Source organism: Sporosarcina sp. Y838, assembly GCF_056786515.1.
Window position 1 is genome coordinate 324,579 of record NZ_JBXCJD010000002.1, and the last position, 57,671, is coordinate 382,249.

A 57,671-nucleotide genomic window follows, 5' to 3' on the forward strand; every position below is an offset into this window, starting at 1 on the left:
TGAAAGTCGAGTAATCGGTCATGGAGTCCTACATGGCGGGTTGGCTTTTTGACTGCTGCCTCTCCCATAGGTATGCCGAAAACCAAACTCAACACGAGCGCTGTACAGATGGCAAATACAGTTTTTTTCATCGCACTGCCCCATTTCTTTATGCATATTTTCATCATAGCAAAACCTGCTAACCGTTATTGCTGATTTAGCAGATTATGCGGGGGTTTATTATAAATGACTTTGCGTGCAGTATTGGTAGATTGCGGCGGTGGCGAGACAGTCTCCGATTGCGTCATGCGCATCGTGTTCGAGCTGCAAAAACTCGGTCAATGTTGTGAGCTTATGGTTTTGTGTTTGTGTGATTTTCTTCCGAGCTAGTTTGACGGTGTCAATGACGGTGAACGACGGGATTGTGATGCCTTCTATGCTGTCTAGTGCATACAGGAAACCCATATCGAATGAGGCATTGTGGGCGATAATCGGAAGGTCTCCGATGAATTCGAGCAGTTCGTCAATTGTTTGTTCTATGCTTGGCGCCCGTTGAACTGATTCATTTGAAATGCCTGTAAGGTGTGTAACTGCTAGTGGTATGTGACGGTATGGATTAATGAATGTATTGAACATGTCTTTCATTTCATGATCAATGTATTTTATGGCGCCGATTTGAATGATTTTGTCCGCACCTGCTCTTAATCCTGTCGTTTCAAAGTCGAGTACGATGTAATTATTTACGGAGGCTGATGATGTTATATACTTCTTATCCTTTGCCGCTCTTCTAGCGCCCCAGTTTTGTTGTTTCGGCTTTCTTTCGAGTAATTCGAATGCTTTTGTATTCCAGTCAGCCATATAGGCACATCCTTTTCAGTAGTTTCCTTTTCTGATTAATAGTAATTCTACTTATACTACTTAATACCCTTTTTTTCAATGGTTACTCATTAATTTATTGGAAATAAAAAAGCGAGATTCCGATACGATGAATTGGAATCTCACTTTTTTAAAACGATATTGTAATAAGATGAATTTAAGAATTTAACCTATGATACGGGCTGTTGCTTTCCGTTCCAGCACTCGCTTTCCGCGGGCGTTGCCTCAGCCTCCTCGTCGCTTCGCTCCTGCACTCCAAGCAACTGCAGCTACTTAATTGGAAAGCATACAGCAAAGATTTATGTGCAATTCTTTGGAAGGTGTATTACATAGTTAGTCATTGACTACTACGAAGCTACCCGCACCTTTTGTTTCGAATTCGAGTGTATTGTTTTTGTATTTTGCTTTATAAGTTTCATTCGAATGAAGGTCGAGGACAGCGACTTTGTTTGTCTTTTTCACTTTGGTTTCGTCGATTGGAAGGTTGATTTCGATTTTTTCATTGAAATGAGTCAATGCGAATCGATTCTCTCCGCTCCCACCTTCTAGACCAAGTGTGAAGTTTTCGGAAACCGCATCTGCGATTGATGACGCCTCAGCCGTGTTGAGTGTGATTGTCACGTCACCGCCAGCTTCTTTCCCTAGTTTTCCGATCGCTTTTTTCGATAATTTGTATGAAGCTTCGCCTTTTGTAATGACTAGGTTTTTACCGGATTTTTCAATCGTTTGCCAGATTGCAGCACTGAATTCGATTGTGGATTCCTGTTCGGACGGCGAAACTGTGATTTGGATTTCTTTTGCCTTTTTATCATTTACTTGACCTGCGATTTCATCTTCCGTTACTAAGTGTTTTGGAACTTCCGTTATTGCCGCTACTTCAACAGCAATCGTTGCAGTAAATTCTTTGTAGCTGACCGTGATGTCTGTTGTACCTGCACCGATTGCTGTAACGATACCATTTTCGACGGTCGCTACGGTTTCATCAGCAGACGTGAATGTTGCACCTTGCGTGACGTCTTTGTCTTCTTTCGTGCCGTCCGGTTTTGTTGTCGTTTCAGTTACTGTTACTTGTTCCGTCGCACCGATTTCAAGTGCTAGGTTTTCGGTGTTGACAGTGACTGTTACTTCGTCAGATGGGACGCCGACGAGCAGTTCTTCACCGCTATTTCCTGCTGCATCGTTGATCACTACTTTAAGCGAGTCCGTTGTCGCGTTAAATGCAGGTGCAGAGAATGAGTACGAGCCGTCTGCAGCCAGTTTAAATTCTACAGGCTCTGCTGCTACGCCATTTTGCGTTAAAATATAAGTTGCTTTCAGTTTTGAATTAATATCATAGTTTAGACCATATTTTGCGAGTTCCGCGTTGTAGTCCAGGTATTTGTCTGTCACTTGCCCAGTTGCTTGTCCGTTTATTACCGAACCTGTAATTTCCGGTTGCGTTGTTTTTACAACAATCGGTCCGACGTAGCCGTTGACGATAGGTGGTGTACCTGAAACCGTATCTCCTGTGAAATCAAAAGTGTATAATCCATCGGGAATGGTTGTCAATGCTGCGCCCGAAGTCCAAGGTCTATACTGCCCTTTCACACCTAGCTGGTATGAACCTGCTGGTAGTGATGCCGCCGCATGGAGATAACCGATGTAACCGTCACCGAATTCGCCGCCATCTGGATTCATGATATCCCAAATTTCTAGGTAGTTCGCGTTGAGATCACCTGTTACAGTGAAGGAAAGCATTGCCTCATCTTGCACACCGTCCCCGTCAAATGACAAGTCCGTTTCCGTAATTTCAAAGTCTTTGAATTGTACGGCAGCTACTCCGCTGAAATCCGCTGCGAATGGCAATGAAATCTCTGTGTCTCCGCCTGTGATTTGGATATAACCAAGCAGTTCAGAACCCGCTACCGCATTTGCTTGTTGAGAAGCTGTCAATGTAACTGTCAGTAATTGCTCACCATTCAATGTGAATGAAGATTTGTCGACCGTTACTTGTGCGTCTGCGAAGGATTTCGTAACATCGACTGCTACATTGTACGTTCCGCCGCTGCCTTTCACGTCTTTCACAAGAATCTGTTTTGTCACAGAGATATTGCCTTCTTTAATGGCTTGAGGACCGAATGTCACTGTCCCTTTTTTGTTTTCGACCACTGCATTGCTATTGTCGAGTACTGCTGTATCGATTGCATAAGCAAGTGCAGATGGATGTGCTGCCGCATAAGCGTCTACACGCCCCGCGCCTTGCGCCATGACATCATACTTAGCTGTGTCCAAAACTTTTGCTGTGTTGGATAAAGCAACTTTCACGTCAAACGCGTTCCAAGAAGGATTCGCTTGTTTAACTAGTGCTGCGATACCCGCTATATGCGGTGTTGCCATCGAAGTACCTGTTTTACGTGAAAATGCTTGGTCATAATTTGCTGTTGGGTTGTCGTCTTTGTACATTGGAATTGTTGACATGATATTCGTTCCAGATGCACTGACGTCCGGTTTAATATCAAAGTTCGGCGTTGACGGACCACGTGAACTAGATGCGTTTACCTCGTCACCGATTGTTATGGTCTTATTGAAACCTGAGAATGTTACTGTGCCTTGTCCATTCGTAAGCGCAGCGCGAATTGCTTCGCCATCTGTTTGAGACAAGTCGTACGCTGGGATGAATTCAAATGCATCGCCAAGGAACGTGCCTGATGCAAGTGGCGCATTTGAGCCGCCAGCAAAGTTATGAATCAAGACCGCAATTGCGCCTTCTTCTTTTGCTGCATCAATTTTGTCTACAAAGGCAATTTCCCCACGTGAGACAAGTGCTACTTTTCCATTTAAGTCTAGGCCTGCATAATTGGCTTTTGTACCCATTCCGGGTATTGCTACGACTTCGTACTCATCTGCTAATTGCCAAGCTAGATCTACTCCGAATGTCGTTCCCATAAGGTTCATTGTTTTTGATAATTTGTAGTCCCCAACGGTTACTGTTACATTGCTGTCGAAATGCGCTTCAGGATTTGTTGTATTCCCGACTGCAATTCCAAGTCGCGCTGTTGCAGGTGTCCCCATTGTCCCGCGGTTCGGGCCAGAATTACCTGTTGCGATTACTGAAATTGTTCCGGCCATCATTGCGTTATTGATGGCAAATGAGCCTGAATCTGTTTCAGAGTTTGCTCCGCCACCAAGTGATAGATTGATTATATCCATCTCTTGGATCACTGCTTCTTCAATGGCTGCAACGATTCCAGATGTGGATCCGCTGCCGTACGCACCCAGAACGCGGTATGCGTATAAATCTACTTTCGGTGCAATCCCTTTAACATTGTATGGATTGTCTCCGATTGCAGCAATTGTACCCGCTACGTGCGTACCGTGAGACGTGTAGAAAGCGCTTCCACTTGCATTGAATTCAGGCGTTGCTGCAGGACGTTCAGACGGTAGTGTTTCTGATGCGTCGTCCGCTGCACGCGTTTTCGTATATGTGGAAGAGTTGGGTATAAAGTTCTTGCCGCCTTTATAAATTCCAGCAAAGTCCGGGTGGTGTTTGTCGATGCCCGTGTCGAGCACCGCGACTTTAATCCCCTGCCCTTCAATGCCTTCATCCCATAATTTTTCGATTCCGAGGAAAGAAATGCTTGTATCCATTGCCGCATCGACTGTTCCGGATACAGGCGTGACTGTTTCTTCGAATGCGTGGACTTCCGTATCCGGCTCGATTAGCGTAACGCCGGTAAGGTCGAGCATTTTTTCGAGGTCTTCGGCTTTAACTGTTGCAGCGAAACCGTTAAGGACCGTATCATAGACGAATTTCTCGTTGATTTTAATGTTTTTAATTTGAGCTTCTTTTTTCACCATTGCTTGTTGGTTTTTCACTTTTGATTTTATCGCAGTTGCTTCTGTTGCTGAAAGTTTTTCCCCTTGTAGCTCTTTGATCCCCTTTTCGAGGGCTACGGGTTTTTCGGATAGGTGAACAATAATGGCTATTTGCTCACTTCCTGTTAATCCTTGTAGGTCTTTGTGCAGCTTGGAACCGCCTTCAAGTCTGTTTAGTTGTTCCGCGATGGCCGCTTTTTGTTGCATGATGCTTTCATTAGCATTTTCTGGCTTGAATGGCAGTGCACTTGCTGTTTCTGCATTTGCTGACGCTGAAAACGGTGTCAGTAATGATAGAATCATTGCGATAGCCAAGAAAGCACTGAACCGCTTAGTGAACGTGTTCTTCTTCAAATTTGAGTCCCCCTTTGCCAAATTAGTCAGAATAGTGTAACACCATTAATTTACCATAAGTTTACTAGTGTGGTAATGATACAAAATACACTTTGTGATAAATCGTTCAATGGGACTTTATGGAGTGGAGATTGTGCTGATATTGCTTCGGCACAGGATGGAGTTAGAGATTCTGCTAATACCGCTTCTGCGCTGGATGAGAGATGTAAGAAGCGTATTTCGTTATCGGGGATTGCTACGGCGATTAATATGTGTCCCGATACAATGGATAGAGTTGGAAATCCCAATAATACCGCTTTGTGGATGCCTCCGAAGCAACTTAAAAAGTCCGATTTCCTTCATTCCCGTTGATTTCCGTTCCGAGCGGACGCTTTCCGCGGGCACGGCTTCAGCCTCCTCGTCACTGCGTTCCTGCGGGGTCTTCAGCCAGGGAAGAGTGAACTTCTTTCTCTTCCTAGCTGTTCCCGCTGGAGTCGCCGCTCTTCACTACAATCAACTAGTTCTTACTATAAAAAAGAACTTCTTCAGTGCCCGAGATGCCTCCCGCGATAAGCCCAAAAGAAGATCAGGGAGGGATTGAACTGCATCCCTCCATCAGTCTTATCGCTTCGGCTACCACGAAGTCGCGCCTTCGCTGGATGGTCTTGTTAGAAAGCATTTCGTTGTCGGGGGTGAGATTTGCAGCCTTTAGTGCGTCCTTCTTAAATGAAATTAGCATCAAATAGTACACACATTATATCTCAGTCCATACATCTCAAAATCACTCCCTCTTTAATGAACAACCCCAGCGCAAGCGCGGCAAAGGGGTCGCCGAAGCCGTGAGACTGGATGCGAAGCGTTAATCCAGGCTCAGGGCCAGAGGCATCCCCAAAGCGCCAAGCGGTATAAATTCTATACTCCGAATCACAACTCACTCTCGATAATGTAAACTCCAGCGCAGGCGCGGCAAAGGGGTAGCCGAAGCCGTGAGACTGGATGCGAAGCGCTCATCCAGGCTCAGGGCGAAAGGCATCCCCAAAGCGCCAAGCGATCTACAATCCACACACTGAACCTGCAACTCTTTCAATAATGGAAAACTCCAGCGCAGGCGCGACAAGGGGTCTCCGAAGCCGTGAGACTGGATGCGAAGCGCCAATCCAGGCTCATGGCGAAAGGCATCCCCAGAGCGCCAAGCGATCTACAATCCACACTCCGTATCACACCTCTCTCTATAAGAAAAATACCAGGATAAAATAGAAAAGATGCGATGGATCGTCATTAGTTGACGACACATCGCATCTATTTTTGATAGCATTTGATATTCCTAGTTAGATAAGTGGGCGATATGGATCGTCCGGACGCGTGTAATCGCCGTCTACCAACACAAGTATTTTGCCTTCATTGAAATAATCGTTGTATCGTGTCGCTTCTTCTTCAGGGATACCCATACCAATAAGTGCGCCGGCAAGTCCCCCGACTCCCGCTCCAGCAGCTGCACCAGTGATACCAGCTACAATTGGTCCGGCAGCAATGATTGGACCGATTCCTGGAATGGCGAGTGCACCGATTCCAGCAAGAACACCACCGAGGCCGCCAAGAATTCCACCGGTTGCCGCTCCTGTTGCTGCACCGTCAGCTGCATGTGTACCTGTTTCATCTGCAATGGCTTCGACGTCTTCCGAATGTTTACTCATGACCGATATCTCATCTGATCCATAACCCTGTCTTTTTAAATCTTCAATGGCTGCAATTGCTTCAGCCTCAGTATGATAATGTCCCACTACATGTCTTGTAACCATTTCATAACGCCTCCTAGAATTTTGTGAAAAGCTAATTGGCTTGCTAGTCTAGAAAATACCCCTTCACTCACATCTGAAACATGTAAACTGTTACAAACAGATTACAGTTTATGAATCTATGTGTTTTAAACAATGAAAAAAACCCCGCAAATTGCGAGGTTCGTACTTCATCGAATTAGTATATATTTCACGTAATTTCTCCATCCGAATGCTCTCCATTCTTTCTTTGAAGGCAAGTCGGTAGGTATCGGTAGAAACACTTTTGGTTCGTATACATACTCCACCAGCGATGGTTCCTCGAGTACTACATCACCAAGTGTTAGACCTTCCGTCACAACCGCACGTGTTTCCCACGCAAACGGGGTTTTTACATCTCTTTTTTCGGCACGTCCTTCTTTGTTAATCATCCATACAGACGCACTTTCTTTATACAAGTCATTTAGCCATTTTTCTTTTACAGAGATGGCATCCGTGGCTTCATTGACGATAACAACTGCGTTGATGTTGGATCCGTACGGAACAGATTCTACTGCCTCGTCCGTTAAAATACGAACTTCATAATAGCTTAGCGGATTCGTAACCTGTGTATCGTCAAGTGCCTTATATGCATTTAGCCATTCATTGTCCAAAGCAGGTGCTTGTGAAACGGATAGCACAGTTCCTTCCACAGCATTTTCGAAGCCCGCTCCTTGAATGATTACTGGGTCACCGTTTTTTATTTTTAGCCATTCTTCGTTTTTCGTATAGGTGACAATCGCCTTTTGTGAACTAAAAATATCGACAGCAAGCGTGGAACCGATACGGGTCACTTTGGAAACGACACCGTCCACAGGGCTAATCAATGCGGGCCTGTCCGGATTTTGGGCCAGCTGTGCTTCGATAACCGTTTGTTGACGTTCGATTTCTGCCAAGTCCTGTTCAGCCGCTGCAATTGCCTGCGCAAAAGATCCATCCTGTTTCACATCGACATTGACATCCACGTTCAAACCGACTTCAAGCTTGGTTTCTTCTGCACCTTCTGAGACATTGTCTTGTCGATTGACGTTCGATGAACTATCGGATTGTGCATCTTGGCGTTCGGATTCCAAAGTGGAAATCATGCTTTGTACCGAATAGTACTGCTGTAGAAGCGCATCACGTTCTGCTTCCCAGACAGCACGTTGACCTTCTGCACGCTCTGTTTGCAAAATCGCGATTTCATCCCCGACCGTGACAGGGTCACCTTCTTTTACGAGCCAAGAATCGACTGTATCTTCTCCGTCAATGTAGACCGTATACGTTTCAACTGGCGCAACAAATCCTTCTTTTGGTAGTTTCTCCTGGTAATCACTGCTTGTCATTCGTTCAAATTGATCAACATAGACTGATTTGGTGATGACGCTTTTATCAGAAAAGAGCAGATAGAAGTTTGCTGCCAAAAACGAGCTGATTGCAACGGTTACAGCAATATTCTTTACTTTACTCATTGCCGACACCCCTTTCTATGAGGGAATGGAATAAGTCTTCCAGCGGGATAAATCCAACAGCTGCTACAATGAGTGCCATTGCTACGTGTATTCCTATCAGAACCCAGAAAAACCCTTTACGTTCAATACCGCCCGTATAAGAACGGATGAATTGATATTGAAGTGCGATGATAATCGCGGTCGTCACTGTCAATTGATTGAGGAAAAGAATGATGTACCAGTTATTAAGAAAAGTTGCTGCAAGCGGTCCGAAAGATAGAAACGACACGCTAGTTGCTGCCCCTTTCATTGTGAACACAAAGAAAATAACCGCTTTCTCGAGCAATAGAATACCTGTTACAAGCAATTGCAACGGCATTAGTTTTTTAAATGGAATCACAGTTAATCGACTTAGTATGTAAGCAAATCCGAAGAAATGAAATACCATATAAATAAGTGCCCAAAGTATTGCGCCCAGCAGTGAAACATATCTTGCAATTGTATAATCGGTTGTAGTCATCGTCGAAAGGAGCGATGTAATAGACTCCGTATTCATGCCCCATATATCACGTAGTGCGAATAAGAGGACTCCGATTAGAAATACGAATAAGAAACGCTTTTTAAAACCGCGCATCTTCGAATTTTGAAGTTGGTCCGCCAATTTATACGGATTCGTCAAGAATTGCCAAAACTTAAAATCAAAAAACATTGCGGTAATCCCCTTCTGCTAACTATGGCTGAATTTGTTGAAGTCACAACTACTCCTATGCTTACTTTAGCAAAAATTGAGAGATTTGCAATGTTTGAAGGCTTAAAATTATGTCCAGTTTACTAGTTTAGGGAATTGCAAGTGACGGAAACCCCTCTTTCACTGTTTAAGAAACGAACTTTTTGTCTATCCTTCTATAAAAGAGCACAGTAAAAAAAATTATGGGAAATGTTGTTTCTCTTATTTCCCGGGAAATCGACAATGGTCGAATTGTTGTTTCTGAAGGAGATTATCCCTTTTCATTCTGTTTGACAGGTTTGTTATTGTAATCTTTATTCAGCAGAAGACTCTCACCTCCATAGGTGGAAGATGAATGCGGTTTTGTTTTCCTGTTCAGCGTGTGTCCAAACGCCCGCTGAACAAAGGTAAGCCTCCGGCAGATGTCACAGATTTTGAAAGGAGTCAATCGAGCAAGCTCGATTCAAAATCTGGACGCAATTACGCCAAGGCGTAATTGATAGTGTGAGAGAATAGATAACACTTGGGATTAAAGACAAAAAAAACACCTACCGTTAACGTCCAACGACAGGTGTGTTTCAAGTTTCATTTTTCAATTTTGCTGCAGTCCTTCCGTCAGTTCATCGAATAATTGTATGTCATCTGTTTCGAGCGCATAATCAATCATACGCGTTCTGTTTTCCGCCTCTAAATGTTCTATAATCGCTGCAGCTTCAAGTGATATCACTTCCGGCATTTTTTCTTGTGATTCGATCCCCATCTTCCCTTCTAGGATAACTGTTAGATGCATGTGAAGATCCGAAATAAGAAGCAACTGGTAGAGTGGCAAGCGTATAAAGCGATTCCCACGTTGAAAAACAAATACTTCTCCTAGATTTTCAACTTGCAAACTTCTCATATTGACAACGATTTCTTTTCCTTCCGATGGAATGAATTGAAATACGTCTCCTCCTTTTATGATGGAGAAATACTGGTAGGCAAATACGAGACGGAGACGGTAATCTTCTTGGCTTGTGAAAAAGGGTGTCATCCTTTGTACTGATAGCATCTTTCTCCCTCCCTTTTATTGAATATTCTACTTATTATCAGTCTACCACATCCGCTTTTGTTTTGTGAATGTTTTGTTAACTTTTCATCTATACATTAATCTATTATATTCCGCTTGTATATATGCTGTTACTTGTTAATACTTTTAAATCCTTTGGCTGTTTGGGGCCTAATACAAACAAGTTTGTCCTAGCGAGCATCTATTCAATTCTCCCTTGTTGACTGAAATGACCGGTTCCTTTGCGAAACCGAGCAATACGATTTGAAGGCTAATCAATTACGCCTCGGCGTAATTGCGTCCAGATTTTGAATCGAGCTTGAGGCCTACAGGGAAGGATTGAACTGCATCCTTCCTTGTTGCCGCAGGACGCGGCGATCTTAGGTTGCCTTCAATGAATTAACTCCTTTCTAAATCTGTTACATCCGCCGGAGGCTTATCAGGGAGGAATTGAACTTCATTCCTCCTCGTTCAGCAGGCGTTTGGACAACCGCTGAACACGAAAACAAAACTGCATTCATCTTCCATCTATGGATGTGAGAGATGAATGCTGAATAAAGATAAATAAATGTGCAAAAGTACAAGATATGGATAACATCATTTCCGCTCGCTGCTAAAAAGCGGTATAATAGAAGGAATGCTTTTCTTAGGGAGTGATCCGTTGAATATAACTGTCGAACGTGTATCCTACTTGCACGAAAATGAAATAGATGAATATATGAATGGCATTAAACATGCACTGCGGCCTGGGGTAGATGCCGAAGCACTCGTAGTTAGACGTGCAGTCGCACTCGTCCGAAATGGCGCAACCGATTCATATGTATACGATCCATCTGAAAACACAGTGGTTGCAAGTCTCTTTGGTGTGGATTCGGAACAAGTCCGCCTTCTTTTCAATAATGAAAGTTCCCAATGTACATGCGGCTATTCCGGCTGGTGTTCCCACCGGATCGCCGTTATATTCCACTTATATTCACAGCAGAATTCTCTGACTGAATGGCTCCACGAATGGCGCAGAACCGACTCGCAACAGATGGTGCTTTCCATATCTGAACGCACACCTGAAGCATGGATTCATGTACTGAAGCGCCTAACCAATCCACTTCGCACAATTGAGCCAGCTGAAAATCCAGGTGTGTTCATCCATGAAACGTCCTTGATTGATCAAAAAGCGGCTCCGTTAATTCCTTTTGAGTACGAGTGGAAACCTCTATTTGAACTTTACTATCGATTGCATGTTCTGGATGCCGGGTGGCCGTATGTTAACGCCCATTTAGGCGGTGAACCGACCTCATTCTTCTACGGTAAGTGGTATGTACAAAACTGGCTAACTGAGCAACTGGGCAAACTGAACGATAGCGTTTCAGCCATTGGCGCGAAACCAAAACTATTTGAAGCAGACGCTTTTCATGAACAAGTGAAAGAGCTAGTCCGGACATTTGCCCTTGGACATTCGGGTTTGTTCAACGAAAGGTTTCATGTTTACCGTCTTTTTTGGGAGAACCTCTTCCCCTATCAAGCCGCGCGAAGCGTTGAGTTGGAAATTCTTGCGAAAGAAAACTCGGAGGAATCTCGAACTTTTATCGCCTTTTTCCATCTAACGGAAGGAAAACATGAAGAATTGGCCGAAATGGTCAACAATGTAACAGCTGATAATGTGATTACATGGCTACCTCTTGCAAAACTTGCCGAAAGTTATGATGAAGTAGAATCACTGTCTATTATTATGCATGCAATGCTCCCCTATATTGGTGACTACGTTAACGAATCTGTCTCTTCGGCTGGCCGACCTGCATTTGTGCGTACAATCGACGGTTTATTTGAAGCCGCTGATTTTTCGGAAGAGCTCCGTGAAGGCATGTTTGCCCAATACGGGGAACCGGGCGTCGACGTGTATGCAGATTTCCTTGTTGAACGTGAACGTTTTGCCGAATGGGCAGCGCTAATGCACAGATACGGTGTTCCTTATGACGGGGCGGAAGCAGGCGGCTTGAAATTGGCACTGAGTACAGATCCAGCAGCTGTCTTGCCACTCCTTCATACGTTTGCCATGGGTTTCATAAAAGAAAAGAACCGACATAGTTATCGGCGAGCCGTCAAATTGTTTAAACAAATGAAAGCCGGCTCGAAAAAAAGTGGCAAAATCGACTTTTGGAATCAATACATTGATACAGTGCGTGAAAAAAACCGCAGACTTCGCGCATTGATGGAAGAAATGGAGAAAGGGAATTTAAATTTATGACCGGAACATTTACATTAAATCGCCTATTCCGCTTGAGCATTCGCTTACTGGAAGATGGACTATTTTCCATTGCCGCGGAAGAAGGCAATGGGTTGAAGATTGAACCGGACGAACTTGTTTCCTTCCTGTTCTTTAACAATGAACGTGCGCTTTTTGGACTCCTTATCAATACAGATGCAGACTTTGCTTACGTGCAAGCAGACCAGCTACTGCCTATTTTTTCAGCGATGCACCCCTATATTACCTTCGAAGGGTTTACTGCTGAAGACGACGCGTTACTTACGTCCGTTCGGGAAGCTGCAAATTCATGGAGTGACCCCGACTTATGGAACTATGCGGAAGTAGACGGCACTAGTATTCGTTTTGATAGCAAGAAAGCAGGTATTTCCGAAGGCGCAGCTGCCGTAATCGCTCATGCTGTGAGTAGTAAGCTTTCAACATCTGGCATTAATCCTGAACTGCTTGCTTCATTGTTACCCCATTTACGGACATACGGCTGGCCGGGTGAAACCGTTTCGACAATGCCGGTCAATCTTGCATTCCGCTTGACTGAACCAGCAGTCGAGACTACTGACACGGAATGGCTTCTTGAATCGGTTATTGTAGGAGAACGCGGGGCACATTGGTCTCCTGCTATGCGGAAAGTGAATGCACCTGCCGTAGAAGCGCTTCCTGCCAAGTGGAAGCCATACGCGGATGACATTGTGAAGAAGCAATCTGAAATGACATCCTTCCTAGGTTCAGTGGACATTGTTCCTAGTGAAAGCTTCTTAGCAACACCGATGTCTGATCCTGAAGTACGAATGTTCATCCAGGATGACTTGCCTTTGCTTCAATCATTTGGATACCCCGTCATCCTGCCAGCATGGCTGAAATCAGTGACAGAATCCAAATTGAGAATACGGACCAATGCGGGTGTGCAATCGTATAAATCAGCTACCGGTTTAGACGAAGTGCTGTCTTTCGATTGGAACTTCTCACTGGCCGGTAATACGATCGGTCGCGAGGATTTCCGTAAACTTGTCGATGAAAACCGTGAATACATTCGCTCCGGCGATGAATGGTTCCATATCGACCCATTGTGGCTGAGAAAAATTCGCGATCTGATGGACCGTGCGGACGCTGGGGAATGGACTGTTAAAGACTTACTTTTCCAAGACATTCCTGAAGAAATAGTCCCTCTTGAAGAAGATGAAGATTTAGATGATCCATTATTTGCTTTTACGATGCAGAAATCACTTCTTGGTTATATGGAAATGCTGTCCGATAAAAAAGGTCTTCCTGCTGCCGGCATTTCAAAAGATTTACTTGCTGAACTGCGGCCATATCAGGAAGACGGATACAACTGGCTGACTTTCATGCGTGATAATAGCTTCGGTGCATGCCTGGCAGATGATATGGGGCTTGGAAAGACTGTTCAACTCATTACTTATCTGCTTAACATTCATGCAAGACCCGATACAAATACGCCATCACTCATCGTTTGTCCGACAAGTGTACTTGGCAACTGGCAAAAAGAACTTGAACGGTTTGCACCTTCTCTTTCAGTCCATGCCCATTACGGTCCGATGCGAGCGAAAGACGAGAACTTTAAAGAACTTATTCACCAGTTGCAGCCTGACGTCGTACTGACGACGTATGGTACGGCTTCACAGGACGGTGAAATGCTAGCGGAGACAGAATTTGCAAGCATTACGCTTGATGAAGCGCAAAATATCAAGAACATGCAGACAAAGCAATCCCGCGTCATACGAAAACTTCGAGGTAGGCACCATATTGCCTTGACGGGTACACCAATTGAAAACCGTTTATCTGAACTGTGGGCAATTTTCGACTTCATTCACAAAGGGTATTTTGGCAGTTTCCGAAAATTTACTGATAACTACATTATCCCGATTGAGCGTGATGATTCAGAAGCGGATAAACGAAAGTTAAGAGCTAAAATTCGTCCATTCCTATTGCGCAGAACGAAGAGTGATCCTGATCTGCAGCTCAATCTTCCGAAAAAGCTTGAGCAGAATGAATACTGTCCTTTAACAACTGAACAGGCCGCTTTGTATGAAAGTTTTCTTGAAGAAACGAAATTCAAGTTGCAGACACTTACCGGTTTTGAAAAGAAAGGTCTCATTTTAAAAATGCTCAGCCGATTGAAACAACTATGTAACCATCCAGCGCTCTTCTTAAAGGAGCCACAAGCTCCTGCTGAGCAAATGATGTCAAGGTCTAATAAACTGGATTTGATCGTCTCAATGGCGGCTGACATCGCAAATAACAAAGAGCAATGTTTGATCTTCACGCAATACATTGGCATGGGGCAACTCATCCGCCAATGCTTGTCAGAACTGCATGGCATTGACGTTCCCTTCTTGACTGGTAGCATGCCGAAGGGTCAACGTGACCGACTGGTGGAGGCTTTCCAGGAAGGTGAATTCCCTATCTTCATCCTGTCGTTGAAAGCCGGTGGAACTGGCTTGAACTTAACGGGTGCAAATCACGTATTGCATGCAGATAGATGGTGGAATCCCGCTGTTGAAAACCAAGCAACCGACCGTGCTTACCGTATCGGCCAGACAAAATTCGTCCACGTCCATAAATTTGTGACGATCGGGACGATTGAAGAGAAAATCGATAAGATGCTTGTGGAGAAAGCGGCACTATCCGCCGACTTAATCCAATCAAGTCAGTGGCTGTCGGATTTGTCCGACACGGAACTGGACGATTTGTTATCTTTCGAAAGCTAAAGAGCAGTATCATTTAAGTGTAGGACTCCCGTGCCGTAGTTGGCACTGGAGTCCTTTTTAGTTTTTTGCATAAATCCCATCAGACGGATCCGCGTACGGAATTTTACGTATTGTTACGAGTCTATTTTTCCTATCGCCATCTTCTATCCGATTCAATCGCTTGTTTTGATTGGCTACTATGCTAATCAGTTGTTCAATTTGCATTTCCATCCTCTGCAGATCTTTAGTTAGTGTCTCCAAACTTCTCACTTCCCTCTCTAGCGATTCCACTTATCCGAATCCTGGAAACAAGCGCAGAACACGATTCCAGGATTCTTAAGTGGTTATTTTTAGGCGTAAGAATCCGACCCCCATCGGATTTCTACTATGCAACTAGATTCGCTATATACGGATGTCCCTGAGAAATCCGCACGCGTATCTTTACTCACTCAAACTGGTCATGGTTAGAACCCCTTCTGTACATGTCCAGTATTTCTTTTTCTCACATTTACCTTTAACTAGTGTATCGGGCATTACTCACTATCTATCCTTTTTAGTTGTCATTGCGGCCCCGGATTGTTGCCCGTTTGCAGTCCTCCTTTTTTCCACGACAGATTCGTCGCATGATATGTAGTATTACGCCTGAATCCTTCAGGTTAGAAAATCGGTAATCCTTCTGCTTCTCTACTCGGCAGATTGAAATGCTCAGTATCCTCTTTTTCCGCTATCGACTGTGGTGTACTTATTACATGTTCACTGTACAGGTTGTCATTGGCACGCTTTTTCGTTAAAATAAAACGAACATCTTCACAAATCACCTCTGTTACATAGACTCGACTCTTATCCTCCCTTTCATATGACCTGGATTGAATACGTCCGCCTACTCCGATCAATGAACCTTTTCCGCAATGTTTTGCAGTATTTTCCGCCGGTCTCCCCCACATTGTACAAAGCACAAAATCTGTCTCCATTTCTCCTTTCTGGTTTTTGAAATTACGGTTTACGGCAAGGACAAAGCTGGTTTGTACCCTACTTTCTGAGATCCTTTTAAGAACTGGATCTTTCGTAATTCGCCCAACTAGTGCAACCTGATTCAATTGAGTTCCTCCTCTCTTGGTTTCTGACTTCATCATACTCGGTCTGATTTAATAAGTGCAATCACATATATTTCAATTTTCAGTCACCTTTCGACATCAAATTCCTTTTTTGCTCGACTTTATTCGCGGCATGGATGATCGTAATTGAATAGCCATAAGGCGTATCGGAATTTTCAGTTTTCTTTGATAATTCAACTTTGGCATCTATCTGATTTCTTTGGAATTTGCTCTTATGGTATACTATGAGGAAAAAGATTGGGGTGGATGATGATAAAAACTTTTAAAATGTTGTCAGTGGGTATACTGCAAGAAGATGTCGTACGCGATTATCCGCTGAGTGACGGAATTATTATCAACCAGGAAAATAGCCATCATATGTGGATTTTAGAAATGTTCATCGATAAAGAACATCAGTCCGTTTTCGAAAAATGGAAAGCTGATGAGGATTTATTGGAAGTAAAAGTGGTTATTTCGTATCCTGAAAATGAACCTGCTGCATTCCGTGTTGCTGTCAAAGGCGTCAAGCCGATTGGGGATAAAATCTCCGTACTGCTAAAAGGTCGTTTGAAGCGTGCGCGGGCTCAATATGCCGAACAGCTATTGGAGGAATTGATTGGTGAGGGGCTTGGAGGGGAAGATCTGTTACGTCGATTCGAATCAGATATGCGCTCTCGTCCGCGTTTAAAGGAAGATCAGGAAGATGCGGAGAGTTGAATGGTCTATATTGTGCTGCCTAACATTATAGGCAGTTTTTTTTGTGTTTTTATCTGTAATTGTTTTCGATTGGCTCATTGAGAGTAGAAAAACCGCCTCAAGTGTTATGAGGCGGTTCCGCACGGCTTGCGGTTAGTGATTAGCGGTTATTTATTGTTATTGTTGTTATTATTGTTATTGTTATTGTCGTTGTTCATTTCATTTCGCTTGTCCGAGTCTGTGTTGCCGTCATTCATAATGCCATTGTCCGGATTTGCGTTGCCGCCTTCATCATTGATGATGCCATTACGGTCTCCGTTATTGTCATTAATGATGCCGTCATCAACTCCACCGTTGTCCAGACCATCCATATCCGGTCCTGTTTGTTCATTTACATCAGGCGTTATGTCTCTTGTGTTGTCCTCCAAGTTTTCCATCGGCGTTTCGTTGTTATCCGGTACGTCGTCGTTGGTACCGCAACCTGTTAGTACAAGTCCCGAGATTAGAACAAGTGGTATCGCTTTTTTGAACATGAATAAATTCCCTCCTCTCCACAAGCCGTCTATCACACAAACAAGTATGATACTTCGTAGCTTAGCCAGAAATGAGGGAACTATCCGTTTTTATTTATGAAGATGTTAAATGTTTTTTCAGCAGTGTATCGACGTATACTGCTTCCGCTTTACAGTTATACTCGTAGTGCGTATTCAACTCTTCCTGCATGATCTGAATTTCAACAATTTGTTCTTCAGATGGCGGTTCACTGAGGATACGTGCGATAATTTTATTGATGCGTTGCGCAAGATCTTCATGGAATCCCGGATCAAGTTTTACTTCGTCTGGAATTTTAGTGTACCAAAGCGCTTTTACCGTAATGTACTCGCGCCAACTGGCAAAATAATCATCGATACTAAATCGCTCACCGGACCATTCAATATCGCTCATGTATTGTTCGAATGTCTGTGTAATCGATCTCGTTATGCTGCTTTTTAAATTTGGAGAAAGATCTTTAAACATATTGATGTGAAACCTCCCACTTTGTGCTATCTAACAGCACTGTATTGACCATTGTATCGAAACTTCCATTTATTAGCGAAATTAGTTTTTTCCAGTTTCTACAACTGGACCAAGTGCAAATGTAATTTCTGTCTCGCATGCAATTTCACCATCGACTGTAGCAATCGCTTTGCCTTTGCCGATTGTGCCACGAAGTCGAGTGATTTCTACTTCTAGACGCAATGTATCACCAGGTGTCACTTGTCTTTTAAAACGGCAGTTATCGATGCCCGCGAAAAAAGCAAGACGTCCTTTATTCTCTTCTTTTTGCAACAAAGCGACAGCGCCTACTTGTGCGAGCGCTTCCACGATTAGAACGCCTGGCATAACCGGGTATCCTGGAAAATGTCCATTGAAGAAATCTTCATTAATTGTAACGTTTTTTATGCCTACTGCACGTTTACCTTCTTCAACCTCAAGAATCCGGTCTACCATAAGAAATGGATAACGATGCGGTAAAATGGCTTGTATCTGTTCTGCTGTTAGCATGCCCATCCTCCTACCACTTTACTATGTATTTTAATTCATGAAAAAAGCTGTTATTTTTGTTTTCCGGCAATGATATCCAGAATGTGCGTCCATGTTTCTTTTTTAAAAACATCGCTTGGATTGCCGTCTCCGAGAGTGCCATAGCCAATCATCGCTCCGAGCGCAGCCGCTCCGACAAGAAGCAACAGGACCAGTATAATACGGACCCAAATCGGAAGTAGGCGTATTTGTACCCAGATTTGCTTTTTTGGTGCAGTTTCCTCGACTTTTTCATCAGGCCGTCCAAGTGCTTTCCGGTTTGATCGTAGTAAAGATTGGGCATCTTCTTGCTTTTTCTCTGGTTGCTCGGTTTTAAATTTAATTTTTTTTTCATCTGTCATAGTCAGTACTCCCTTAATTGTCCAGGCTCCAGACGTCATTCTAGTAGGATTTCATCGAATACCATTAATTAAGCCGAGCATTTGATCCGCAAGTGTCACTGCACGCGCGTTGAATTGATAAGAGCGCTGGATACCGATGAGATCCGTCATTTCTTTTTGGTAGTTCACATTCGATGCTTCGAGCGCTTGGCTTTCCATTCCAATACTACTACGGGCAGCACCTTGTAGCTCAGTTAAGACATCCGCTTCAGTGACACCGAGGTCTGCCAAGTTTTCTGGCAGGCCAAAGTTCGTTCCAGATAGCCGCACCATCAGATTCGGACGTTCCATCACTGTCACAGCCAACTCAACAAACTCAGTCGTTCCATTCGAATGCGTGAGCTCTAGGTCGCCGCCCGGTTTGACTGTGTATTTTTTTATGTCATCCGAGAATGTTACAGGCAATCCTGCACTGTCAGCGACCGGATATCCTTCAGCGTTGACGAGCATCACTTGTCCATTGGCAATAGGTGACACGTAAAAGTTGCCCTGACGCGTGTAGACAGTTTGCTCGCCGCCTCCGTCAGGCATGAGGATATTAAAATACTGTTTTGGCGTTGTCAGTGCGAAGTCAAGTTCACGGCCAGTCATTTGCAGGGTGCCAGCTTTCCAATTCATCTGTGTTTGACCAAGCATCACCCCAGAACCGTAACGGATACCGTTCGGAGATTGACGCGGCGCTGTGTCCGCCTTATCGTTATTGAATTGCTGAACCAACATTTCACGAAAACTTGCATCACTCGATTTATAGCCGTGTGTTGAGACATTCGCAAGGTTATTTCCGATGATGTCGATTTGGTTTTGCAATTGACTCAGCGTGTTTGTTGCTGTTGTCATGGTGCGTATCATGCATCCCCGCTCCTTTCAGATGGCGTGTCTTCAGTTGACACGACCGACTTCCGTTACCGTTTTTTCCATGCTGCGGTCGTAGGCTAGAAGAATTTTTTGATTGGCCTCGAATGCACGGTACGCAGTTAGCATGTCCGTCATTGTCCGGGCCGCATCGACGTTCGATCCTTCCAGATAGCCTTGCTGCATTGAATAAGTAACGCCAGCCATGTCATTTGCTGCAACCAGGTTTTCGCCGTCCATAGTTACAAACATGCCATCGCCTTGTTTTTGAAGCGTGTCAGGTCGCTGTGAAAATGAAACACCAAGCGTTGCGACGGCTGTTTCACCTTCCATAATGACGCCTTCGTCAGTTATGCGGAAGTCATCGTTTTGCACTTCAATTCGCTGTCCGTTGCTATCAAGCACAAAAGCCCCAGCCGAACTCGTTAAATAACCATTCGCGTCAAGTGTGAAATTACCGTTTTTTGTATATTGTTCTCGACCGCCTTCATTTTCAAGTCTGAAGAATATGGCGCCCGCTGTTCCCGTGGCTTCATCAATCGGTAAGCGGCCATCGATGAGCGCTACGTCCGTTGTCAGCTCGGTTTCACGTAATTGCCCCTGCGCAAATAACGGCAGCGTCTCCTGCATGTAGACACCCGTTGAAATCCCACCAACTGGCGATAATCCCTTCATCTGAAAGCCGTTTTCCGTCGGTATTCTTGCTGTTTCAATACTCGACATATACATTTCCGGAAATGAACGAATTACTGCTTGTTCCGCCTTATAACCAGGCGTATTGGCGTTTGCCATATTGTTCGCAAGCATCTCCGTTTTTCGTTGTTGCGCAATCATACCTGACCCAACTGTATAAAATCCACGGAACATGTGCTCACTTCTCCTTACTTTTTAAAAATGATTATCGGCTGGATAACTTATGCATATTTTCCAATAAAACGCCTGTCCCAATCGCAACACAGTCCAGCGGATTATCTGAAATGAATACAGGAACCTTTAGCTCTTGAGCGAGTAATTGGTCAATGCCGTGCAGTAGTGCTCCGCCGCCTGTCAGGAAGACACCGCGATCGATGATATCCGCTGATAATTCAGGAGGCGTTTTTTCCAAGACGTTTTTCGCTGCTTGAACAATCATATAAACGGATTCTCTTAGTGCCATTCCAATTTCGTCGGAATGAATCGTAACTGTGCGAGGAAGCCCTGACGCCATATCGCGCCCGCGAATATCGATTTCTTCTTTTCGACCAACTGAAAAAACAGTTCCAACTTTGAATTTAATAGCTTCAGCAGTTCGTTCACCGATATATAATTTATATTTGTGTTTAATGTAGAGTGTAATGTCATTATCAAATGTATTACCGGCTGTCGTGATTGACCTAGATGTAACGATGTCTCCCATTGATAGTACAGCTACGTCCGTCGTTCCCCCACCAATATCGACGACCATATTACCACTCGGTTGGAAAATATCCATACCCGCGCCAATTGCTGCAACTTTCGGTTCTTCCTCCAGGTACACTTTCTTGCCACCTGATTTTTCAGCTGCCTGCTGGATGGCTTTCTGTTCGACACTCGTAATGTTTGTCGGGCAACAGATTAGAATTCGCGGTTTGGATAAGAATCCTTTGACATCTAGTTTATTGATAAAATGACTAAGCATAGCTTCCGTTACATCAAAATCGGCGATGACTCCGTCTTTCATGGGTCTGGTTGCGATAATATTAGCGGGCGTTCTGCCAACCATTTGTCTTGCTTCTTCCCCGACTGCTAATACCTTATTGGTATGCTTATCCATCGCAACTACAGATGGTTCATTCAGTACAATCCCTTTACCCTTAACGTGTATCAAGACGTTAGCTGTACCGAGGTCTATGCCGATATCTTTTGCAAACATTGTTTCTGTTTCCCCTTCCACCCGCATCATTGGATATTCCCGTGTATGTATACGCTTCTGACTACACATTTTACCATAATAGGCTGATAAATAATATACTTAAGGGTTGTTTTCGTGAAAGAACTCTATTTATTGCAACAAGCAAAAAACGGTTCGCGATGTGGATGCGATACCGCCTTCTATTTCTAACTGTTTCCGACTCTTTTTGTTTCGTTCATCCACTTAATTCTTGTCGCCTCGCCGCCCCGCAAATGTCTGACCGACTTATGATAGGCAAGTATTTTCGCGACTTCTTCTGACAGGGCCACATCGACGTTTGGTAAGCGTTCCGTCAAATCTTTGTGAACCGTGCTTTTCGAATAGCCTGTCGCTTTTGCCAACGCACGTACCGTAAGTCCCGTTTCCAGTAACATATTGCCGAGGCGCACGCATCGCCTCCGTATTTGCTCGTGCACGCCCTCTTCCTTTCCTCTGAGGTCCGAATCTTCCTTTATCCTATGCGGTTGTTGAGTGGGATATGCGGGCGGTTGTCGGGAGTGGGTGGGGTTTTGGTGGTTATAGGGATTTTCTGGGCGGTTGTTTGCGTTTTTGGGGTGGTTATTTGTGGGATTTTGGCGGTCGCGCGCAGGATTCGGGCGGTCGCTCGGGGTGACTTCCCCCCCGTCAAGTAGACACTTTAACAACCGCTCAGTTTATTGTTTTCCCACATATTATCGATTTCCTTTTGTTGCACGTTTAGTAACTTGACTTGGAGCCTCTACAGGCATGACTTACTAGCCAGAAACCCAGCCTTGACAATGCTGGCTCTCCCGGCCGAGGCTATCATGCCTGCCACTCCAAGTAAAGTTACTACAATATTATTCGTTTGCCCCGATGGGGCTATTCTATTCCCCTTGATTAAGCCACGATTCGTAATCGGAAAGCTTGAGGACTCATCTTAAATTTTAATTGTGGCCGAACTTGGTTATAGTAGGTAATATAATCGGTTACTGATTTAATCATCTCATCTTCGGTCTCTGGAATTGAAAATCCAGGCATTTCGGTTTTTAATTTCCCAAAGAAACTCTCGATACATGCATTGTCCCAGCAGTTTCCTCTGCGGGACATGGATTGAGTTAGATGATAATCTTTTAATCGGTTCATGTATTGTGGATTTGTGAATTGTGCCCCTTGATCACTATGAATGATCGCGCCTTTCACAAATCCTTTTTCTTTTAAATAATTCAACGCTTCGAAAACAAGCGATACAGTTTGATATCGCCCGATGCTGTAAGCAACAATTTCGTTGTTGTAAAGATCTTTTATTGCACATAAGTAGATAAATTTCTTCACTGGCTTTACTATTTCTAAATAAGTAATATCAATCACGAACTTAATTCCCGGTTTACGGGCTTTGAAATTTCGATTTAATATATTATCGACAATGATATGCGGAACATTGTGTACCCTGAATTTTCTTCGTTGCGTCTTCAATGGCAGATTGTACATCCGGCGCATCCTATTAATGCGCTTTACATTAACAACTACACCATATTGATCATATATCGCATCTTTATACCTAACGTTACCTAAATTACCCCCATGGGTAATATAAAGTGAGAGCATCATATTCAGTAGCGGAGTATCTTTCTCCGCTACTGTTTTTCCCTTTCCTTCCCGCGCTTTACGTTTATAATAGCCGGAACGAGAAAGCTCAGTAAATTCAACAAGCTGAGTAACAGGATACTTATCTTTATAGTTTTCAATAAACTCAAAGTCAGAGCCTTTTCCGCTCACCGCCTTTGAAGATCTATAAGCTTTTTTAAGTATAAGTTTTCCAACTTCAAACGCTCTATTTCTTCTTCTACCGCTTCTTTCTTTTCTTTGGTACGCCCTTTACCACCAAGGCCTCGCGTATCTTTCAAAGCATCGAATGTACCCGCATCACGCACTTTTTTTGCCCATTCAGTTATTCTTCTTCTATTTACTACTTCGAACTTTTTTGCCAACTCAACTGCTGAATATCCTTCGAAATAAAGCTCAACAATCTCCTTTTTCGTTTGAAAATCAAAAAAGACTTTTTTTGCCTGCATTTTTCTCCGCCTCCAATTAGTGATACTAAAGCATTCTTAGTATGGCGGTTTTCTGACTGTCTACTCATTGGGTATTATCTCAGGGATTTCGAGCTGTCATGCGCGGGATTTGGGCGGGCGCTAAGAGTTTTCGGGCGGTTCCCCGCTGTTTTCGAGCGGTCTCAAAGCCGACCACCCTATTTACCCCAAAGAAAAAGCCACTCCGGATTGGCTCTGGAATGGCTGGAAACTTGCTATTAAAATGCTAGAAAAGTGCTTGGATTTACGGCTATCCCATCTTGTTGGATTTCGAAATGAAGATGGTTGCCTGCCGTCGGATTCCATTCATTTTCTGTTGTTGTGGCGAGTGGTTGTCCTTGAACCACTTCTTCACCTTTTTTAACGAGAATACCTGTGACGGATCGATAGATTGTTTTTAACCCATCGGCATGAGAAAGTATGATTTCATCACCTTTAAACGGGTCTAGCAAGATGTCTTCTACTGTACCGCTGAGTGAAGAAACAACTTCAAATTCCTTGCCTTGAATCGCAATCGATATGCCTGTGTTTGTTACATACGTCTGGCTGGAGACGAGTAACGCGTTTTCACGCACGGCGGGCTCTGCATTTACGTCATAAAAATCTTGCAGAATCGCTACTTCGTCGATAGACTCTTCAGCAAATGGATATTTGAGTGTTTCGTTTGCTGCGTTCGTCTCGACGACCAATCCATCTTGCGGGTCCTTCGCTGCATCGTTGGCTAAACCTGGGGCATCTTCTTTCATGTATGCATTGTAACCCCAGATCATACCAACGAAGACGATTGCGATACCCGAATAGACTACAGGCCAAAACCAGCTTTTTGCCTTTGCACTTTTGTTCTTCTGAGAAGGGGCTTTCGGTTTTTCTTCTCGCATTGTCATCACCTCACTCGCTATTATCTGCAAGTGAGAGAGTTTTTAAACATTCCGAATCAAGTAAAGTAAATTTTTTTATTTTTGTCCCCGAATAATAGTGTAAAAGAATTTTTTCGGCGGTCCATCCTTTCTGAGCAAATGCTTCCGCCCCGTATTGGCTCATCCCTACACCGTGGCCATAGCCATTCGTTGTAACATGAACAATACTATTCGTTACGTCGAATGCGATATCAAAATCCGTAGATGCTAGTCCCAGCAAATCTCGCATTTCCCTGCCACTCGCTTGAAATTCTGTAGAGAGGACTTTCTGAACACGACCTGTATCATTTCTAACGAGTTGAAGTGATTTGAATCGATCAGCGCTCCACTTGCTTCCTATCTTTTTATTCCACTCAGTGAGTTTCAATTCGGTTTTCCTTTCTACGTTTGCAGCAACGTCCCCCTCCCCGGGACTATCCACGCTTTGTAAGTAAGGTACGTCATTGCCACTGAAATTTTGCGCTGTCTCAGTCTGTCCATTCGATGTAGAAAAAAACATTGCAGCTATCATTTCGTCTCCATAAGTAATAATATCCCCTGCAGTCGCCTCCACCGCTGCACGTACTTTTCGTTCATTGCGTTTGAATTCTTTCCCCCAACGCTCTTTCCGTTTCTTTTCGGAGGAATAGACTTGTGCAGATACATCTGCGGCGATTGGTTTTTTGCCGTTCTCGGTCGTTCGGAGTGCGTATGTCCGTGCGGCAACTGCTTGTGCCTTTAAAGCCTCTTCACTGAATGTGACAGGCATTTCAGCTGCGACGACACCTACTACATACTCTTCAAGTGGGATCGGCTTGTCCACGCCGGTAACGATGATCTCCACGTAGCAAAGCTGTGCCTCCGGTTCTTCAACTTCTTTTGTGATTTGCGGAGTCTGTTTTAATAGGATAGGGATGAAAAATAAAAGGATGATGAGGAACGCTGTTAGTAGTTTGTCCATAATTGATTATATGAAAAACAAGATGTATTATTACTGTTATTTTGGACATACTAGCAAAGGAGCATTTTGAGTCTTCATATATGTGAAGACAAAAAAGGCCGTAGTCTCTACACTACAGCCCTTTCAAGTATTTATGGAATGAATTTAAACGTGTTGTACCGTTTTTTCAGTTTTCATCTCAGGGGAAACACGTACGATATCCGCACCGAGTGCCGCAAGTTTTCCGTGGAAGTTCACATATCCGCGGTCAAGATGCGATAGTTCCGTAACACGGGTAACACCTTCTGCAACAAGTCCTCCTAGAATGAGGGCTGCTGCTGCACGAAGGTCCGTTGCTGCTACTTCAGCACCTTGTAGTTTTGAAGGTCCATTTATGATGACTGATCTTCCTTCAATTTTGAGGGAAGCATTCATCCGACGGAATTCTTCAACGTGCATGAAGCGATTTTCAAAAACGGTTTCTGTCAAAATACCTGTACCCGTTGAAGTCAGCATAAGTGCCATCATTTGGGATTGCATATCTGTTGGAAAACCAGGATGAGGCATTGTTTTTAAATCTACGGATTTCAAAGGTAGTTTTGCTGTAACACGGACACCTTCATCCAGTTCAGTAATGACGACACCCATTTCCGTTAACTTGGAAATAAGTGCTGCGTTGTGCTCTGGAACGGCATTTTCAATAATGACATTTCCGCCCGTAATTGCAGCTGCTACCATGAAAGTACCTGTTTCGATACGATCCGGTATAATGTGATGCGTTGTGCCATGTAATTTCTTGACGCCTTCGATTCGAATTGTGTCCGTACCTGCTCCGACAACTTTACCGCCCATTTCATTGATAAAGTTCGCTAGGTCAACGATTTCGGGTTCTTTTGCTGAGTTCTCGATGATTGTTGTACCAGCCGCCAAAGCAGCTGCAGTCATGATATTTTCAGTTGCGCCGACGCTTGGGAAGTCAAGATAGATTTTAGCGCCTTTTAAACCGTTTTCAGCTTTTGCTTCAACGTGTCCGTGGCCGAAAGTAATTTCTGCACCCATTGCTTCAAAGCCCTTTAGATGTTGGTCAATCGGACGTGATCCGATTGCACAGCCGCCTGGAAGTGCAATTCGTGCAAAGCCATTACGTGCGAGAAGCGGTCCCATTACAAGAATTGACGCACGCATTTTCCGTACATATTCGAACTGTGCTTCAGTTGAAAGTGTATCCGAAGAATCTATGACGACTTCATTCATTATTGGGAAGTGGTCCACTTTTGCATTTAAGCTTTTAAGAACTGAGTTTATTGTTCCAACGTCCGAAAGATTGGGTACGTCGCGTATTACGTTGACACCTTCTGATGCAAGCAATGCAGCAGCAAGTATAGGCAACACAGCATTTTTAGCGCCTTCGACTCGGACAGTACCATTAAGTACACGTCCGCCAGTGATAATAATTTTATCCAAAATAAGTCCCTCCGACTCCTAATTTATAGCAATTCATGTTATTTTTCATTTTATATATTCGATTTTTTTAGTCATACATTCATCTTCAAAACATATACTATTTTACACTGACGTTCCCCTTATAACAAGTAACGTCTGGGCTATTTTACCGACTAAGTACTTAAGTAGTCTATATTATGTACACTATTGACGTTTTGTGTCATAATATCTCTCCACCTGTAGTATCAGTTCCCTCTAAATCGGCACAGCAAACCTAAGCTCAAAAAAATTGATGAATTTCATGTCATCGCCTTAAATACGAGATGTTTTTCGCATACAAGGCGATAACATGTAGCTAATCAAATTGCTGTTCAAATCACCCTTTTTTTTTGCATCAAAAATGGTTATTAAGTCAGCCGAACATGAACGGAAGCCTTCCGGACCAATAGGATATTTCTAAAAAGAAATTCGACACGGACCATCCAATCGTGATACTTAATAAAATGAACAATAACTGTGCTTGAAAGACACGGTTTTTTTTTATGATTTTTTCTGGCATGATCGCTTGCAATGCAAAAAAGGCAACGGCTATGAAAACAGTATGTGAAACGATTGACAGTAACGGTTGATAGCCCATTATAGCATCCAAAGTAGGGTCCTCCCTTAATAAATGAAAAGGCGAACAGAAGAATTGTTCTTCTGCCCGCCAACTCAACAACTCATTTATTTCTTGTTTCGTAGACATCGATACGATTGAGGGCACGTTTTAAATCCAGTTGCGCTAAGTCGTGTTCTCTGCCTTCTTTTTTCGCCTGAAGTGTTTCTTCTGCTAGTTTCGCCGCTTTTTTTGCACGGTCGATATCAATAGAAGAAGCCAGTTCCGCACTTTGAGCCAAAACAGTGACAACATCCGGACGGACTTCGATAAAACCACCGTGAACGGCGATATGTTCAGTCGAGTCTTCCTTTTGTAGGCGAAGCCCACCGATTTGAAGCGGCGCAACCATCGCGATGTGGCCGGGAAGAATCCCGATTTCGCCTGTTTCGGTAGCTGCGATGATAATGTTCGCTTCGGTTTCAACAACAGGGCCGTCGGGAGTGACGATATTGACTTTAATTGTCTTCATTTTTTCCCCTCCTGGTCCCTTAAAATCAAATTCACATCGGCGAATTGGGCGCAGACTTTTATCGAGCAAGTCTCGATAACTTCCCTAAAAAATCTACGCTATTCACCGGATGCTTTTATTTGATTTGGCAGGGATTTGAATCCTGCTGATTAAACTTCAACACCCATACCTTTTGCTTTTGCAATAGCGTCTTCAATCGTTCCGACAAGTCGGAATGCATCTTCTGGAAGGTGATCGTACTTACCTGCAAGAATTTCGCTGAAGCCTTTAATTGTTTCGGCAACTTGTACGTATGATCCTTTTTGTCCTGTGAACTGCTCAGCTACGTGGAAGTTTTGTGACAGGAAGTTTTGAACACGACGAGCGCGTCCAACTAGCTGCTTGTCTTCTTCTCCAAGTTCATCCATCCCTAGGATTGCGATGATATCTTGAAGTTCACGGTAACGCTGAAGCGTTTGTTGTACTTGACGTGCAATTTCGTAATGCTCTTCGCCGACGATTTCAGGGCTTAGTGCACGTGAAGTTGAAGCAAGTGGGTCAACCGCAGGGTAAATACCCATTTCAGAAAGTTTACGCTCAAGGTTCGTCGTTGCATCAAGGTGAGCGAACGTTGTAGCTGGAGCCGGGTCAGTATAGTCATCCGCTGGTACATAGATTGCTTGGATAGATGTAACTGAACCAGCATTTGTAGACGTGATACGTTCTTGAAGTGTACCCATTTCCGTTGCCAGTGTCGGTTGGTAACCAACTGCTGATGGCATACGGCCAAGTAGTGCTGAAACTTCAGAACCTGCTTGTGTAAAGCGGAAAATATTATCGATGAACAGAAGTACGTCCGCGCCTTGTACGTCACGGAAATGTTCTGCCATTGTAAGTCCAGATAAAGCAACACGCATACGTGCGCCAGGTGGCTCATTCATTTGACCGAAGACCATTGCCGTTTTCTTAATAACGCCGGAATCTGTCATTTCGTAGAATAAGTCGTTCCCTTCACGAGTACGTTCTCCAACGCCTGCGAATACGGAAATACCACCGTGTTCTTGTGCGATGTTATTGATCAATTCTTGAATTAGAACTGTTTTACCTACACCCGCACCACCGAAGAGGCCGATCTTACCGCCTTTAATGTATGGAGCAAGTAAGTCAACAACTTTAATACCTGTTACAAGAATTTCAACTTCAGTTGAAAGTTCTTCGAATACTGGAGCTAACCGGTGAATCGGGTCGCGGCGTTCTGAAGCCGGGATTTCCTCACCAAGGTCAATAATCTCTCCAAGTACGTTAAATACACGTCCAAGTGTAACGTCACCAACTGGGACCGAAATTGCAGAACCCATATCATCAACGATTGCTCCGCGTTGCAGACCATCTGTTGAAGACATTGCAATTGTACGTACAGAATCATCTCCGAGGTGAAGCGCGACTTCAAGTGTCAACGTTTCAGGCTCAGCGTTTGGACGTTCAATCTGAACTTTCAATGCGTTATAGATTTCAGGAAGCTGACCGTCTTCGAACTTGACGTCAACAACCGGACCCATAACTTGAAGAACATGTCCTTTATTCATACTTATTCCCTCCTGTCTTACTCTTTGCCGTACAGTGCCCGCTCCTATTCAAGAGCTGCGACGCCGCCAACGATCTCCGTAATTTGTTGCGTGATCGCAGCTTGTCGTGCACGGTTGAATGAAAGTGTTAAAGAATCTATCAAATCAGCTGCATTATCCGTAGCAGTTTTCATCGCTGTCATACTGGAAGCATGTTCACTCGCTTTTCCGTCAATTACAGCTCCGTAAATGAGACTTTCCGCGTATTGCGGAAGAAGCACTTCAAGGATTGCTTCACCTGAAGGCTCAAACTCATACGAAGTTGTTGCGGAAGTCGATGTGATGTCAGTGAGCGGAAGCAATTTCTTTTCCGTCACTTCACTTGCGATGGCGGAGACGAAGTGATTGTAATACAAATAGACTTCGTCATACTCGCCTTCTGTGAACATGCCAACAGCACGCTTCGCGATATCTTTTATCTCGTTGAAAGAGGGATGATCCGATAGACCAATCCGACTTTCAACGATATCGAAACCAAGTCGATCGAAAAAGTCGTAACCCTTTTGACCGATTGCAAGGATGCTCACTTCTTCTACTGAAGAGTGGCGTTTTTCAATCGCATTTTTTGCAATGCGCAAGATGTTGGCGTTGTACCCTCCAACAAGTCCACGGTCTGATGTAATAACGATATATCCAGTCTTTTTGACGGGCCGGGTTACCATCATCGGGTGACTCAAGTTGCTTGTTCCAGCTGCGATTGATCCGACAACTTCCTGAATTTTCCCCATGTACGGGATGAACGCTTTCGCATTCAGTTCGGCACGGCTCAATTTGGAAGCGGAGACCATTTGCATGGCTTTCGTAATTTGACTTGTCTTTTTCGTCGATTTAATACGGTTTTCTATGTCGCGTAAAGATGCCATTGGCAATTCTCACCACCTTTTGTTTTTTTGATCTATCATTTTGACGGTCTTTGTCAAAGACGATTCCTCTATTGACGCTTTCCGTCAAAGATGTGTCATTTTGACGGTCTTTGTCAAATATGATTCCATCTAGAATTATTCAGAACGTGCGAAAGTTTTCTTGAATGCGTTGAGTGCTCCTGCCATCAAATCATCAGCCGGAAGATCTTTCGTCGTACGAATTTGATCTAAAACATCAGTATGGTTCGTTTGTAGCCAGCTTAACAGTTCGCTTTCGAAACGCAGAATATCTTTAACTTCAATATCGTCAAGGAAACCACGTGTCAATGCATAAAGAACCATAACTTGCTGTTCTACTTTAAATGGTTTATTCAAATCCTGCTTCAAGATCTCAACTGTACGCGCTCCGCGGTCAAGTTTCGCCTGTGTTGCAGAATCAAGGTTAGAACCGAATTGCGAGAATGCTTCAAGCTCACGGTAAGCCGCAAGGTCAAGACGCAAAGTACCCGCAACTTTTTTCATTGCTTTAATTTGCGCTGAACCACCAACACGGGAAACGGAAAGACCGGCGTTAATCGCTGGACGTACACCCGAGAAGAATAGGTCAGATTGAAGGAATATTTGTCCATCAGTGATGGAGATTACGTTTGTTGGAATATAAGCGGAGATATCTCCTGCTTGTGTTTCAACGAATGGTAGTGCCGTGATCGAACCAGCACCAAGTGTATCATTCAACTTCGCTGCACGTTCAAGTAAACGAGAGTGAATATAGAATACATCACCAGGGTAAGCTTCACGGCCCGGAGGACGACGAAGTAGCAAAGAAAGTTCACGGTATGCCGCTGCTTGTTTAGTTAAATCATCATAAACAATTAGAACGTGCTTACCTTGGAACATGAATTCTTCAGCCATTGATATACCTGTGTAAGGTGCAAGATATAGTAGTGGAGCCGGTTGTGAAGCAGAAGCCGTTACGACGATTGTGTAATCAAGTGCACCGTTTTTACGGAGCGTTTCAACAACTCCACGAACTGTTGATTCTTTTTGACCGATTGCTACATAGATACAAATCATATCTTGGTCAGCTTGGTTTAGGATTGTATCAATCGCAACTGTCGTTTTACCTGTTTGACGGTCTCCGATTATCAATTCACGCTGTCCGCGTCCGATTGGTACTAGTGCATCAATCGCTTTAATGCCGGTTTGTAGTGGTTCATGAACGGATTTACGCGCCATAACCCCTTGTGCCGGACTTTCGATTGGACGTGTTTTTGTTGTTGCAATCGGACCTAATCCATCAACTGGTTGCCCAAGTGGATTTACAACGCGTCCGATTAATTCTTCACCAACAGGAACTTCCATAATACGGCCTGTTCGACGTACTTCATCGCCTTCTTTGATGTCCGTGTATGGCCCTAGGATAATGATACCAACGTTGTTCGCTTCCAAGTTTTGAGCCAGACCCAAGACGCCAGTAGAGAACTCTAAAAGTTCCCCAGCCATGGCGTTGTCGAGGCCATGAACACGTGCGATACCGTCACCAATTGAGATAACTGTACCTACCTCGCTCACTTTCATCTCAGATTGATAATTTTCAATCTGCTGTTTTATGAGAACACTGATTTCCTCAGCTTTGATGCTCATGCATGTCACCCCTCAAATTTCTGATTTATGAACCGATAAGATCCTGTTTCAGTCGCTCGAGCTTAGCGCTCACGCTGCTGTCGTAGATATTATTACCAATTTGGAGACGAATGCCTCCGATTAGGCTCGGATCGATGATATTTTCAATACGTAATGCTTGCTTACCGATTTTTTTCGCAAATGCTGTCGAAATTGCAAGGCTTTCATCCGCAGTAAGCAGTCGTGTAGAATACACTTTTGCTTCAGCAATTCCAGCTGCTTCATTCGTTAATGCGGTAAATTCGTTTACAAGGTTTACAACTTCGTTTATGCGTTGTTTGTCGAGCATTAGGTTCAATGTATTCAAAATGAGCTGGTTCGCTCCTTTAAATGAATCAGCCATAAGCTCTTTCTTTTTTGCAGCTTTTAATCTCGGCGTTTCAAGTAACTGACCGAGCTCTTTATTTGCTAGGAAAACTTTTTTCAATTCAAGAAGGTCTTCTTGAATCGGTCCAGTTTGTCCGTTTTGTTGTGCTAATTCGAACAATGCTAGTGCATAGCGTTGTGCAACAACCGATTGGCTCATCGCCCTTCGCCTGCCTTCACAATCGTTTCTTCGATCAATGCGCGATTATCTTCCTCGGAAATTTCTTTACCGAGTACTTTAGATGCTGCAAGGATAGAAAGAGATACGAATTCTCCGCGAACTGCCGCGACCGCTTTGTCTTTTTCTGAAGCAATTTCAAGCGTTGCTTCTTCTTTCATACGAACCACTTCTGAACGAGCCGCTGTGATGATTTCTGCACGTTGCGTTTCGCCTTGCTTACGGGCATTTTCAACAATCTCTTGAGCGTTGTTACGCGCTTCGTTCAAAAGGTTGCGCTGTTCTTCAAGAATCTGTTGTGATTCTGCACGGCTCTTTTCAGCCGATTCAATTTCATTTGCGATCAACTCAGCACGTTGATCCATGATACCCATAAGTGGGCCCCAAGCAACTTTCTTCAAAAGAAGCATGAGAATCGTGAAGAATAAGACTGTGACGATAATATCGCCAAGGTTCAACTTGTTATTCAATTGCGCCAATCCTTTAACGGCCTCACCATCTGCTGCCAATAGGACGAAGGTATCCATAAACACGATTAATTCACTCCCTTCAAGAGCTTACGTTTCTTTAAACTATGGAAAACGTTCATTATTTTCAAAATAAGATTTTCCTACTACATAAAAGAATGGCGAAGAACTTCAGACTACTCTCTTCGCCATTTAGTAAATATTTCTTATACTTACTTGTTCATTACGATAAATGCAATAACTGCTGCGAAAATCGGAACAACTTCAACAAGTGCAACACCGACGAACATGTTTGTTTGAAGAATACCGCGTGCTTCTGGTTGACGAGCGATTCCTTCTTGTGTTTTTGAAACGACTAGACCTGCACCTAGACCTGCACCTAGTGCACCTAAACCAATTGCGATTGCTGCTGCTAATAGACCAACTGAACCTACCATTATTGTTTCCTCCTAATATTCCCTGTTTTTTTGTTCTATCGCCCGGTTATCCGGGCATTATATGCTTAATGGTCTGTTGCCACTTTGTGTGACATGTAGACCATAGACAACATAACGAAGATAAATGATTGAATCGCCCCGACGAAAATCGAGAAGCCCATCCAAGCAAGTGACGGTACGACCGCTCCAAACAACCCGAGCATACCTGATGTTGCGAGTCCAGCCAGGAGTCCTAGAAGGACTTCACCGGCATAGATGTTACCATAAAGACGCAAACCGAGTGTCAGCGTGTTTGTAAATTCCTCAATGACTTTAAGCGGTGCAAGGAAAGGAAGTGGCTTAAGATAACCTTTTCCGTATTCTTTCAGCCCTGACATCTTAATGCCGTAATAGTGTGTGAGAGCAATGACCAAAACTGCTAGTGTCATTGTAATTACAGGGTCTGCTGTCGGTGATTTCCACCAAAGATCCCCATCCCAATAGATTGCTAATGGAATCCCTAATACGTTCGATACAAAGAGGAACATGATAAGGGTAATCCCCAACACGTGAAATCTACCACCTGTTTTCCAGTCCATGTTACTCTTGATGATTCCTTTAACGAAATCCATGACCCATTCAAAGAAGTTTTGCATGCCTGTCGGTTTCAACTGTAAACGACGTGTAGCGAAAAACGCGATTAGGAATACAATTGCACATGTGATGAAAAGCATTAAAACGTTTGAAAGATTGAATGTCATTTCAAATAATGTACCTTCGAAAGCCGTGTATAACGGATTTCCATGTTCCATTTTCGTTCACCTCCCTTTTGCAACCAGAATTAAGTCAAGCTATTTCTGCATCACTTCGCAGATAATACAGAATAGAAGTGCAGTAAGCTTTTTTCATAACGACTTGCATTAGAGAAAAGTCCTGCTGACGAAAAAAGCTTTACTGATGTCTAGCGTGGTATATGATCCTCTCAACTAGTAGAAGAACATAAGGTATCGCAAAGCCGATAATCGTACTGATTAGGTCAAAATATTCTGGCATCGCTGTTGCAACTGCAGCCGCACCTACACCAGAAGCGAAACGTATAAATGTCCCGAGCGAAGTACCATTTTTCCCTTGTGCAAATTTCCGTTCATAGTTTTCCATTTTACGGACAAGGATCCAAAAATTATACAATCCGAAAAGAGATCCGAGAATCAATCCTGCGAAAATCAATTTTAAGTCAGTAAATGCCCACCCCAGTACGAACAATGCGAGCAAAAAAAATAGAGCTCTTTTTTGCCTACTATAAATTTCTTGCAATGTTTGCATGGTTAGTTAATCTCCTGATTCGTATTTCCGGATTGGATGGAGCCTTGCAACTTCGACTTAGATAAGGCGTAGTTGAAAGCAATTTCACAAGGAATAGCGGGGTGTTCCGTTTCGCTGTCTAGCCAGTTATTTGTCCAATCTAAGCAGGACGCTTACATTAATGATGGCAAGACACTGAAAAGGATGGAACCTGTTATTTAGTAGCGAGTATTGTCGAATGAAAGGCAGTTCGGCAAATGCTACATCTTATCAAATGCATGATACTATTTAGGCCTCTGCATATCCGTCAAAAAGCGATAGATAATTACAAAGCCTTAACATTCACATTTAGTTGCCGTTTCAAATAAGAAAACCCTATCATTCTAACCCTTTGTAAGCATACAATAGGCATATTTTGATGTCAATTGATTACAGTGAAATTTTTCACAAAGACTTCACTTTGTCAAACATTCGTCAAATTTGGCGTTTATTTCGCGAATCGTATTTTTCACGAAAATCATATTAGGGTTTTGCCTAATGTGTCGTGTCGAGCCATGAAGGCCCTGTCTAAAAAAAAGACGGCCCTTTTATTCGGCCGTCATTCTTATACCTTTTGCTTAAATGGAGGATAAGTATTTTTTCAGTGCTTCAACAATTCGTTCAGAGGCATGGCCATCACCATATGGATTCGATGCTTTGGCCATTTTATTGTATTCCACTTCGTCGGACAAAAGTGTATCCGTTAAATTGAAGATTGTTTCTTCATCCGTACCGGCCAGTTTTAGTGTACCGGCTTCGATTCCTTCCGGACGTTCGGTTGTATCACGCAATACGATAACGGGCTTTCCAAGTGATGGTGCTTCTTCTTGGATACCGCCCGAGTCCGTCAAGATAATGTGTGAACGCGCCGCAAAGTTATGGAAGTCGAGAACTTCAAGTGGTTCAATCAGATGAACGCGATCATTGTCACCGAAAAGTTCATCAGCTACTTCGCGCACTGCCGGATTCATATGAACAGGATAGATAACTTGGATATCGTCATACTTAACAAGCAACCGGTTAATGGCTCGGAACATATTGCGCATCGGTTCGCCCAGATTTTCACGGCGGTGTGCTGTTAACAATATAAGCTTGTCCGTTCCGATTTTGTCGAGAACTGGATGGGAGTATTCTTCACGCACTGTTGTTTGAAGTGCGTCGATTGCAGTATTACCTGTTATATAAATACGATCTTCCGACTTGCCTTCTTCAATAAGGTTGCGAGCGGATTGCTCTGTTGGCGAGAAATGCAGATCAGCAATGACACCTGTTAACTGCCGGTTCATCTCCTCCGGGTACGGTGAGTATTTATTCCACGTGCGAAGTCCTGCTTCTACATGTCCAACTGCAATTCGGTTATAAAAAGCAGCTAAGCTACCGATGAAAGTAGTCGACGTATCTCCGTGAACAAGTACGATATCCGGTTGAGCTTCTTTCATGATGCGGTCAAGTCCTTCAAGACCGCGAGTTGCAACGTCAATGAGTGTTTGACGGTCTTTCATGATATTTAGATCATAATCAGGGATGATACCGAATGTGTGTAGCACCTGATCCAGCATTTCACGGTGCTGAGCCGTAACCGTTACGATTGATTCGATATCGTTCGAATGCTTTTGCAATTCTAGTACAAGCGGCGCCATTTTAATGGCTTCAGGACGCGTACCAAAAATCGTCATAACTTTCCATTTCTTAGTCAATGTATTCACGCCTTCCAACTCATTTTGTTCCGAATAGACGATCGCCTGCATCGCCAAGTCCTGGGACTATGTAGCCTTTTTCATCCAATTTCTCATCAAGTGCAGCGATGAAAATATCTACATCAGGATGTGCATCGGTCATTGCTTTTACACCTTCAGGCGCGGCAATCAGACACATGAATGTAATGTGTTTTGCTCCACGGCTTTTCAATGAATTGGCCGCTGCAATTGCGGATCCGCCTGTTGCAAGCATAGGATCGACAAGGATGAAGTTACGTTCTGATACGTCTGAAGGCAGTTTCACATAGTATTCAACCGGCTGTAATGTTTCAGGATCACGGTAAAGTCCGATATGCCCTACTTTTGCTGCCGGAATCAGTTTAAGGATGCCATCCACCATTCCGATTCCTGCACGCAAAATCGGTACGATACCGAGTTTTTTACCTGCAAGAACGTTCGATTTGGACTTACAAACCGGTGTTTGAATTTCCACTTCATGAACAGGAAGGTCGCGCGTAATTTCATATGCCATAAGTGTTGCCACTTCGTCGACGAGTTCACGGAATTCTTTTGTTCCTGTGTTGATGTCACGTATGTACGTTAGTTTATGCTGAATAAGCGGATGATCAAATACATGTATTTTCGGCATTGGTTTTCGCCCCTTTTCGGAATGTCCTGTTCATTATAACAGAAATGTTCTCGTTCTGGGATGCCTAACAACCGACTGCTCAATGTCTAACTATTCGGCAAGCAATCGGTCGACTTCTAGCAGTGGCATTGGCTTGTAATAATAGAACCCCTGTCCTATTTTACATAAAACAAGCCGCCATCAAATAGATAGCGGCTTGACTATTAGACGATTATGCGTAAAGAGGGAATTTATCCGTCAATGTCGCAACGCGTTCTAGAGCTTCTTTTTTCACAGCTTCGTCTTCATGGTTTTTCAAGACTTTAGCCATGATAGATGCGATTTCCTTCATTTCTTCTTCTTTGAAACCGCGTGTTGTAACCGCAGGAGTACCAAGACGGACACCTGAAGTAACGAATGGGCTTTCTGTATCGAATGGAATCGTGTTTTTGTTCACAGTAATGCCGACTTCATCCAATACTTTCTCTGCAATTTTACCTGTGATTTCAAGTGAACGCAGGTTAAGCAATACCAAATGGTTGTCTGTTCCGCCAGATACGATATCGACGCCTTCAGCGATAAGTGCTGCTGCAAGTGCTTTTGCATTGCTTTTCACTTGTTGGATATACGTTTTGAATTCTGGTTTCTGTGCTTCTCCAAATGCAACCGCTTTTGCAGCGATAACGTGCATCAATGGACCGCCTTGAACGCCTGGGAAGATTGACTTGTTAAGTTTTTTCTCGAATTCCTGTGTAGAAAGGATTAGTCCACCACGCGGTCCGCGCAATGTTTTATGTGTTGTTGAAGTAACAAAATGTGCATGTGGAACTGGGTTTTGGTGTTCGCCCACTGCAACAAGTCCTGCGATATGCGCCATATCAACGAATAGATATGCACCGACTTCATCTGCAATTTGACGGAACCTTGCAAAGTCAATTTCACGTGGGTATGCACTTGCACCCGCAACGATCATTTTCGGTTTGTGCTCAAGTGCTTTTTGACGGACATCGTCGTAGTCAATTAGCTCGTCCTCTTCGCCCACGCCGTAATCGACGAAGTTGTACAATTCGCCTGAGAAGTTAACTGGGCTTCCGTGCGTCAAGTGACCGCCGTGTGAAAGATTCATACCAAGAACTGTATCTCCAGGCTCAAGAACAGCAAAATAAACAGCCATATTCGCTTGTGCACCAGAGTGTGGCTGAACGTTTGCGTATTCCGCACCGAAAATTTCTTTTACTCGGTCGCGTGCAATGTTTTCAACAACGTCGACGTGTTCGCAACCGCCATAGTAACGTTTGCCTGGGTAGCCTTCTGCGTATTTGTTTGTCAAATATGATCCTTGTGCTTCCATAACTGCTTCTGTTACGAAGTTTTCGGATGCGATCAATTCGATATTAGATTGTTGACGCTTTTTCTCCGCCATAATTGCATCGTATACTGCTACGTCTTCACGTTGCACGTTACCCAATTTGTTCAATTCCATTTTTTCATTCCCCTTCACTATCATCTATTTTTTATTCGGTCTACAGTGGCCAGATGTAAACGCTTTATTCATACATTGCTCTAGTTCCACCAATCAACTTTGGCCGAGTTGTGGCTACCGACACATTTGCATTACCAACAGTTCGGATGGATGTACGCAATGGAACAGCTACTTGTTTCAAATGCATGCCGATCAGCGTTTGTCCTATATCGATACCAGCACTTGCGCTAATCTGCTCCACGACAACTGGATCATTCATATGCTGATAGGCATAGGCAGACATGGAACCACCCGCATTGATGACCGGAATGACTGAGACTGGTTCAAGCATGAACTTTTCAGCGACATGACGTTCAATTGTCAAAGCTCTATTAATGTGTTCGCACCCTTGGAATGCAAGAAATAATTTGTGTTTCTCAGCAAAGTCTTTCAGAGGTCCATATAGCGCTTCTCCGATTTCAAGCGCTCCTCCTGTACCAATTCGTTTGCCAGCAACTTCAGAAGTCGAACACCCTACGACGAATAGCGTACCTGAACGAAATTGCGTTTGTTCAGACATTTCCGCTAACAATTGTTCCAGTTGAAGCTTCCATAAATTCAAAGCGTCCACTTTTACCACCTGCTTTCTTGTGGTATTTAGACTGTCCAGCGCTGTTGAGGGCTAAACGGCCACCTGCGCTTTTTAGGTTGGCTAGCTCCGGCGCCTACGCTTTTCAGATTGTCCAGCTCCGGCGGCCAGACGCTCGGGTCATAAGTCAATCCCGCTGTGCGGCAAAGGGCGCCGCTTCGCAGGCTTGTCTTATGCCTGTCGCGTCTAAACGGCCGCCTACACTTTTCAGGATTCCAATTCCATAAGCTTTCCGATTCTTCGTTCGTGTCTTCCGCCTTCGAATTGTGTATCTAGCCAAGCCGCAGCTACTTCTCTGGCATGTCCTGGGCCGATGACGCGTTCGCCCATCGCGAGGATGTTTGAATCGTTATGTTGCCTTGTCGCTTTGGCACTGAAGACGTCATGGACAAGTGCACATCGAATTCCTTTTACTTTATTTGCTGCAATAGACATCCCGATGCCCGTTCCGCAAATAAGAATACCACGGTCAAATTCTCCCGATGCCACTCCATTTGCGACTGGTGCTGCAAAATCGGGGTAGTCCACGGATTCATCTGATTTGGGACCAAAATCTACAAACTCTAATGATAACTCTGACATTAATTTAATAATTTCATGTCGAAGATTGTTTCCGCCATGGTCTGAAGAAATCGCAATTTTCACAGGATCCCCCTTTTCATAATATACTCACAACTTATTCTATCAGATTTTCACAAAAAAAACACACCCCTCATGAAAATGGGCTGTATTTTTTAGTTGATATAGCATTCCGCCAAATGCACATGAAAGTTCCGGTATTATTTTGTACAATCGAAGCGGCTTATTACATCATATAGTTCCTCCGTAAGCCGAATTTCTTTTTTCCTTTTTCAGCCATTCCCTATTCCCCCGTCAGTTTGTGTTCGAGCACATCGATGATTTTCGACAACTCATTGAATGCCTGTCGGTAGGTTTCAAGATCGCCTCCAAATGGATCTTGGACGTCCCCCGTCAATGCCAATTCCGCATATCCTTTTATTGTAAATACCTTATCGTCTATTTCCGGATAGGAATTTACTAGGTTCTCCTTGTGCGATTGTGTCATCGTCAAAACAATATCTGCCCATTCCAGATTTTCTTCTGTTACTTCCTCCGAAACTGGGGTATAAGGCATGTCCGCTGATTCAATGAGCGTTTTCGCATTCAATGAAATCGGCCAGCCATCGCGTGCATAAACGCCAGCCGAGCGAACAGACACATTGTTAATTGCTTTTGATCGAAGAATCGCTTCCGCCATTGGGCTTCTGCATGTATTTCCTGTACATATAAAATAAACATTCACTTCTATTACCTTCTCTCTTTAGATTAGCTGATTCTTGTGAATAAAGAAACTGTGAATTTCAACGAAAACATGACATTATCCCTAAAACTAGTAAAGCCAAACCTGCTATTCGTCTCAGTACTTTTCCGTTTTTTAGACCCATATGCCCCTTTATCCGCAGAGCTGCATATGAAAAGACAAACGTGAAAAAACCAGATGCAAGTATGAACAGTGTTTTATCCATCTGAAGCATACCAAATGAAACACTGACTGAAAAGGCATCTACACTCACTGCAAATGCGATAAACAATGGCGGAATTTGTTGAGAAGAGGATTTTTTTTCATCCGCTTGCAACAGCATATGTATGCCGATCAAACTGAGCATTACGCCTGATAAAATGCTGCTCCAGACTGTAAATATATGCGCTGACAGTTCTCCCGTTATAAATCCTAGAAAAGGAAATACCATATTAAGAAATGATGTCCATAGCGCTAAAACAAATTTCCCTCTTTTAATTTGTAGGAAAGAATAGATTACAATAACGTCCAAGGTTGTTATTCCAGCCGCGAAAACTTCTTCCAAAGTAAAACCTCCCCTAAATCAGCATCAGTCAATCTTATGCGGATTTAAGGGAGGTCATTCGTAAGCATTCAGTTGATATATCTTTTACCTTCGGCGGCTTTCATTAACCGATTCATAACAGCAGCACCTACTCCAGACATGTCCGTCTCGACAGCAAGAATAATATCCGCATCGGTCAAATCACATTTACGGAGTGCTGCGTACAAATTTGTCGCCATTGCTTCATTATCCTGCGCGGGACCGACTGAAAAAAACCAATCCGCACCCAAGGCACCTAGATCATCATGCCCGATAAACGCGACTTTCTTGCCCTCAGCCTGAAGGGTATCGACTGCTTTACTAATGCCTTCAGCTTCGTTGTTGATAATGTACAGAGGTGCTTCAGGTGCATAATGCAAATACTTCATGCCGGGTGAACGCGGCGCTTGTTCACCGACGACTGTATTCTCCGATACTACTGGACCAATGATGCTTTCTATCATTTCCTGTGTAATACCACCTGGCCGTAGAATTGTAGGCGGAACTGTCGTCATGTCCAGTACTGTCGATTCAACTCCGACACCGGTTTGACCACCATCTAAAATGAGGGGAATGAGACCGTTCAAATCTTTGTAAACGTGAGCTGCCTCTGTTGGACTCGGTTTTCCGCTTCGATTGGCACTTGGTGCTGCTAACGGTTCTCCGAGCGCACGTAAGAGTTCCAGTGCAACGGGATGATCAGGCATACGGATTGCGACTGTTTCAACACCTGGAGTTACATTCGCGGCTATCACACCGGGAATTTTATGAAACACAAGTGTCAGCGGACCAGGCCAATAAGCATCCATCAGTTTTTCTGCATTTCCTGCAATAGCCGATGCATAGGTGTGAACTTGTTCTTTTTGACCAATATGTACGATTAGCGGATTGTCTGATGGCCTTCCTTTTGCTTCGAAGATTCTCTGTACGGCTTGTTCATCAGTTGCCATCGCACCTAAGCCATATACCGTCTCCGTCGGGAACGCAACGACACCGCCATTTTTTAATATATCCACAGCCTGTTCATAGTTTTTTTTGTTATCCAGAATGTTATCCACTGAAGTTAAAATCGTTTTCATACACTAATCCTCCACTTATACACATTTCCCTGAGTTTATCCACAAAAATAGTTGATAACTTTATGCGAAAAGACTTTTTATCCACTCCCAAACAAAGAAAGTGACTTTTTCCTCTTCTTCCTCTTTTACTTCTACTTCTACTGCTTTTTCGGGTTTATCGGGAAAACAGATTTTCGGAAATAACTCACACCACCAATTATCCCCACGTCCACTGCCAATCGTCAAAATGTATGCATCATATTCCGCTTGTGGAGCAATCATTAGCCCTGAGCGTTTAGGTGGAAACAAAGCATTTTTACGAATCAATGAAACATCTGCTCCATTTGACATCGAATTGGCAATGTCTAGAATTGTGATTTCAAGTGCTGCTAAGTTATCCCCAAGCTCTTGTTTCGTTCGTGACTTATTTACAGCCTCTTCGATAAGCGGCTGTATTTTTTGTTGAATATCACTTTTCACTTGCTGGTCGGCTGGTGCATTGGAATCAGCCAACAACCTAAATCGGATTGATTGTTCATCGTCGCCTGCTTCCGCGAACACCGTTATAAAAGACTGAATAATAATGAGCACAATAATGAATTCAATATAAGGGAGCACTTTTTGACCTATTGTTTTCGTTCTCCTAATCTCATAGTCTGGTAACATCGCTATCCCCTCCTACTCTGCATTGTTGCCAGAGTTAGGGAGATTTATTCACGAGTCTCGCAAAATATGATTCGGTCTTTGCCGTTGATATCTTTTACCGTCTCCACTGTCGCTTTCGGAAATGCTACTTTAAATAGGTTGTGCACAGCAGTTCCTTGCAGAAAACCGATTTCAACTGCAATGAGAAAAGGTGTATTCATAAGCGGCGGTAAGCTTTCAGCAAGCCTTCTGTAAAAGTAGAGGCCGTCTTCATCCGCAAACAAAGCATTATGCGGCTCGTGGTTGAGTACGTTGCCAGACATGGACGCAGCTTCCTCATGTGCAATGTAAGGCGGATTCGATAAGACGACATCCCACTTTTCTCCTGCAATCGGAGCGGTTAAATCGCCATGCAGGAAAGTAACGGCGGCATCATTCGCATTCGCGTTATGTTCAGCAATTGTTAGTGCTTCTTTACTGATGTCTGTTGCTGTAACGCTTGCTTCTGGCCATTCTTTTTTGAATGAAACTGCAATAGCGCCACTGCCGGTTCCAATATCCGCAACGCTGATTGTTTTACTACTGAAGATTTTACGCGCTTTAGCGAGTGCACCATAAACGAGTTCTTCCGTTTCAGGTCGAGGGATTAAAACATTTTCATTTACTTTAAATGTGTAACCGTAAAAACCTTCTTCACCAATTACATATTGAACAGGTTTTCCTTCGAGCAGTTCGGCGGTTTTATCCCAAAATGCAGAATGCTGGTCGACTGTAAGTTGTTGTTGTATATCGGCAAATAAAGTAGCTCTGGATTTTTGCGTAACAAATTCCATTAGAAGTTGTGCAGCATGCGGTTCGAGTCCAGTTTCCTCCAATAAAGAAGAAGCCCGCTGGAGAGCTTCATAAATTTTTTCAGTCATTGCGATCCAAACTTTCCAGACGAAATGCTTGTTCTTCCATGATCAATGCGTCGATTACTTCATCCAGTTTGCCTTCAATAATCTGATCGAGTTTCTGAATCGTCAGGCCGATGCGATGATCGGTCACTCGGTTTTGCGGGAAGTTGTACGTGCGGATTCGCTCTGAACGATCCCCTGTACCCACTGCAGATTTTCTCTTTTCATCGTACTCATCTTGTATTTCGCGTGTGAATTTATCGGAAACACGAGCTCGTAATACTTTCATTGCTTTTTCTTTATTTTTAATTTGTGATTTTTCATCTTGAATGGATACTGTAATTCCTGTTGGTAAATGCGTAAGTCGAACCGCGGACATTGTTGTATTGACGGACTGGCCTCCAGGACCGGATGATGCGAATGTATCGGTTCTGATGTCTTTTTCATGGATGACGATTTCGACTTCTTCCGCTTCTGGAAGACACGCGACGGTTGCGGTCGATGTATGTGTCCGCCCGCCCGATTCAGTTTCAGGTACCCGCTGCACGCGGTGTGCTCCGTTTTCATATTTCAACTTCGAATAGGCACCATTGCCGTTAATGAGGAAAATAATTTCTTTAAAGCCACCAAGTTCTGTCGGGGAAGAATCCAAGACGTCCACTTTCCAGTGATTCATCTCCGCGTAGCGGCTGTACATACGGAATAAGCTACCCGCAAACAGTGCTGCTTCGTCGCCTCCAGCTGCCCCTCGGATTTCCATAATAACGTTTTTCTTGTCATTCGGATCTGTCGGAACGAGCAATAGTTTTAACTTTTCTTCATAAGACTCGATTTGATCATCCAGCTCAGAAATTTCCATTTTGACAAGTTCTTTCATGTCATCGTCAAGATGCTCATTCAACATTTCTTTGGCACTTTTATGTTCTGCTACTGCATGTTTATACGAGCGATACGTCTCGACCTTTTCCTGTAGACCGGATTGTTCAATCGAATACTCACGGAGCTTGGTCATGTCGCTCACTACGTCTGGATCACTAAGCATTTCATTCAGCTGGTCGTATCTATCTTCTACTGCTTGAAGCCTATCAAACATTATGGACACCTCATTTTCAGGACTGATTTGTACGTTCATTGTACGGGAATTCTTGGTTTAAATACAGTTATTTCACTGGAACTAAAGGTTCGTTGAAGGTTTGGATGAAGTTCTAATTGTAGACCCTTCTTTTAAAGGTTACGGCAATGCACAAGACATCAATTACGCCTCGGCGTAATTGATGTCCAGATTTTGAATCGAGCTTGCTCGATTGACTCCTTTCAAAATCTGTGACATCCGCCGGAGGCTTTATCAGGGAGGAATTGAACTTCATTCCTCCTCGTTCAGCGGGCGTTCGGACACCCGCTGAACAGGAAAATAAAACCGCATTCATCTCCCACCTATGGAAGTGAGAGATGAATGCTGAATAAAGATAAAAGCCCGCCCGATACTACCGGACGGGCATACTCGCTATTATCCTTTTACAATCGCTGCAGCTGTAACACCATTTGGTACTTCGTGGTGTTGGCGACATCTTGGCTCGTACGCTTCCGAAGCTCCCACCAGAATGACAGGATCGTCGTAGCCGGCGGGCGTGCCGTTGATGAGACGCTGGGTTCTACTGGAAGGCGAACCACATACCGTGCAAACCGCTTGCAGTTTGGTCACGTGTTCAGCAACTGCCATTAGACGCGGCATTGGTCCGAATGGTTCACCGCGGAAATCCTGGTCGAGTCCGGCAACAATGACGCGGAATCCTCGATCAGCCAATCCCATTACCAAGTCAACGATTCCTTCGTCGAAAAATTGTGCTTCATCGATAGCAATCACATCGTAGTCATCTGAGACGAACTCTTTGATGTGGTTTGAGTCGGCAACGGGGTTCGCGATGACAGTTGTCCCATCATGGCTGACAACCGCTTCTTCACTATAGCGGTCATCGATTTCCGGTTTGAATACTGCTATTTTCTGTTTGGCGAATTGCGATCTTCTTATGCGCCTTATGAGTTCCTCGGATTTCCCTGAGAACATGCTGCCGCAAATCACTTCAATCCAACCACCTTGCATAGTTACGTACATGTGAATCTCCTTCCGGTTTTGCATCTATGTAGTGCTTACTAAAATGTCTTTGGACTATTTATCATACCCTAAAAGAAGTTCAACTTGACGTCTTTTTTTAACGTTGGGATGTGTTAGAGGATTTTAATATGTTTTTCTCAAAAGAAATACCCGCCCGGCGCATGTGCACCTGACGGGTATTGAGCAGATCTTACTCTTGGCCTTCTTCTTCGCGGCCTTCTTCTTTGAGACCATATTTTTTGTTGAAGCGGTCGACACGTCCGTCCGCTTGAGCAAATTTCTGGCGTCCAGTGTAGAATGGGTGGCATTCATTACAAACTTCAATGCGGATATCTTCTCTTACAGAACCTGTTTCAAATGTGTTACCACATGAACAAGTAACAGTTGCTACTTTATAAGCTGGGTGAATTGCTGCTTTCATCAATCTCTCTCCTTTCGCCCTGAACCATCTGGAACAGAGTTGTATTATAAGACTGATGCCTTACGCGGCCCGTGTTCGTCAACCGCATATGCACGCAGATATTATTTAAGTTACCTCAGATATTATAACAAGTTTATTTTGTAGATGCAACTATTTTAATTAACGAAGAGATCCCATTGAATTTGCTTCTCATAATACATAGAATGAAATAGATATCCTGCTATTACCGCTACGGCGCTTTGTGGATGCCTCCCGCGAGGAAGCCAAGTAGAAGACCGCTACTCGTCTTCTCGCTTCGGCTACCACGAAGTCGCGCCTTCGCTGGATAGTCTATATAAGAAAGCGTATTTCGTTATCGGGGATGAAATCTTTTGCAACTTGTAGTCCCATAAATCGATAGAATGCATTAAAAAAACAGTCCCAATAGATGGAGATAATTAGAAATCCTCTAATACCGCTTCGGCGCTTTGTGGATGCCTCCCGCGAGGAAGCCAAGTAGAAGACCACTACTCGTCTTCTCGCTTCGGCTACCACGAAGTCGCACCTGCGCTGGTTGGTCATATAAGAAAGCACAGTTCATTATCTAGGATTAGATCTACAACCTATAGTGCCATTTATCAAGAGAATATGATCAATATGCTTCCCATATTTTGGAAATGGGCAAACCTTAAAAGCGGGGGTAGCGCCCGAAATTGTATCTTCGGGCGCATTGAAAATGGATAGAGAAGAATCTATTCTTTCATTATAAAAAACAAGCGCACTTTTCCTTTGACCATTATCAGGGAGCGACAGACAAATAACGGTAACAGGATTACCGAAAAGAGCGCCAAACTTAGTGACGAAGTCACTAAGTTTGGCGCTTGTTTTGACGGTAATTGTGTAGCGTTATCTTTGTCCAAAGCGAACCGATAAAAGGTCAACGGAAGTCCGCTACTCACTCTCTCGTCTTTTCGCTTCGGATACTACATAAAAAGCGCATACGCTCACATTATAATGCACTTACTTGTTCAACTAATATTAGCTTAATTCGTTTATAACAGCCCTTTGCCGTTGCGGTGGGCTTTCATCTCATCATTGAGCTTATCGAAGAATTCTTCGTTTGTTTTTGTGAGACGTAGTTTTTTCAAGAAGCGCTCTGCGAAGTCGTGCGAATCGGAAAATGTTTTCCGAATGGCCCATAACTTTTCAAGCTGGTCTGCAGGAATGAGTAACTCCTCTTTCCGTGTACCTGAGCGACGAATATCAAGTGCCGGGAAGATGCGTCGTTCTGCAAGATGGCGATCCAGATGTAATTCCATATTACCCGTCCCTTTGAATTCTTCATAAATGACTTCATCCATACGTGAACCTGTGTCGATTAAAGCCGTCGCAAGAATCGTTAGACTGCCGCCTTCTTCCAAGTTTCGAGCTGCCCCGAAAAATCGTTTTGGTCGATGAAAAGCAGCCGGATCAATACCACCGGACAGTGTACGTCCGCTTGACGGAATGACAAGGTTATACGCTCGTGCAAGTCGTGTAATGGAATCCATTAGGATGATAACGTCTCTTTTATGTTCTACGAGTCTCATAGCTCGTTCCAATACTAGTTCCGCAACTTTAACATGATTTTCCGGTAATTCATCGAATGTGGAACTGACGACATCCGCCTTAACGGAACGTTCGATGTCAGTCACTTCTTCCGGTCTTTCATCGATGAGCAGGACAATCAGTTCAGCATCGGGATGATTTAATGTAATAGAATTTGCAATTTCTTTCAATAACAATGTTTTTCCGGCTTTTGGCGGAGCGGCAATTAATCCACGCTGACCGAAACCGACCGGTGAAATTAAATCCATAATACGTGTCGACAGCTTCAAAGGATCCACTTCAAGCTTAATATGACGGTCCGGATAGAGCGGTGTCAGTGCTGGGAAGTGCACCCGTTCACGCGCAACTTCAGGATCTTCACCGTTGACCGCTTCCACTTGCAAGAGGCCGTAGTAGCGTTCCGATTCTTTTGGTGGTCGGACTTTCCCACTCACTTTATCTCCGTTTCTGAGATCGAAACGACGGATTTGTGAAGCGGATATATAAATGTCTTCAGAACTCGGTGAATAGTTAATTGGGCGAAGGAAGCCATAGCCTTCCGACTGGATGATTTCGAGGACACCTTCCATGAAAAAGTACCCTTCTTGTTCAGCTCTTGATTTCAATATAGCAAAAATAAGTTCTTTTTTTGTCAATTTGCTGTAATAAGCAATTTTATATTCTTTTGCGAGGGCATATAACTCTTTTAAAGTCATATTTTCCAACGCTGATATTGTTAACACTGTCATATTCGGCACCACTCTTTACGTTAATGGGTTTAATTTTGAGGTTAAATAAGGAAGGGTAATTACAATAATAATTCCAAGGGTTCACTTTGAAAGGACTTGGATATATATATAGGCACTCCCTATGTAAGCGAAAATGCCCGGCATGTGGCCGGGCGATGAGCTCCATCAGTCTTGCATGACAAGCAGAGGTTTTTTCTCCATACTGTGACGACCTTCAACGAAACGAATTGTACCTGATTTTGAACGCATGACAAGTGAATGCGTTTCACTATATCCGCCTTTGAATTGTACGCCGCGAAGAAGTTCTCCGTCGGTTACACCCGTAGCAGCGAATATCGCGTCATCACCTTTGACAAGGTCATCCATGTAAAGCACTTTGTCGACGTCAATCCCCATTTTGAGGCAACGTTCGCGTTCAGCGTCGTTCGAAGGAACGAGACGACCTTGAATTTCTCCGCCGAGGCATTTTAATCCGACTGCAGCGATAACGCCTTCCGGTGCACCGCCCAGTCCGAATAGAATGTCCACGCCAGTTTCATCGAATGCTGTATTAATGGCAGCTGCAACGTCACCGTCATTGATGAGTTTAATGCGAGCGCCCGCGGCACGAATTTCTTCGATAATTGCTGCATGACGTTCTCTGTCCAGAACTGTTGCGACAACGTCACCGATGTCTTTATTTTTAGCTTTGGCTACTGCCATAAGGTTTTCCGTCACGGTAGCGTCAATACTGACTTTCCCAACAGATTCCCGTCCGACAGCGATTTTGTCCATATACATATCTGGTGCATTCAAAAGATTTCCTTTATCCGCAATTGCAATGACTGCTAACGCGTTCCAGCCGCCTGCTGCGACAATATTCGTGCCTTCTAGAGGATCTACTGCAACGTCCACTTCTGGACCCACACCAGTACCCAGTTTTTCACCAATGTATAACATTGGTGCTTCGTCCATTTCGCCTTCACCAATCACGACAATACCTTGCATCGGAATTGTGTCGAAAACAGTACGCATTGCTGTTGTTGCAGCGTCGTCCGCTTCGTTTTTCAAACCGCGTCCCATCCAGCGTGAAGCTGAAACTGCCGCCGCTTCTGTGACTCGAACTAATTCCATCGATAAACTGCGTTCCATTTATGTTCCCCCTGATGGACGGTTTCAACCGTCATTATTGCCATTCTGATTAATTATAGCATATTTATTTTTTAAACTTACTAGCTCATTCTCTAACGACGGCTTCCTCCGAAACCGATGTTTTACGAATATCGGCACCGATTCCCTGAAGTTTTTCTATAAGCGAACCGTATCCACGCTCGATATGTTGGATTTCCTGAACTTCTGTTACTCCGTCGGCAATAAGTCCTGCAATAACAAGTGCAGCGCCAGCTCGTAGATCGGACGCGCTGACAGTTGCCGCTTGGAGTGGCGTCGGTCCAGCAAGTATAGCTGAACGTCCTTCGACACGAGAATCAGCATTCATCCTGCGAAGTTCGTCAATATGTTTAAATCTGGCAGAATAAACCGTATCCGTAATGACTGAAGGTCCAGCTGCTTGTGTGAGCAACACGGAAAACGGCTGTTGAAGATCCGTCGGAAAACCTGGATAGACAAGTGTTTTTACATCCACTGCCTGTAGATTCCTCGATTTCGGAATGAAAATCTGTTCTTCACCTTCGACAACGTCGACACCCATTTCCCGTAGTTTCGCTGTAAGCGCCTCGACATGGAAAGGTATGACATTCTCTATAGTTACGCCATCGCCTGCTGCAGCCGCCAAAATCATGAAAGTTCCCGCTTCAATACGATCTGGAATGATGGTATGTCGCGTTCCGTGGAGTTTTTCCACACCATCAATTCGAATGACATTTGTCCCGGCACCTTTTATTTTAGCACCCATATTGGAAAGTAGTGTAGCTACGTCAACAATTTCAGGCTCTTTCGCTGCATTTTCGATTGTCGTGCGACCTGTCGCAAGAACCGCTGCAAGCATAATATTAATCGTAGCGCCTACGCTGCTGACGTCTAGATAGATTTTTGCGCCCCGCAATTCTTCCGCACGTAAATATATCGCACCATGTTCGTTTGTCACTTTTGCACCAAGCGCTTCAAAACCTTTAATATGCTGATCAATGGGTCGGGGTCCTAAAAAACAACCGCCTGGAAGTCCGATGACTGCGTGTTTGAATCGGCCTAGCATTGCACCCATCAAATAGTAGGAAGCACGAAGTTTTTTTACATTACCGTTTGGAAGCGGCATTGCTATCATTTCTGTCGGATCAATCGTCATTGTCCCTTTATCGAAATTAACTTTTCCGCCGATGTCTTCCAGTAATGCTTGAAGCGTTGCAACATCCGATATTTCGGGCAACCCTTCGATTGTTACGATAGAATCAGCCAGTATGGAGGCCGGGATAAGTGCAACTGCACTGTTTTTGGCGCCGCTCACTTTTATGGTTCCTTGCAATGGTTTGCCGCCTGTTACTTTATAAACGTCCATATTACTCTCCTTTGGTGAGTCACTTATTCTTTCTAGTTTCCCAGTCCGCAAGAAAAGCTTCGATCCCTTTATCTGTGAGTGGGTGCTTGAAAAGTTGTGTCAACACATTGAAAGGTGTCGTTGCAATATCGGCACCGCTTAGCGCGGCATCCGTAATGTGTTGCGGACTGCGGATTGACGCAGCGATGATTTCTGTTTTTATGTTATGGATTGTGAATATGTCTGCAATCGTAGAGACTAAAGCCATACCATCCTGTCCTATATCGTCAAGTCTGCCGAGGAACGGAGAAACATATGTTGCTCCCGCACGTGCAGCAAGAAGCGCTTGGTTTGCACTGAAGATTAGCGTAACGTTCGTTTTGATGCCTTCTTGTGAAAAGACCGAACACGCTTTCAGTCCTTCAGGTGTCATCGGTAATTTCACCGTGATGTTCGGGGCGATTTTTGCTAATTCGCGACCTTCCCTAATCATACCTTCTGCGTCAAGTGCGATCACTTCCGCACTTACTGAACCAGGGACAAGTGCTGAAATTTCTCGCAATCTGTCATGGAATGGTACGTCTTCTTTTGCAACGAGTGAAGGATTCGTCGTAACGCCGGACAAAATGCCCCAACTATGTGCTTCTTTTATTTCATCAAAGTTTGCTGTATCTATGAAAAACTTCATGAATGAATTCCCCCTTGGTGTTTGTGGTTTTGCTTGGAGTGCTGTAGTGCGGGTGGTGCTTGTGGAAGGCTCTTTTCGCTAGCGAAAAAGCCCTGAAAAAGCCATATGCTTTGAAAATAAGGAGATGCATCATTGCAGATGCTTCTCCTCTTTGTTTTAGTGTTATGTGGTTACGCTTTTTGCGAGCTGCCGAATTCGCGCATTTTGCCGATGACCGTTTTTTTGATGGCATCCCGCATTGGCGTTAAGAATTTACGTGGGTCGTATACTTCAGCATCTGCCGTAAGTTTTTCACGGATCGCTTTTGTACCTTGGATTTGATTTTCCGTATTGACGTTAATTTTTGCCGTTCCAAGTGACACAGCGCGTTGAATGTCATGTAGCGGAATCCCTGTTCCACCGTGGAGCACTAGTGGTAAATCAGATTGCTTCGAAATTTCTTCCATTTCCTCGAAACCAAGGTTTGGTTCGCCTTTATAAGGTCCATGAACGGACCCTAATGCTGGCGCAAGACAATCAATTCCTGTCTTATCGACAAGCTCTTTACATTCTGCAGGATCTGCATAGATGACGCCATCCGCGATGATATCGTCTTCCTGGCCACCGACTACGCCCAGCTCTGCTTCTACAGAAACGCCGCGTTCATGAGCAAAATCAACTACTCTTTTCGTAATTTCAATATTTTCAGCTAGCGATTTTGATGAAGCGTCAATCATGACAGAAGTAAACCCAGCTTCAATCGCTTCTTTACATTTTTCAAAACTCGAACCATGATCGAGATGAATAGCGACTGGAACAGTAACTTGATAATCATGCATCAGGCCTTTTACCATATGTACAACAGTCGTGAAGCCGCCCATATAACGTGCTGCACCTTCAGATACACCAAGAATAACCGGTGATTGTTCTTCCTGCGCTGCTTGTAAAATGGCTTGCGTATATTCAAGGTTGTTCAAATTGAACTGACCTATTGCATATCCTTCTTTTTTGCCTTTAATCATCATTTCTTTCATGGAAACAAGTGACATGTGAATTCCTCCTCAGGTTATGGAAAGCTATTTTCTTTTCAGCCTGCTCTTATGAATTAGCTCTGTTAGAACGAATTATGTGTATGTTTATACCTTATATACCTCTATTATCATAACAAAAACAGACAGTGTTTACCACTGTCTGTTTTGTCAACTTCCAAAAACTGCATTTACCGCATCACGGACTTCGTAAATATCGAATGGCTTTGTAAAATATTTAACTGCTCCCGTTTTCAGCGCATCTTCCGTCAATTCAATTTCCCCGTATGCGGTCATCATGATAACTGGAATTTCTGGCCAGCCCAATTTTATCCTTTTTAATACTTCCAGCCCATCAATTCCTGGCATTTTCATATCAAGCAGGACACAGTCTGGAACTTCTAACTCCACTTCACGTAGTGCCTCCATACCATTTGCGGCGAGTACTGTCTTAAAACCTTCTCGGCTAAAAACTTCATCAAGCAGAAGCCGAATCCCTTTTTGATCATCTACGATTAAAAGTTTTTTCAATTATCACTCCTACTTTCTAAGTAGCTATTTATAACTGTTATTAATAACTATTTGACATATAAGTATAATATCCTTCTTTTAAGTCGAATTATTGTAATTTGCTTTCCATCCACATAATTCTATAATGGGATGGAGGTGTTCATATTGAAAATGTTAACAACACAAATTAGTGGGCTTCTCCAGCGCATTGCCGGAAACGGTGAAGCGTCAATTGAAGAGACTGCACGTCTTCTTGCGCAAGCGACAATTGGAGAAGGCCGCATAATTATTGCGGGATTTGGTGAAATGACTGCTGTTATTGAAACCGCAATTCATGGTGCAGAACCACTACACGGTGCCGTTTCTTACGATAATGAGATGGGCATTGGAAAAGCTGATAGATTTTGGCTATTAACGCGTTCTGCGTCGGATGCAAAAGCGCTTGAGTTGGCACGCTTTCTCGCAGAACGATTCATCCCGTTCGCAGTTCTCGCTGCAGAAAAGGCCGGTATTGGCAACGAACTCGATGATTTAGCCTATACGTATATATCGACTGGTCTAACACGAGGCCTGCTACCCGGTGATAATGGAGAGCGAATCGTTCAACCTCACGCGCTAGCTGCCTTGTTTGTTTACGAAGCTGTGAAGCTCGCTTATGACGAAATGATTTCGGATGAAGATTGACTGATAAAAAAGCGGCACATTGACGTAATTTCAGTCGATGTGCCGCTTTTTTGGTTTTGTAGATGAGCAGATTCATTTTCTTACCTAATTCCTTACTCTTTTCCAGCAATTACCGCTTTAACGAATTCGCGGAATAACGGTTGGGGACGTGTTGGGCGTGATGCAAATTCCGGATGGAAAGAGACGCCGATGAAGAACGGGTGGTCCTTCAATTCGATAATTTCAACAAGCCGATCATTTGGGCTGATACCCGAAATAATCATACCTGCTTCTTCGAATTGCTCGCGGAATTCATTGTTAAATTCATAACGGTGACGGTGACGTTCGTAAATCAACTCTTCGCCGTATGCACCACTCGCTTTTGTACCTTCTTTCAATTTACACGGATAGGCACCTAAACGGAAATAATCTTCCGCAATCCCATTGCTCTCAGCCGGGCTTTCGAAAATTTGATTTTTGGTCTCTTTATCGAATTCAACAGAATGAGCGTTTTCAATCCCCATTACATTGCGTGCATATTCAACTGCAGCCAATTGCATGCCTAGGCTGATTCCGAAGAAAGGCACATTATGTGTACGCGCATATGTGATTGCTTCAATTTTGCCATCGATTCCGCGATTGCCAAATCCTCCAGGTACAAGAATCCCGTCGACATCTGATAATATTTCATTTGCATTTTCTGCTGTAACTTCTTCAGAATTAATCCATTTCATTTCAATATCCGTGTCAAAGTCATAACCTGCATGGCGAAGTGCTTCAACTGCAGAGATATACGCATCCTGCATTTCAACATATTTCCCAACAAGTCCAATACGGATTTTTTTCGAAAGGGATTTCACTTTACGAACCAATGCTTCAATCTCTGTCATATCCGGTTCTTTCGTCTCAAGCTCAAGGAAGTCAACTACGATTTTATCCATATTTTGTTCGTGCAAACGCAGAGGAACTTCATAAAGCGATTCAGCATCAAGGGCTTCAATAACTTCTTCCGGTTTGATGCTGGCAAACAATGCAATTTTGTCTTTCATATCTTTCGGTACCGGGTGTTCACTGCGAACTACGATTAAATTCGGTTGGATACCTAGACTTCTTAGTTCTTTAACACTGTGTTGTGTTGGTTTCGACTTCATTTCTCCAGCCGCATGCAAGTAAGGAATGAGTGTGTTATGGATGTACATAACATCACTTTTACCAAGATCTGTCTTCATCTGACGGATGGCTTCTAAATATGGAAGCGATTCGATGTCGCCGACGCTACCGCCAATCTCTGTGATGACGACGTCTGCATTTGTCTCTTTTCCTGCACGTATAAGCAAGCCTTTTATTTCATTTGTAATATGGGGAATAACTTGGACAGTTGCTCCATTATAATCACCACGGCGTTCTTTTTTTAGTACGGATGAATAGACTTTCCCCATCGTAACGTTTGAGAATTTGTTCAATTTAATGTCGATGAAGCGTTCATAATGGCCAAGATCCAGATCCGTTTCCGCCCCGTCTTCTGTCACAAAAACCTCACCGTGCTGCAAAGGACTCATCATCCTAGGGTCAACATTAATGTATGGATCGAATTTCTGAATTGTAACTTGAAGTCCCCGACTTTTCAACAAACGACCAAGTGATGCTGCGTTAATGCCTTTACCAAGTGACGAGACTACGCCGCCGGTTACAAAAATAAATTTAGTCATGTGCAATTCCTCCATTTTTCTCTTTACTTACTAAAAAAATAAAAAAGCGCCCCATCTGTAGACAATAATCTACAGGAGGAGCGCATATATACTGATTCTTGTCCTTTTAAGGAGCCCAGTAAAATCTTATAGTTTCGGAAGCGTGAAGTCAAGTAATTATTCCTCTTCTTCTTCTTCTTCCTCTTCTTCATCATCAAGTTCTACATCATCGGGAATGATTTCAAGGTCATCATCAGGTTCGAGAAGGTCCACTTCAATTTCAACGACCTCTTCATCTTCTTCATCGTCGTCGTCGTCATCGTCGTCATCATCGTCATCGTCGTCGTCTTCGAGCAGTTCATCGAATTCTTCGTCGAACAACTCATCCTCGTCGTCTTCGTCCTCAATGATATCCTCATCTTCAAGCACAACTTTTTTCTTTTTCTTCTTCTTGCGTACTTTTACGACTGGAGCTGTTTCTACTTCTATCTGATCGACCGGATACCATTCACGTAATCCCCAGCGATTATCATTGATGGCAAGGAATCTTCCGTCAATATTCATGTCCGTGTAGAACTGTTGCAACTTTGTTCTCATTGCACGTTCTGTTACACCGTTCAGTTTACGGACTGCGTCCATCAGCTGAAGTAATGTAAGCGGCTCTTTTCTTTCAGCCAAAACTGCATATGCGATGTCTATCATTGATTCTTCAAACAGTTGATCTTTTGTCATTTCACGGATATTCAATAAACACACGTCCTTTCTATAAAGCAAAACTTCAATTAGCGGGATAAAAACAAACATACTTATCATTATAAACAATACCGTACGGAATATGCTACAATCTTTTACTCTTTTTAAAGTATAGGATTTCTTTCACACAAATAAACCCCAAATATACTCCAGTAAGTAAGAATGGGATGGCTCCTAATCCTTTATCATACAGAAAAAAGATAAGAGTGACAAGGATGACTATGATTATTACATGGTGATACATTTTCATCCCTGCACCCCTTCCAGCCATTCTACCCATTATACGTGGAAATAACAGCCAATATCCATTAAAACGAAAAGTTTTTAGAATGTGTGCAGGTATTAATGCTTAATATGACAAGAAAATCCGTGCTAACCGAAGTTTGCACGGATTTGTGTCTGCTTTAGACCTACAGGTTGTAAATTATGAAGTGTTCCTTTGTTGGCCAGCTGCAGCGGCCAGCCTCTCGGGTCGCTTCAGCTTATCTGATAAAGGCAAAGGACGCCTTTTTCAGATAACCCTCCAGTAGGGCGGGATTGAACTCCATCCCGCCTACCTGTCGAGGCTTAACGGCCGCTTCCGCTTTTCGTATTACATATTCCTTCTATATTGTCCGCCTACTTCGTAGAGGGCGTTTGTGATTTGGCCTAGGCTTGCTACTCTTACTGAGTCCATAAGTTGTTCGAAGATGTTGCCGCCTGAGACTGCTACTTCTTTTAGTTTTTGTAAGGCTGCTTCGGTTTGGTCTTCGTGTTTTGTTTTGAATGCACGTAAGTTGATGATTTGTGTTTCTTTTTCTTGTTGTGTGGCACGTGCGATTTCCATGTTGTCGACGTCTTCTGAAGATGGTGGGTTCGGGTTCAGGTAGGTGTTGACGCCGATGATTGGCAATTCTCCTGAATGTTTTTTCATTTCATAGTGCATGGATTCTTCTTGAATTTTACCGCGTTGGTATTGTGTTTCCATTGAACCGAGCACGCCGCCGCGGTCGTTGAGGCTTTCGAATTCCTGTAGAACCATTTCTTCGACGAGGTCCGTCAATTCTTCGACGATGAATGCCCCTTGGAGCGGGTTTTCGTTTTTGGATAGACCGTGTTCGCTTGTAATGATCATTTGAATTGCCATTGCACGACGGACTGATTCTTCCGTTGGTGTTGTAATTGCTTCGTCGTAAGCATTCGTGTGTAGC

The 57,671-nt window shown here is 43.7% G+C and carries 58 protein-coding genes (2 of these 58 cut by a window edge); 4 read left to right on the top strand and 54 right to left on the bottom strand.

Annotated features, from left to right (window positions below; genetic code table 11):
- The 7 genes from AC1TO4_RS04190 to AC1TO4_RS04220 all read right to left on the bottom strand — a co-directional run.
- Positions 1 to 131, bottom strand: partial view of a polysaccharide deacetylase family protein gene (locus tag AC1TO4_RS04190; RefSeq protein WP_482104295.1) — the 5' portion only. It extends 1,087 nt beyond the left edge of the window; 131 of the gene's 1,218 nt are visible here — the first part of the coding sequence; the start codon lies at positions 129 to 131; the stop codon falls past the left edge of the window.
- An 88-nt stretch (positions 132 to 219) separates the two neighbouring features.
- The gene (locus AC1TO4_RS04195; protein WP_482104296.1) at positions 220 to 837 is read right to left on the bottom strand and encodes a 3'-5' exonuclease; all 618 of its coding nucleotides are present in this window, start codon (positions 835 to 837) and stop codon (positions 220 to 222) included.
- Between the two features lie 351 nt (positions 838 to 1,188).
- On the bottom strand, positions 1,189 to 5,064 hold the full coding sequence (locus AC1TO4_RS04200; protein WP_482104297.1) for a S8 family serine peptidase: 3,876 nt from the start codon (positions 5,062 to 5,064) through the stop codon (positions 1,189 to 1,191).
- Between the two features lie 1,307 nt (positions 5,065 to 6,371).
- A complete protein-coding gene (locus AC1TO4_RS04205) occupies positions 6,372 to 6,842 on the bottom strand; it encodes a general stress protein (protein WP_482104298.1) in 471 nt (156 codons plus the stop codon).
- A 167-nt stretch (positions 6,843 to 7,009) separates the two neighbouring features.
- Complete coding sequence (locus AC1TO4_RS04210; RefSeq protein WP_482104299.1) at positions 7,010 to 8,308, bottom strand: permuted SH3 domain-containing protein; 1,299 nt, start codon at positions 8,306 to 8,308, stop codon at positions 7,010 to 7,012.
- Entirely contained in the window at positions 8,301 to 8,996 is a 696-nt protein-coding gene (locus AC1TO4_RS04215) for a hypothetical protein (protein ID WP_482104300.1), read from the bottom strand. Before AC1TO4_RS04215 ends, AC1TO4_RS04210 begins: the two co-directional genes overlap by 8 nt.
- Positions 8,997 to 9,606: 610 nt before the next feature.
- On the bottom strand, positions 9,607 to 10,062 hold the full coding sequence (locus tag AC1TO4_RS04220) for a transcriptional regulator (protein WP_482101096.1): 456 nt from the start codon (positions 10,060 to 10,062) through the stop codon (positions 9,607 to 9,609).
- Positions 10,063 to 10,720: 658 nt separating this feature from the next.
- Between AC1TO4_RS04220 and AC1TO4_RS04225 the strand changes: the two genes are divergently transcribed.
- Together AC1TO4_RS04225 and AC1TO4_RS04230 are read left to right on the top strand one after the other, a co-directional pair.
- Positions 10,721 to 12,301, top strand: a complete 1,581-nt coding sequence (locus AC1TO4_RS04225; protein WP_482104301.1) for an SWIM zinc finger family protein — start codon at positions 10,721 to 10,723, stop codon at positions 12,299 to 12,301.
- Positions 12,298 to 15,042 (top strand): DEAD/DEAH box helicase, encoded by a 2,745-nt coding sequence (locus AC1TO4_RS04230; protein ID WP_482104302.1) that lies wholly within the window; start codon positions 12,298 to 12,300, stop codon positions 15,040 to 15,042. Before AC1TO4_RS04225 ends, AC1TO4_RS04230 begins: the two co-directional genes overlap by 4 nt.
- 57 nt (positions 15,043 to 15,099) lie before the next feature.
- Here the strand turns inward: AC1TO4_RS04230 and AC1TO4_RS04235 are convergent, their stop codons facing one another.
- Both AC1TO4_RS04235 and AC1TO4_RS04240 read right to left on the bottom strand, forming a co-directional pair.
- Entirely contained in the window at positions 15,100 to 15,282 is a 183-nt protein-coding gene (locus AC1TO4_RS04235) for a hypothetical protein (protein ID WP_482104303.1), read from the bottom strand.
- A gap of 395 nt (positions 15,283 to 15,677) precedes the next feature.
- The gene (locus AC1TO4_RS04240) at positions 15,678 to 16,118 is read right to left on the bottom strand and encodes a single-stranded DNA-binding protein (RefSeq protein ID WP_482104304.1); all 441 of its coding nucleotides are present in this window, start codon (positions 16,116 to 16,118) and stop codon (positions 15,678 to 15,680) included.
- A 270-nt stretch (positions 16,119 to 16,388) separates the two neighbouring features.
- On the opposite strand from AC1TO4_RS04240, the gene AC1TO4_RS04245 reads away from it, so the two are divergent.
- Positions 16,389 to 16,832 (top strand): YwpF family protein, encoded by a 444-nt coding sequence (locus AC1TO4_RS04245; protein ID WP_482101397.1) that lies wholly within the window; start codon positions 16,389 to 16,391, stop codon positions 16,830 to 16,832.
- Positions 16,833 to 16,978: 146 nt separating this feature from the next.
- On the opposite strand, the gene AC1TO4_RS04250 is transcribed toward AC1TO4_RS04245, so the two are convergent.
- From AC1TO4_RS04250 to AC1TO4_RS04455, 42 genes are all read right to left on the bottom strand, one after another.
- On the bottom strand, positions 16,979 to 17,344 hold the full coding sequence (locus AC1TO4_RS04250) for a hypothetical protein (RefSeq protein ID WP_482104305.1): 366 nt from the start codon (positions 17,342 to 17,344) through the stop codon (positions 16,979 to 16,981).
- A gap of 94 nt (positions 17,345 to 17,438) precedes the next feature.
- Positions 17,439 to 17,828, bottom strand: a complete 390-nt coding sequence (locus AC1TO4_RS04255) for a hypothetical protein (RefSeq protein ID WP_482104306.1) — start codon at positions 17,826 to 17,828, stop codon at positions 17,439 to 17,441.
- Between the two features lie 81 nt (positions 17,829 to 17,909).
- Positions 17,910 to 18,356: a 3-hydroxyacyl-ACP dehydratase FabZ gene (fabZ, locus tag AC1TO4_RS04260; RefSeq protein WP_482101398.1), complete on the bottom strand. Its 447-nt coding sequence runs from the start codon at positions 18,354 to 18,356 to the stop codon at positions 17,910 to 17,912.
- Between the two features lie 50 nt (positions 18,357 to 18,406).
- Positions 18,407 to 18,736 (bottom strand): DNA-directed RNA polymerase subunit beta, encoded by a 330-nt coding sequence (locus tag AC1TO4_RS04265; protein WP_482104307.1) that lies wholly within the window; start codon positions 18,734 to 18,736, stop codon positions 18,407 to 18,409.
- 51 nt (positions 18,737 to 18,787) lie between these two features.
- Positions 18,788 to 19,624 carry a flagellar hook-basal body protein gene (locus tag AC1TO4_RS04270; RefSeq protein ID WP_482104308.1) on the bottom strand — a complete coding sequence of 279 codons (837 nt, stop codon included), beginning with the start codon at positions 19,622 to 19,624 and terminating at the stop codon, positions 18,788 to 18,790.
- Positions 19,625 to 19,654: 30 nt separating this feature from the next.
- A complete protein-coding gene (locus tag AC1TO4_RS04275; RefSeq protein ID WP_482104309.1) occupies positions 19,655 to 20,494 on the bottom strand; it encodes a flagellar hook-basal body protein in 840 nt (279 codons plus the stop codon).
- A 31-nt stretch (positions 20,495 to 20,525) separates the two neighbouring features.
- Positions 20,526 to 21,518 carry a rod shape-determining protein MreB gene (gene mreB, locus AC1TO4_RS04280; protein ID WP_482101399.1) on the bottom strand — a complete coding sequence of 331 codons (993 nt, stop codon included), beginning with the start codon at positions 21,516 to 21,518 and terminating at the stop codon, positions 20,526 to 20,528.
- Between the two features lie 185 nt (positions 21,519 to 21,703).
- Positions 21,704 to 21,973, bottom strand: coding sequence for a sporulation transcriptional regulator SpoIIID (locus tag AC1TO4_RS04285; protein ID WP_482101106.1), 270 nt, complete (start codon positions 21,971 to 21,973; stop codon positions 21,704 to 21,706).
- Between the two features lie 442 nt (positions 21,974 to 22,415).
- Positions 22,416 to 23,327 (bottom strand): IS3 family transposase, encoded by a 912-nt coding sequence (locus tag AC1TO4_RS04290; RefSeq protein ID WP_482104381.1) that lies wholly within the window; start codon positions 23,325 to 23,327, stop codon positions 22,416 to 22,418.
- A complete protein-coding gene (locus AC1TO4_RS04295) occupies positions 23,291 to 23,590 on the bottom strand; it encodes a helix-turn-helix domain-containing protein (RefSeq protein ID WP_482104310.1) in 300 nt (99 codons plus the stop codon). Before AC1TO4_RS04295 ends, AC1TO4_RS04290 begins: the two co-directional genes overlap by 37 nt.
- A 236-nt stretch (positions 23,591 to 23,826) precedes the next feature.
- A complete protein-coding gene (locus tag AC1TO4_RS04300) occupies positions 23,827 to 24,486 on the bottom strand; it encodes a peptidoglycan DD-metalloendopeptidase family protein (RefSeq protein WP_482104311.1) in 660 nt (219 codons plus the stop codon).
- A 10-nt stretch (positions 24,487 to 24,496) separates the two neighbouring features.
- Positions 24,497 to 25,465, bottom strand: a complete 969-nt coding sequence (gene spoIID / locus AC1TO4_RS04305; RefSeq protein WP_482101108.1) for a stage II sporulation protein D — start codon at positions 25,463 to 25,465, stop codon at positions 24,497 to 24,499.
- Between the two features lie 144 nt (positions 25,466 to 25,609).
- Positions 25,610 to 26,908: a UDP-N-acetylglucosamine 1-carboxyvinyltransferase gene (gene murA / locus AC1TO4_RS04310; protein WP_482104312.1), complete on the bottom strand. Its 1,299-nt coding sequence runs from the start codon at positions 26,906 to 26,908 to the stop codon at positions 25,610 to 25,612.
- Positions 26,909 to 27,299: 391 nt separating this feature from the next.
- Positions 27,300 to 27,524: a DUF1146 family protein gene (locus AC1TO4_RS04315; RefSeq protein WP_482101400.1), complete on the bottom strand. Its 225-nt coding sequence runs from the start codon at positions 27,522 to 27,524 to the stop codon at positions 27,300 to 27,302.
- An 82-nt stretch (positions 27,525 to 27,606) separates the two neighbouring features.
- Positions 27,607 to 28,014, bottom strand: a complete 408-nt coding sequence (locus AC1TO4_RS04320) for a F0F1 ATP synthase subunit epsilon (protein ID WP_482101110.1) — start codon at positions 28,012 to 28,014, stop codon at positions 27,607 to 27,609.
- Between the two features lie 149 nt (positions 28,015 to 28,163).
- Entirely contained in the window at positions 28,164 to 29,579 is a 1,416-nt protein-coding gene (atpD, locus tag AC1TO4_RS04325; RefSeq protein ID WP_482104313.1) for a F0F1 ATP synthase subunit beta, read from the bottom strand.
- Positions 29,580 to 29,623: 44 nt separating this feature from the next.
- Positions 29,624 to 30,481, bottom strand: a complete 858-nt coding sequence (atpG, locus tag AC1TO4_RS04330; protein WP_482101112.1) for an ATP synthase F1 subunit gamma — start codon at positions 30,479 to 30,481, stop codon at positions 29,624 to 29,626.
- 135 nt (positions 30,482 to 30,616) lie between these two features.
- On the bottom strand, positions 30,617 to 32,125 hold the full coding sequence (atpA, locus tag AC1TO4_RS04335) for a F0F1 ATP synthase subunit alpha (protein WP_482104314.1): 1,509 nt from the start codon (positions 32,123 to 32,125) through the stop codon (positions 30,617 to 30,619).
- A 25-nt stretch (positions 32,126 to 32,150) separates the two neighbouring features.
- On the bottom strand, positions 32,151 to 32,690 hold the full coding sequence (locus tag AC1TO4_RS04340; protein WP_482104315.1) for a F0F1 ATP synthase subunit delta: 540 nt from the start codon (positions 32,688 to 32,690) through the stop codon (positions 32,151 to 32,153).
- Positions 32,687 to 33,241, bottom strand: coding sequence for a F0F1 ATP synthase subunit B (atpF, locus tag AC1TO4_RS04345; RefSeq protein WP_482104316.1), 555 nt, complete (start codon positions 33,239 to 33,241; stop codon positions 32,687 to 32,689). Before atpF ends, AC1TO4_RS04340 begins: the two co-directional genes overlap by 4 nt.
- 146 nt (positions 33,242 to 33,387) lie before the next feature.
- Complete coding sequence (gene atpE, locus AC1TO4_RS04350) at positions 33,388 to 33,612, bottom strand: F0F1 ATP synthase subunit C (protein ID WP_149581150.1); 225 nt, start codon at positions 33,610 to 33,612, stop codon at positions 33,388 to 33,390.
- 65 nt (positions 33,613 to 33,677) lie between these two features.
- The gene (gene atpB / locus AC1TO4_RS04355; RefSeq protein WP_482104317.1) at positions 33,678 to 34,403 is read right to left on the bottom strand and encodes a F0F1 ATP synthase subunit A; all 726 of its coding nucleotides are present in this window, start codon (positions 34,401 to 34,403) and stop codon (positions 33,678 to 33,680) included.
- A 139-nt stretch (positions 34,404 to 34,542) separates the two neighbouring features.
- Positions 34,543 to 34,914: an ATP synthase subunit I gene (locus AC1TO4_RS04360; protein ID WP_482104318.1), complete on the bottom strand. Its 372-nt coding sequence runs from the start codon at positions 34,912 to 34,914 to the stop codon at positions 34,543 to 34,545.
- Positions 34,915 to 35,510: 596 nt separating this feature from the next.
- Positions 35,511 to 36,629 carry a non-hydrolyzing UDP-N-acetylglucosamine 2-epimerase gene (gene wecB, locus AC1TO4_RS04365; protein WP_482104319.1) on the bottom strand — a complete coding sequence of 373 codons (1,119 nt, stop codon included), beginning with the start codon at positions 36,627 to 36,629 and terminating at the stop codon, positions 35,511 to 35,513.
- Between the two features lie 19 nt (positions 36,630 to 36,648).
- The gene (gene upp / locus AC1TO4_RS04370; protein WP_482104320.1) at positions 36,649 to 37,278 is read right to left on the bottom strand and encodes a uracil phosphoribosyltransferase; all 630 of its coding nucleotides are present in this window, start codon (positions 37,276 to 37,278) and stop codon (positions 36,649 to 36,651) included.
- Between the two features lie 211 nt (positions 37,279 to 37,489).
- Positions 37,490 to 38,740 carry a serine hydroxymethyltransferase gene (glyA, locus tag AC1TO4_RS04375; RefSeq protein WP_482104321.1) on the bottom strand — a complete coding sequence of 417 codons (1,251 nt, stop codon included), beginning with the start codon at positions 38,738 to 38,740 and terminating at the stop codon, positions 37,490 to 37,492.
- A 64-nt stretch (positions 38,741 to 38,804) separates the two neighbouring features.
- Entirely contained in the window at positions 38,805 to 39,350 is a 546-nt protein-coding gene (locus AC1TO4_RS04380; RefSeq protein ID WP_482104322.1) for a TIGR01440 family protein, read from the bottom strand.
- Between the two features lie 225 nt (positions 39,351 to 39,575).
- Positions 39,576 to 40,013, bottom strand: a complete 438-nt coding sequence (gene rpiB, locus AC1TO4_RS04385; protein ID WP_482101123.1) for a ribose 5-phosphate isomerase B — start codon at positions 40,011 to 40,013, stop codon at positions 39,576 to 39,578.
- Between the two features lie 217 nt (positions 40,014 to 40,230).
- Positions 40,231 to 40,671: a low molecular weight protein arginine phosphatase gene (locus AC1TO4_RS04390; protein WP_482104323.1), complete on the bottom strand. Its 441-nt coding sequence runs from the start codon at positions 40,669 to 40,671 to the stop codon at positions 40,231 to 40,233.
- A 58-nt stretch (positions 40,672 to 40,729) separates the two neighbouring features.
- On the bottom strand, positions 40,730 to 41,233 hold the full coding sequence (locus AC1TO4_RS04395) for a manganese efflux pump MntP (protein ID WP_482104324.1): 504 nt from the start codon (positions 41,231 to 41,233) through the stop codon (positions 40,730 to 40,732).
- A gap of 68 nt (positions 41,234 to 41,301) precedes the next feature.
- Positions 41,302 to 42,330, bottom strand: a complete 1,029-nt coding sequence (locus tag AC1TO4_RS04400; RefSeq protein WP_482104325.1) for an L-threonylcarbamoyladenylate synthase — start codon at positions 42,328 to 42,330, stop codon at positions 41,302 to 41,304.
- 60 nt (positions 42,331 to 42,390) lie between these two features.
- Positions 42,391 to 42,975, bottom strand: a complete 585-nt coding sequence (locus AC1TO4_RS04405; protein ID WP_482104326.1) for a stage II sporulation protein R — start codon at positions 42,973 to 42,975, stop codon at positions 42,391 to 42,393.
- Between the two features lie 44 nt (positions 42,976 to 43,019).
- A complete protein-coding gene (prmC, locus tag AC1TO4_RS04410) occupies positions 43,020 to 43,874 on the bottom strand; it encodes a peptide chain release factor N(5)-glutamine methyltransferase (RefSeq protein WP_482104327.1) in 855 nt (284 codons plus the stop codon).
- Positions 43,867 to 44,943 (bottom strand): peptide chain release factor 1, encoded by a 1,077-nt coding sequence (gene prfA, locus AC1TO4_RS04415; RefSeq protein ID WP_482101130.1) that lies wholly within the window; start codon positions 44,941 to 44,943, stop codon positions 43,867 to 43,869. The genes prmC and prfA overlap by 8 nt, the downstream gene beginning before the upstream one ends.
- 414 nt (positions 44,944 to 45,357) lie before the next feature.
- Positions 45,358 to 45,963 carry a thymidine kinase gene (locus AC1TO4_RS04420; RefSeq protein WP_482104328.1) on the bottom strand — a complete coding sequence of 202 codons (606 nt, stop codon included), beginning with the start codon at positions 45,961 to 45,963 and terminating at the stop codon, positions 45,358 to 45,360.
- A 190-nt stretch (positions 45,964 to 46,153) separates the two neighbouring features.
- A complete protein-coding gene (rpmE, locus tag AC1TO4_RS04425; RefSeq protein ID WP_482101132.1) occupies positions 46,154 to 46,384 on the bottom strand; it encodes a 50S ribosomal protein L31 in 231 nt (76 codons plus the stop codon).
- A 1,031-nt stretch (positions 46,385 to 47,415) separates the two neighbouring features.
- The gene (gene rho, locus AC1TO4_RS04430) at positions 47,416 to 48,699 is read right to left on the bottom strand and encodes a transcription termination factor Rho (RefSeq protein ID WP_482101133.1); all 1,284 of its coding nucleotides are present in this window, start codon (positions 48,697 to 48,699) and stop codon (positions 47,416 to 47,418) included.
- 165 nt (positions 48,700 to 48,864) lie between these two features.
- A complete protein-coding gene (gene glpX, locus AC1TO4_RS04435; RefSeq protein WP_482101134.1) occupies positions 48,865 to 49,830 on the bottom strand; it encodes a class II fructose-bisphosphatase in 966 nt (321 codons plus the stop codon).
- 85 nt (positions 49,831 to 49,915) lie between these two features.
- Positions 49,916 to 51,193 (bottom strand): UDP-N-acetylglucosamine 1-carboxyvinyltransferase, encoded by a 1,278-nt coding sequence (locus AC1TO4_RS04440; RefSeq protein WP_482104329.1) that lies wholly within the window; start codon positions 51,191 to 51,193, stop codon positions 49,916 to 49,918.
- 19 nt (positions 51,194 to 51,212) lie between these two features.
- Entirely contained in the window at positions 51,213 to 51,860 is a 648-nt protein-coding gene (gene fsa, locus AC1TO4_RS04445; protein WP_482101136.1) for a fructose-6-phosphate aldolase, read from the bottom strand.
- Between the two features lie 170 nt (positions 51,861 to 52,030).
- Positions 52,031 to 52,888: a class II fructose-bisphosphate aldolase gene (locus AC1TO4_RS04450; protein WP_482104330.1), complete on the bottom strand. Its 858-nt coding sequence runs from the start codon at positions 52,886 to 52,888 to the stop codon at positions 52,031 to 52,033.
- A 150-nt stretch (positions 52,889 to 53,038) separates the two neighbouring features.
- Entirely contained in the window at positions 53,039 to 53,398 is a 360-nt protein-coding gene (locus AC1TO4_RS04455; RefSeq protein ID WP_482104331.1) for a response regulator, read from the bottom strand.
- A 150-nt stretch (positions 53,399 to 53,548) separates the two neighbouring features.
- Between AC1TO4_RS04455 and AC1TO4_RS04460 the strand changes: the two genes are divergently transcribed.
- Positions 53,549 to 54,061 (top strand): DUF2529 family protein, encoded by a 513-nt coding sequence (locus AC1TO4_RS04460; RefSeq protein ID WP_482104382.1) that lies wholly within the window; start codon positions 53,549 to 53,551, stop codon positions 54,059 to 54,061.
- Between the two features lie 92 nt (positions 54,062 to 54,153).
- Here AC1TO4_RS04460 and AC1TO4_RS04465 read toward each other — a convergent pair whose 3' ends face one another.
- From AC1TO4_RS04465 to icmF, 3 genes are all read right to left on the bottom strand, one after another.
- Positions 54,154 to 55,749, bottom strand: a complete 1,596-nt coding sequence (locus AC1TO4_RS04465) for a CTP synthase (RefSeq protein ID WP_482101139.1) — start codon at positions 55,747 to 55,749, stop codon at positions 54,154 to 54,156.
- A gap of 156 nt (positions 55,750 to 55,905) precedes the next feature.
- Positions 55,906 to 56,484: a DNA-directed RNA polymerase subunit delta gene (rpoE, locus tag AC1TO4_RS04470; protein WP_482104383.1), complete on the bottom strand. Its 579-nt coding sequence runs from the start codon at positions 56,482 to 56,484 to the stop codon at positions 55,906 to 55,908.
- A 589-nt stretch (positions 56,485 to 57,073) separates the two neighbouring features.
- On the bottom strand, positions 57,074 to 57,671 hold the 3' portion of the coding sequence (gene icmF / locus AC1TO4_RS04475; protein WP_482104332.1) for a fused isobutyryl-CoA mutase/GTPase IcmF. 2,660 nt of this gene lie beyond the right edge of the window; only the last 598 of its 3,258 coding nucleotides appear in the window; the start codon falls outside the window, past its right edge; it ends in the stop codon at positions 57,074 to 57,076.

Coding starts and splice junctions, on each gene's coding strand:
- AC1TO4_RS04195 (WP_482104296.1), bottom strand. CDS start 837: ATGGCTGACTGGAATACAAAAGCATTCGAATTACTCGAAAGAAAGCCG.
- AC1TO4_RS04205 (WP_482104298.1), bottom strand. CDS start 6,842: ATGGTTACAAGACATGTAGTGGGACATTATCATACTGAGGCTGAAGCA.
- AC1TO4_RS04210 (WP_482104299.1), bottom strand. CDS start 8,308: ATGAGTAAAGTAAAGAATATTGCTGTAACCGTTGCAATCAGCTCGTTT.
- AC1TO4_RS04215 (WP_482104300.1), bottom strand. CDS start 8,996: ATGTTTTTTGATTTTAAGTTTTGGCAATTCTTGACGAATCCGTATAAA.
- AC1TO4_RS04220 (WP_482101096.1), bottom strand. CDS start 10,062: ATGCTATCAGTACAAAGGATGACACCCTTTTTCACAAGCCAAGAAGAT.
- AC1TO4_RS04230 (WP_482104302.1), top strand. CDS start 12,298: ATGACCGGAACATTTACATTAAATCGCCTATTCCGCTTGAGCATTCGC.
- AC1TO4_RS04250 (WP_482104305.1), bottom strand. CDS start 17,344: ATGTTCAAAAAAGCGATACCACTTGTTCTAATCTCGGGACTTGTACTA.
- AC1TO4_RS04255 (WP_482104306.1), bottom strand. CDS start 17,828: ATGTTTAAAGATCTTTCTCCAAATTTAAAAAGCAGCATAACGAGATCG.
- fabZ (WP_482101398.1), bottom strand. CDS start 18,356: ATGCTAACAGCAGAACAGATACAAGCCATTTTACCGCATCGTTATCCA.
- AC1TO4_RS04265 (WP_482104307.1), bottom strand. CDS start 18,736: ATGACAGATGAAAAAAAAATTAAATTTAAAACCGAGCAACCAGAGAAA.
- AC1TO4_RS04270 (WP_482104308.1), bottom strand. CDS start 19,624: ATGATACGCACCATGACAACAGCAACAAACACGCTGAGTCAATTGCAA.
- AC1TO4_RS04275 (WP_482104309.1), bottom strand. CDS start 20,494: ATGTTCCGTGGATTTTATACAGTTGGGTCAGGTATGATTGCGCAACAA.
- mreB (WP_482101399.1), bottom strand. CDS start 21,518: ATGTTTGCAAAAGATATCGGCATAGACCTCGGTACAGCTAACGTCTTG.
- AC1TO4_RS04295 (WP_482104310.1), bottom strand. CDS start 23,590: ATGCAGGCAAAAAAAGTCTTTTTTGATTTTCAAACGAAAAAGGAGATT.
- AC1TO4_RS04300 (WP_482104311.1), bottom strand. CDS start 24,486: ATGCGAGAAGAAAAACCGAAAGCCCCTTCTCAGAAGAACAAAAGTGCA.
- spoIID (WP_482101108.1), bottom strand. CDS start 25,465: ATGGACAAACTACTAACAGCGTTCCTCATCATCCTTTTATTTTTCATC.
- AC1TO4_RS04315 (WP_482101400.1), bottom strand. CDS start 27,524: ATGGGCTATCAACCGTTACTGTCAATCGTTTCACATACTGTTTTCATA.
- AC1TO4_RS04320 (WP_482101110.1), bottom strand. CDS start 28,014: ATGAAGACAATTAAAGTCAATATCGTCACTCCCGACGGCCCTGTTGTT.
- atpD (WP_482104313.1), bottom strand. CDS start 29,579: ATGAATAAAGGACATGTTCTTCAAGTTATGGGTCCGGTTGTTGACGTC.
- atpG (WP_482101112.1), bottom strand. CDS start 30,481: ATGGCATCTTTACGCGACATAGAAAACCGTATTAAATCGACGAAAAAG.
- atpA (WP_482104314.1), bottom strand. CDS start 32,125: ATGAGCATCAAAGCTGAGGAAATCAGTGTTCTCATAAAACAGCAGATT.
- AC1TO4_RS04340 (WP_482104315.1), bottom strand. CDS start 32,690: ATGAGCCAATCGGTTGTTGCACAACGCTATGCACTAGCATTGTTCGAA.
- atpE (WP_149581150.1), bottom strand. CDS start 33,612: ATGGTAGGTTCAGTTGGTCTATTAGCAGCAGCAATCGCAATTGGTTTA.
- atpB (WP_482104317.1), bottom strand. CDS start 34,403: ATGGAACATGGAAATCCGTTATACACGGCTTTCGAAGGTACATTATTT.
- AC1TO4_RS04360 (WP_482104318.1), bottom strand. CDS start 34,914: ATGCAAACATTGCAAGAAATTTATAGTAGGCAAAAAAGAGCTCTATTT.
- upp (WP_482104320.1), bottom strand. CDS start 37,278: ATGCCGAAAATACATGTATTTGATCATCCGCTTATTCAGCATAAACTA.
- glyA (WP_482104321.1), bottom strand. CDS start 38,740: ATGGAATTGAACAAATTGGGTAACGTGCAACGTGAAGACGTAGCAGTA.
- AC1TO4_RS04400 (WP_482104325.1), bottom strand. CDS start 42,330: ATGAAAACGATTTTAACTTCAGTGGATAACATTCTGGATAACAAAAAA.
- AC1TO4_RS04405 (WP_482104326.1), bottom strand. CDS start 42,975: ATGTTACCAGACTATGAGATTAGGAGAACGAAAACAATAGGTCAAAAA.
- prmC (WP_482104327.1), bottom strand. CDS start 43,874: ATGACTGAAAAAATTTATGAAGCTCTCCAGCGGGCTTCTTCTTTATTG.
- prfA (WP_482101130.1), bottom strand. CDS start 44,943: ATGTTTGATAGGCTTCAAGCAGTAGAAGATAGATACGACCAGCTGAAT.
- AC1TO4_RS04420 (WP_482104328.1), bottom strand. CDS start 45,963: ATGTACGTAACTATGCAAGGTGGTTGGATTGAAGTGATTTGCGGCAGC.
- rpmE (WP_482101132.1), bottom strand. CDS start 46,384: ATGAAAGCAGCAATTCACCCAGCTTATAAAGTAGCAACTGTTACTTGT.
- rho (WP_482101133.1), bottom strand. CDS start 48,699: ATGACAGTGTTAACAATATCAGCGTTGGAAAATATGACTTTAAAAGAG.
- glpX (WP_482101134.1), bottom strand. CDS start 49,830: ATGGAACGCAGTTTATCGATGGAATTAGTTCGAGTCACAGAAGCGGCG.
- AC1TO4_RS04440 (WP_482104329.1), bottom strand. CDS start 51,193: ATGGACGTTTATAAAGTAACAGGCGGCAAACCATTGCAAGGAACCATA.
- fsa (WP_482101136.1), bottom strand. CDS start 51,860: ATGAAGTTTTTCATAGATACAGCAAACTTTGATGAAATAAAAGAAGCA.
- AC1TO4_RS04450 (WP_482104330.1), bottom strand. CDS start 52,888: ATGTCACTTGTTTCCATGAAAGAAATGATGATTAAAGGCAAAAAAGAA.
- AC1TO4_RS04460 (WP_482104382.1), top strand. CDS start 53,549: ATGTTAACAACACAAATTAGTGGGCTTCTCCAGCGCATTGCCGGAAAC.
- AC1TO4_RS04465 (WP_482101139.1), bottom strand. CDS start 55,749: ATGACTAAATTTATTTTTGTAACCGGCGGCGTAGTCTCGTCACTTGGT.